General features: G+C 70.5%; 47 protein-coding genes and 2 tRNA genes (1 of these 49 running past the window's edge). 26 read left to right on the forward strand and 23 right to left on the reverse strand.

All coding sequences use genetic code 11. The annotated features are described in order from the left end of the window. Positions 1-319: 319 nt before the first annotated feature. The gene (locus tag ACFQQL_RS02105) at positions 320-3,880 is read right to left on the reverse strand and encodes a replicative DNA helicase (RefSeq protein WP_382390770.1); all 3,561 of its coding nucleotides are present in this window, start codon (positions 3,878-3,880) and stop codon (positions 320-322) included. 298 nt (positions 3,881-4,178) lie between these two features. On the opposite strand from ACFQQL_RS02105, the gene ACFQQL_RS02110 reads away from it, so the two are divergent. Then, on the forward strand, positions 4,179-5,552 hold the full coding sequence (locus tag ACFQQL_RS02110) for an MATE family efflux transporter (protein WP_382390772.1): 1,374 nt from the start codon (positions 4,179-4,181) through the stop codon (positions 5,550-5,552). 15 nt (positions 5,553-5,567) lie between these two features. Here the strand turns inward: ACFQQL_RS02110 and ACFQQL_RS02115 are convergent, their stop codons facing one another. The 9 genes from ACFQQL_RS02115 to ACFQQL_RS02155 all read right to left on the reverse strand — a co-directional run bounded on the left by ACFQQL_RS02115 (position 5,568) and on the right by ACFQQL_RS02155 (position 14,720). Further along, positions 5,568-6,662, reverse strand: coding sequence for an ABC transporter ATP-binding protein (locus ACFQQL_RS02115; RefSeq protein ID WP_382390774.1), 1,095 nt, complete (start codon positions 6,660-6,662; stop codon positions 5,568-5,570). Beyond that, positions 6,659-8,395 (reverse strand): ABC transporter permease, encoded by a 1,737-nt coding sequence (locus ACFQQL_RS02120; RefSeq protein WP_382390776.1) that lies wholly within the window; start codon positions 8,393-8,395, stop codon positions 6,659-6,661. The genes ACFQQL_RS02115 and ACFQQL_RS02120 overlap by 4 nt, the downstream gene beginning before the upstream one ends. Continuing rightward, positions 8,392-9,504, reverse strand: coding sequence for an ABC transporter substrate-binding protein (locus ACFQQL_RS02125; protein WP_465254011.1), 1,113 nt, complete (start codon positions 9,502-9,504; stop codon positions 8,392-8,394). Before ACFQQL_RS02125 ends, ACFQQL_RS02120 begins: the two co-directional genes overlap by 4 nt. A 328-nt stretch (positions 9,505-9,832) precedes the next feature. Continuing rightward, a complete protein-coding gene (gene rplI, locus ACFQQL_RS02130; protein ID WP_382390780.1) occupies positions 9,833-10,285 on the reverse strand; it encodes a 50S ribosomal protein L9 in 453 nt (150 codons plus the stop codon). Between the two features lie 16 nt (positions 10,286-10,301). Continuing rightward, positions 10,302-10,538 (reverse strand): 30S ribosomal protein S18, encoded by a 237-nt coding sequence (gene rpsR / locus ACFQQL_RS02135; RefSeq protein ID WP_382390782.1) that lies wholly within the window; start codon positions 10,536-10,538, stop codon positions 10,302-10,304. A 51-nt stretch (positions 10,539-10,589) separates the two neighbouring features. Continuing rightward, positions 10,590-11,123, reverse strand: a complete 534-nt coding sequence (locus ACFQQL_RS02140; protein WP_382390784.1) for a single-stranded DNA-binding protein — start codon at positions 11,121-11,123, stop codon at positions 10,590-10,592. Positions 11,124-11,168: 45 nt separating this feature from the next. Continuing rightward, complete coding sequence (rpsF, locus tag ACFQQL_RS02145) at positions 11,169-11,456, reverse strand: 30S ribosomal protein S6 (RefSeq protein WP_382390786.1); 288 nt, start codon at positions 11,454-11,456, stop codon at positions 11,169-11,171. 190 nt (positions 11,457-11,646) lie between these two features. After that, the gene (locus ACFQQL_RS02150) at positions 11,647-13,791 is read right to left on the reverse strand and encodes a transglycosylase domain-containing protein (protein ID WP_382390788.1); all 2,145 of its coding nucleotides are present in this window, start codon (positions 13,789-13,791) and stop codon (positions 11,647-11,649) included. A 356-nt stretch (positions 13,792-14,147) separates the two neighbouring features. Further along, a complete protein-coding gene (locus tag ACFQQL_RS02155; protein ID WP_382390790.1) occupies positions 14,148-14,720 on the reverse strand; it encodes a nucleotidyltransferase family protein in 573 nt (190 codons plus the stop codon). A gap of 43 nt (positions 14,721-14,763) precedes the next feature. On the opposite strand from ACFQQL_RS02155, the gene ACFQQL_RS02160 reads away from it, so the two are divergent. Together ACFQQL_RS02160 and ACFQQL_RS02165 are read left to right on the forward strand one after the other, a co-directional pair. Then, the gene (locus tag ACFQQL_RS02160; RefSeq protein WP_382390792.1) at positions 14,764-15,756 is read left to right on the forward strand and encodes a DUF2510 domain-containing protein; all 993 of its coding nucleotides are present in this window, start codon (positions 14,764-14,766) and stop codon (positions 15,754-15,756) included. A 107-nt stretch (positions 15,757-15,863) separates the two neighbouring features. Next, positions 15,864-17,168, forward strand: a complete 1,305-nt coding sequence (locus ACFQQL_RS02165; RefSeq protein ID WP_382390794.1) for an MFS transporter — start codon at positions 15,864-15,866, stop codon at positions 17,166-17,168. Between the two features lie 33 nt (positions 17,169-17,201). Here the strand turns inward: ACFQQL_RS02165 and ACFQQL_RS02170 are convergent, their stop codons facing one another. Further along, on the reverse strand, positions 17,202-18,725 hold the full coding sequence (locus tag ACFQQL_RS02170; protein WP_382390796.1) for a CCA tRNA nucleotidyltransferase: 1,524 nt from the start codon (positions 18,723-18,725) through the stop codon (positions 17,202-17,204). 29 nt (positions 18,726-18,754) lie between these two features. Here ACFQQL_RS02170 and ACFQQL_RS02175 point away from each other — a divergent pair, with 29 nt between their 5' ends. The 7 genes from ACFQQL_RS02175 (at position 18,755) to ACFQQL_RS02205 (ending at position 29,774) form a co-directional block, all read left to right on the forward strand. Beyond that, entirely contained in the window at positions 18,755-19,279 is a 525-nt protein-coding gene (locus ACFQQL_RS02175) for an NUDIX hydrolase (protein WP_382390798.1), read from the forward strand. After that, positions 19,276-21,492: a DUF6049 family protein gene (locus ACFQQL_RS02180; protein WP_382390800.1), complete on the forward strand. Its 2,217-nt coding sequence runs from the start codon at positions 19,276-19,278 to the stop codon at positions 21,490-21,492. The genes ACFQQL_RS02175 and ACFQQL_RS02180 overlap by 4 nt, the downstream gene beginning before the upstream one ends. Then, a complete protein-coding gene (locus ACFQQL_RS02185) occupies positions 21,489-25,787 on the forward strand; it encodes a lipid II flippase MurJ (protein WP_382390802.1) in 4,299 nt (1,432 codons plus the stop codon). The genes ACFQQL_RS02180 and ACFQQL_RS02185 overlap by 4 nt, the downstream gene beginning before the upstream one ends. 91 nt (positions 25,788-25,878) lie before the next feature. Beyond that, positions 25,879-26,895 (forward strand): thioredoxin-disulfide reductase, encoded by a 1,017-nt coding sequence (gene trxB, locus ACFQQL_RS02190; protein ID WP_382390804.1) that lies wholly within the window; start codon positions 25,879-25,881, stop codon positions 26,893-26,895. A 27-nt stretch (positions 26,896-26,922) separates the two neighbouring features. After that, the gene (trxA, locus tag ACFQQL_RS02195) at positions 26,923-27,249 is read left to right on the forward strand and encodes a thioredoxin (RefSeq protein ID WP_382390806.1); all 327 of its coding nucleotides are present in this window, start codon (positions 26,923-26,925) and stop codon (positions 27,247-27,249) included. Between the two features lie 174 nt (positions 27,250-27,423). Then, a complete protein-coding gene (locus ACFQQL_RS02200; RefSeq protein WP_382390808.1) occupies positions 27,424-28,782 on the forward strand; it encodes an aminotransferase-like domain-containing protein in 1,359 nt (452 codons plus the stop codon). 11 nt (positions 28,783-28,793) lie between these two features. Beyond that, complete coding sequence (locus ACFQQL_RS02205) at positions 28,794-29,774, forward strand: D-alanine--D-alanine ligase family protein (protein WP_382390810.1); 981 nt, start codon at positions 28,794-28,796, stop codon at positions 29,772-29,774. 13 nt (positions 29,775-29,787) lie between these two features. On the opposite strand, the gene ACFQQL_RS02210 is transcribed toward ACFQQL_RS02205, so the two are convergent. The 8 genes from ACFQQL_RS02210 to rpmH form a co-directional block, all read right to left on the reverse strand. Beyond that, positions 29,788-31,095: a ParB/RepB/Spo0J family partition protein gene (locus ACFQQL_RS02210; RefSeq protein WP_382390812.1), complete on the reverse strand. Its 1,308-nt coding sequence runs from the start codon at positions 31,093-31,095 to the stop codon at positions 29,788-29,790. Then, entirely contained in the window at positions 31,092-32,120 is a 1,029-nt protein-coding gene (locus ACFQQL_RS02215; RefSeq protein WP_382390814.1) for a ParA family protein, read from the reverse strand. The genes ACFQQL_RS02210 and ACFQQL_RS02215 overlap by 4 nt, the downstream gene beginning before the upstream one ends. 2,566 nt (positions 32,121-34,686) lie before the next feature. After that, complete coding sequence (gene rsmG, locus ACFQQL_RS02220) at positions 34,687-35,325, reverse strand: 16S rRNA (guanine(527)-N(7))-methyltransferase RsmG (protein WP_382390816.1); 639 nt, start codon at positions 35,323-35,325, stop codon at positions 34,687-34,689. Then, the gene (locus ACFQQL_RS02225) at positions 35,325-35,843 is read right to left on the reverse strand and encodes a Jag family protein (RefSeq protein ID WP_382390818.1); all 519 of its coding nucleotides are present in this window, start codon (positions 35,841-35,843) and stop codon (positions 35,325-35,327) included. Before ACFQQL_RS02225 ends, rsmG begins: the two co-directional genes overlap by 1 nt. Before the next feature lie 58 nt (positions 35,844-35,901). Then, positions 35,902-37,077, reverse strand: a complete 1,176-nt coding sequence (gene yidC / locus ACFQQL_RS02230) for a membrane protein insertase YidC (RefSeq protein ID WP_382390820.1) — start codon at positions 37,075-37,077, stop codon at positions 35,902-35,904. 13 nt (positions 37,078-37,090) lie between these two features. Next, positions 37,091-37,495: a membrane protein insertion efficiency factor YidD gene (yidD, locus tag ACFQQL_RS02235; protein ID WP_382390822.1), complete on the reverse strand. Its 405-nt coding sequence runs from the start codon at positions 37,493-37,495 to the stop codon at positions 37,091-37,093. Next, positions 37,492-37,890, reverse strand: coding sequence for a ribonuclease P protein component (gene rnpA, locus ACFQQL_RS02240; protein WP_465253986.1), 399 nt, complete (start codon positions 37,888-37,890; stop codon positions 37,492-37,494). The genes yidD and rnpA overlap by 4 nt, the downstream gene beginning before the upstream one ends. A gap of 7 nt (positions 37,891-37,897) precedes the next feature. Further along, positions 37,898-38,035: a 50S ribosomal protein L34 gene (rpmH, locus tag ACFQQL_RS02245; RefSeq protein ID WP_092565554.1), complete on the reverse strand. Its 138-nt coding sequence runs from the start codon at positions 38,033-38,035 to the stop codon at positions 37,898-37,900. A gap of 390 nt (positions 38,036-38,425) precedes the next feature. On the opposite strand from rpmH, the gene dnaA reads away from it, so the two are divergent. The 11 genes from dnaA (at position 38,426) to ACFQQL_RS02300 (ending at position 50,610) form a co-directional block, all read left to right on the forward strand. Next, on the forward strand, positions 38,426-39,886 hold the full coding sequence (gene dnaA / locus ACFQQL_RS02250; protein ID WP_382390826.1) for a chromosomal replication initiator protein DnaA: 1,461 nt from the start codon (positions 38,426-38,428) through the stop codon (positions 39,884-39,886). A gap of 566 nt (positions 39,887-40,452) precedes the next feature. After that, positions 40,453-41,592 (forward strand): DNA polymerase III subunit beta, encoded by a 1,140-nt coding sequence (dnaN, locus tag ACFQQL_RS02255; protein WP_382390828.1) that lies wholly within the window; start codon positions 40,453-40,455, stop codon positions 41,590-41,592. 50 nt (positions 41,593-41,642) lie between these two features. Beyond that, positions 41,643-42,587, forward strand: a complete 945-nt coding sequence (gnd, locus tag ACFQQL_RS02260; protein ID WP_382390830.1) for a phosphogluconate dehydrogenase (NAD(+)-dependent, decarboxylating) — start codon at positions 41,643-41,645, stop codon at positions 42,585-42,587. Positions 42,588-42,622: 35 nt separating this feature from the next. Further along, positions 42,623-43,852: a DNA replication/repair protein RecF gene (recF, locus tag ACFQQL_RS02265; protein WP_382390832.1), complete on the forward strand. Its 1,230-nt coding sequence runs from the start codon at positions 42,623-42,625 to the stop codon at positions 43,850-43,852. Beyond that, positions 43,845-44,462, forward strand: a complete 618-nt coding sequence (locus ACFQQL_RS02270) for a DciA family protein (RefSeq protein WP_382390834.1) — start codon at positions 43,845-43,847, stop codon at positions 44,460-44,462. Before recF ends, ACFQQL_RS02270 begins: the two co-directional genes overlap by 8 nt. Positions 44,463-44,715: 253 nt before the next feature. Further along, positions 44,716-46,764: a DNA topoisomerase (ATP-hydrolyzing) subunit B gene (gene gyrB / locus ACFQQL_RS02275; RefSeq protein WP_382393758.1), complete on the forward strand. Its 2,049-nt coding sequence runs from the start codon at positions 44,716-44,718 to the stop codon at positions 46,762-46,764. A gap of 184 nt (positions 46,765-46,948) precedes the next feature. Further along, complete coding sequence (gene gyrA / locus ACFQQL_RS02280) at positions 46,949-49,555, forward strand: DNA gyrase subunit A (RefSeq protein WP_465254012.1); 2,607 nt, start codon at positions 46,949-46,951, stop codon at positions 49,553-49,555. After that, positions 49,548-50,096 (forward strand): DUF3566 domain-containing protein, encoded by a 549-nt coding sequence (locus ACFQQL_RS02285; protein ID WP_382390838.1) that lies wholly within the window; start codon positions 49,548-49,550, stop codon positions 50,094-50,096. The genes gyrA and ACFQQL_RS02285 overlap by 8 nt, the downstream gene beginning before the upstream one ends. 147 nt (positions 50,097-50,243) lie before the next feature. Next, a tRNA-Ile gene (locus ACFQQL_RS02290) sits at positions 50,244-50,317 on the forward strand. 40 nt (positions 50,318-50,357) lie between these two features. Next, a complete protein-coding gene (locus tag ACFQQL_RS02295; protein WP_382390840.1) occupies positions 50,358-50,492 on the forward strand; it encodes a DLW-39 family protein in 135 nt (44 codons plus the stop codon). Positions 50,493-50,534: 42 nt separating this feature from the next. Next, a tRNA-Ala gene (locus ACFQQL_RS02300) sits at positions 50,535-50,610 on the forward strand. 16 nt (positions 50,611-50,626) lie between these two features. Here the strand turns inward: ACFQQL_RS02300 and ACFQQL_RS02305 are convergent. Next, positions 50,627-51,289: a pyridoxine/pyridoxamine 5'-phosphate oxidase gene (locus tag ACFQQL_RS02305; protein WP_382390842.1), complete on the reverse strand. Its 663-nt coding sequence runs from the start codon at positions 51,287-51,289 to the stop codon at positions 50,627-50,629. A 68-nt stretch (positions 51,290-51,357) separates the two neighbouring features. On the opposite strand from ACFQQL_RS02305, the gene ACFQQL_RS02310 reads away from it, so the two are divergent. Further along, positions 51,358-51,957: a class I SAM-dependent methyltransferase gene (locus tag ACFQQL_RS02310; RefSeq protein WP_465254013.1), complete on the forward strand. Its 600-nt coding sequence runs from the start codon at positions 51,358-51,360 to the stop codon at positions 51,955-51,957. A 64-nt stretch (positions 51,958-52,021) separates the two neighbouring features. On the opposite strand, the gene ACFQQL_RS02315 is transcribed toward ACFQQL_RS02310, so the two are convergent. Further along, the gene (locus tag ACFQQL_RS02315) at positions 52,022-52,903 is read right to left on the reverse strand and encodes a hypothetical protein (protein WP_382390845.1); all 882 of its coding nucleotides are present in this window, start codon (positions 52,901-52,903) and stop codon (positions 52,022-52,024) included. 209 nt (positions 52,904-53,112) lie between these two features. Between ACFQQL_RS02315 and ACFQQL_RS02320 the strand changes: the two genes are divergently transcribed. Together ACFQQL_RS02320 and ACFQQL_RS02325 are read left to right on the forward strand one after the other, a co-directional pair. Further along, entirely contained in the window at positions 53,113-53,634 is a 522-nt protein-coding gene (locus ACFQQL_RS02320) for a peptidylprolyl isomerase (RefSeq protein ID WP_382390847.1), read from the forward strand. Positions 53,635-53,881: 247 nt separating this feature from the next. Continuing rightward, positions 53,882-54,502 carry a rhomboid family intramembrane serine protease gene (locus tag ACFQQL_RS02325; RefSeq protein WP_382390849.1) on the forward strand — a complete coding sequence of 207 codons (621 nt, stop codon included), beginning with the start codon at positions 53,882-53,884 and terminating at the stop codon, positions 54,500-54,502. 308 nt (positions 54,503-54,810) lie between these two features. Here ACFQQL_RS02325 and ACFQQL_RS02330 read toward each other — a convergent pair whose 3' ends face one another. Continuing rightward, on the reverse strand, positions 54,811-55,125 hold the full coding sequence (locus ACFQQL_RS02330) for a cell division protein CrgA (protein ID WP_382390851.1): 315 nt from the start codon (positions 55,123-55,125) through the stop codon (positions 54,811-54,813). A gap of 126 nt (positions 55,126-55,251) precedes the next feature. Here ACFQQL_RS02330 and ACFQQL_RS02335 point away from each other — a divergent pair, with 126 nt between their 5' ends. Next, positions 55,252-56,001 (forward strand): DUF881 domain-containing protein, encoded by a 750-nt coding sequence (locus tag ACFQQL_RS02335; protein WP_382390853.1) that lies wholly within the window; start codon positions 55,252-55,254, stop codon positions 55,999-56,001. Positions 56,002-56,096: 95 nt separating this feature from the next. After that, positions 56,097-56,717 carry an anthranilate synthase component II gene (locus ACFQQL_RS02340; RefSeq protein WP_382390855.1) on the forward strand — a complete coding sequence of 207 codons (621 nt, stop codon included), beginning with the start codon at positions 56,097-56,099 and terminating at the stop codon, positions 56,715-56,717. A gap of 11 nt (positions 56,718-56,728) precedes the next feature. Here the strand turns inward: ACFQQL_RS02340 and pknB are convergent, their stop codons facing one another. Continuing rightward, positions 56,729-57,671 carry the 3' portion of a Stk1 family PASTA domain-containing Ser/Thr kinase gene (gene pknB / locus ACFQQL_RS02345; protein WP_382390857.1) on the reverse strand. Its footprint extends 929 nt past the window's final position, so 943 of the gene's 1,872 nt are visible here — the last part of the coding sequence; its start codon lies off the right edge, out of view; its stop codon occupies positions 56,729-56,731.

Here is a 57,671-nt window from a genome sequence, read left to right on the forward strand (position 1 = left end):
GACGCATAACAGCGCGTGGTCGCGGCAGCATCCCTGGACACGGTCGGTCAGCGCGCCCCTCCGCGAGCGGGACGGGGTGCCGGGACTGGTCGGCATCCAGCGTGTGCGCCACTGCCGAGACCCCGTCGAGCTCGGTCGGCAGCGCGGCGAGCAGGCTGGAAGGCGGTGAACTCCTGCCTGCCGCCGGCAGTGGCCGCTCACATCACCGAAGGCAACGCGCTGCTGTGGGCAACTGCCGCCATCGACCGGGCGAGGAGTAGGTCATGTCACATGCCGGGTTCGTCTGTGACATCTTCGCTGCAAATCAACAACCGGGCCGTCAGCGCGCCATATCGACGAACCGCGAGTAGTGACCCTGGAATGCCACGACGATCGTGTCGGTCGGGCCGTTGCGGTGCTTGGCGACGATGATGTCCGCCTCACCGGCGCGCGGGGACTCACGCTCGTAGGCATCCTCGCGGTGCAGCAGCATGACGACGTCAGCGTCCTGCTCCAAGCTGTTGTGGACCGCGACGCCGTTGGCGATGAAGTTGTGGCTGCCAGCGACCGTGGCGTCGAAGACCTTCTCTTCGCCGTCGGGCTCGATCGCAACGACGCGGTCCCAGAGGAGGTCGTTGACCGCCATCATCTCGAGATCGTCATCCTTCAGTGCAGTGGCTATCCGTGCCAGGCGTGCCCGTGAAGGCTCAGTCTTGAAGAGAGTGTTCCCGCAGTACCGGGTGCCGATCGATGCCTGGAACGCGCGGTGCGTGATCTTCTGCTCCTCGAGGATGCGCCGCACATCTGTCCAGACGGCCAGCGGCACCGTGTCGACGTTGGTGTTCGCCTTGATGTCCTTGATTCGCGCCAGGAGGAGGTCAGCCTTCTTTCCGCGGGCACCGTGCACGCCGATCCGCTCGAGGAAGATGCGCTGTTCCTCCAGGCCCGAGACGTCCACCGAGTATCCGGGTCGGTAGCCGGTCTTCGTCGAACTCCGGATACGGGCGTCGATCCCGAACCGGAGCAAGAGGTTCGCCACGCCGTCGGCGAAGCGTCGGGACGTCGTCGCGTAGTACACGCGGCCGGCACGACCATTCGGGTGAAGAACGATCGAACCGTCCGTCGACCAAAGGTGCCGCAAGAAGAGCGCGATCTGCCGCTTCGGGAGGGCGAAGACCTCGTCGGGTACGAACTTCTCGTGGCTGCGTGCACCGAAGAGTCCCATGCCGTCGAGCCACAGAGCGATCGGGTTTCGCTTGCCGTGAGTCAGCCGATAGGGAGCAGGCAGCCGGAGCGTCGTGCACCGTGCCGCGGCATACTCGTCCCTGACAGGCGTAATTCCGAAAGCCTCAGCCGCATCGGTCACGGCGGCGAGGTTGTCTTCGTCGATCGACGCGTATCGGATGGGCTGCCGCTTGACGAACGACCCATCTCCCAGCAGGTGCGCGAGCATGATGACCTTCCGGTCGTCCCACTGCGCCTCCTCGGATGGCGCCGGAACGTGCCGCGGGACTCCGATCCGAGAACCCGGCTCGAGCTCGTCCAGCGGCGTCCAGCCGTCATAGGTCAGGAACGGGTGGTTCCCGGTCGCGCGGATCTCCCGGCCCGAGGCGAGCCTCATCCGGAAGACCGGCTTCACTCCAGTGGAGAACACCGACGTGATGTGACGGCGCACGTACTTCAGGCGCTCGTCGAGTGCCCAGACCGGCACGTCGTTCTCGCCGGACAGGAAGAGCTCGCCCATCGTGACCTCGGCGCCGGTGTCGGCACGCATGACCCTGGTCTCCGCGGTCAGGCAGCCCGACTCGCGAAGGTCACTCATCATGGGCCGCTTGTCGGTGCGTGTCTCCGGACCGCGGTTGAGCTGAGCGACGGCGATGACCGGGACCTCGATCTCCTTCGCGAGGAGCTTCAGCGCACGAGAGAACTCCGAGACCTCCTGCTGCCGCGACTCGACCTTCTTGCCCGAGCTCATCAGCTGCAGGTAGTCGACCACCACGAGCTTCAGGTCGTGCCGCTGCTTGAGGCGCCGGCACTTCGCCCGGATCTCCATCAGCGACATGTTCGGGCTGTCATCGATGAACAGCGGGGCGTCTGAGACCTTGGACATGGCCGTGGCCATGCGGGTCCAGTCCTCCTCGCGCATGGTGCCCTTGCGCATGTTCTGCAGCGGCACCTGCGCCTCGGCGGACAGCAACCGCATGGTGATCTCGGTGCGGCCCATCTCCAGGGAGAAGATCACCGACGCGAGCCCGTGCTTGATCGACGCCGAGCGGCAGATGTCCAGGGCGATGGTCGAGTTATGGGTCGGCACCATCGACCGGGTCGCCAGATAGAGGTGGCTCGGGTGGTCGACCTGGACACAGCGAACCGGGACGCTCGCGACCTTTTTGACGCTGGTGATGGCGCGAGTTGCTCGCCACGCCGCAACGCTCGTCCGCAGCTTCTTGTGGAGAAGCTGCTTCCGCTGAAGCGTGAAGACGTCCTCGTCGGCATCGAAGGTGAGTCGGACCGGTACCGGTGACTCCCGTTCCGCCGGTACGTGCTGCGAGGACCAGACGGACGCGTAGCCCAGCCCGTGCACGAGCTCGGCCACATCGGTTCCGAGCCGCGCCGGCAGCGTGATCTCGACCTCGCCGTCCTCACGGACGTCTCCCTGGACGTCGAGGAATCCAGCAAGCAGCTCTCGCCGCTGAGACACACCCGCGCGCAGGTACTCGTTCGCAATGCCGTGCCGGTCGAGGCCGGCCTCGCGCACCCGAGTACCGAGCGTCGACAGCGGTCCGCTGGCGGCTTCCACGCGCATCTCGACCTCGGGCTCCACGGCGCTCGCCGGTCGGCCGTCGCGAGCGAGCCAGACTCCCAGCGCGTACGGTGCGACCGGGAGGTCGGCGTCGGGCAGGTCCAGCGGCATGGTGTTGCGGACGCGGTGCCGGCCGTCGGCGCCGCCGGTCGAGGACGTCGCGATTGTCTCGGTCGTCCGTACCCCAGGAGTCTCGCCGTCGCCGAGCTCCGTCAGCCACTGGTGCTCCGCGTCCGCCACGACGGTGGTGCCGTCGTCGAACGTCAGCTCGTAGCACGGCCGCTCGGTCATCACCTCGGTCGCCGCCACGACCTTCGTGGGCGTCCCGTCCGCGGAGATGAGCTCGTCGCCGACCTGGACCTCACCCATGGTGGTCCACCCGGAGGGGGTCGGCAGCGGGGTGTCGAGGGCGAGCGCCTTCCCCATGGCCGGCCTGGCCGCGACGATGATCATCTGCCCCGGGTGCAGGCCGTTGGTCAGCGAGTCGAGGTCCGCGAACCCGGTCGGCACGCCGACCATGGCCTCGCCCCGGTCGGCGGCGGCCTCGATCTCCTCCATCGTCGGGTTGATGGTCTCCCGCAGCGGGACGTAGTCCTCGCTGGTGCGCCGCTCGGTGACGGCATAGACCTCGGCCTGCGCGTTGTCCACGAGGTCGTCGACGTCGCCGCCCTCGGTGGAGTAGCCGAGCTGGACGATCCGCGTGCCCGCCTCGACCAGCCGGCGCAACACCGCCTGCTCGCGCACGATCCGGGCGTAGTAGCCGGCGTTGGCCGCCGTCGGCACCGACGAGATGAGCGTGTGCAGGTAGGGAGCGCCGCCGATCCGGCCGATCTCGCCGCGCTTGGACAGCTCTGCCGACACCGTCACGGCGTCGGCGGGCTCGCCGCGGCCGTACAGGTCGATGATCGCCTCGTAGATGATCTCGTGCGACGGCCGGTAGAAGTCGTTGCCCCGAAGCTCTTCGACGACGTCGGCGATGGCGTCCTTCGAGAGCAGCATGCCGCCGAGGACCGACTGCTCGGCGGCGACGTCCTGCGGAGGCGTCCGGTCGAACGCGTCCCGGCCGTCGACAGCCGTGCGCTCCTCGGCGATCGTCAAGCGATCCTCACCCCCCTCGGGTCGTGTTCACCCTGGTCTATCGGTCACCACCCACATCGCTGGTGGCCGGTGCTCATCGTGCGACCTCGCGAGACTAGGCCGCGCCGCGCTCAGGATCGAACTGGGGATGTGCATGCAACCTGCCTATCCTGTGGATGTCCTGTGGACCCTTCCCACGGGGATGTGCACAGTCCGGGGATAACTCTGTGGGTAACAGCCGTGCGATTCCTTGGTACGGCCAGCATCGGCGTCTCCACAGCTGTGCACACACTGTGGATCGAAGAAGGAACGCTGATCGGTGGACGACACGCCCGAACCTCGAGCGAACCCTGAACCAGAGGTCCACCGACTGCGGGGCCGTGCGCTGGATCGGCAGATCCTCTCCCTCGCCGTCCCGGCGCTCGGAGCGCTCGTCGCCGAGCCCGTCTTCGTCCTCGTCGACTCCGCCATGGTCGGCCACCTCGGGACCGCCCAGCTCGCCGGCCTCTCGCTGGCCTCGACGATCCTCACCACCGCCGTCGGGATCTTCATCTTCCTGGCGTACGCGACCACCGCGGCCACCGCACGCCGGGTCGGCGCCGGGGACCGCTCCGGAGCCATCACCGCCGGCGTCGACGGCATGTGGCTGGCGCTGCTCCTCGGCGTCGCCACCGCCGTGGCGCTCATGGTCACGGCACCGCTCCTGGTCTCCGGCGCGCCGCCCGACGTCGTCCCCCACGCCGTCGACTACCTCCGCTACTCCGCGCCCGGCCTGGTGGGCATGCTCCTCGTCCTCGCCGCCACCGGCACGCTTCGCGGGTTGCTCGACACCCGCACGCCGTTCGTCGTGGCGGTCAGCGGCGCGCTGGCCAACATCGGCTTCAACGCGCTGTTCATCTACGGCGTCGGGATGGGGGTCGCCGGATCAGGCCTGGGCACCGCGGTGACCCAGACCGGCATGGCACTGTGGCTCATCGCGGTCCTGCTCCGGCGGGCACGCGGGCTCGACATCGCCCTGCGTCCACGCCGCTCCGGCATCTGGGCCTCGGCCCGCGCCGGCGTGCCGCTGCTGATCCGCACCCTGACGCTGCGCGTGGCGATCCTGGTCACGATCGCGGTGGCCACTTCCCTCGGCGCCGTCACCCTGGCGGCCCACCAGGTGGTCACGGCGATGTTCGGCCTCGCCGCCTTCGCGCTCGACGCCCTCGCGATCGCTGCCCAGGCGCTGGTCGGCCAGTCACTCGGCGCCGGCGACCCGCACCACGTCCGCGCGCTGCTGCGGCGCTGCCTGCAGTGGGGCGTCATCGGTGGTGCGCTCCTCGGCGTGGTCATCGCTGCCGGTGGCTGGTGGCTGGCACCGCTGTTCACCGGCGACGACGACGTCCGGCTCGCCGCCGCCGTCGGCCTCGCCGTGCTCGGCGTGACCCTGCCCGTCGGCGGCTGGGTCTTCGTGCTCGACGGTGTCCTCATCGGCGCCGGCGACGGCCGCTTCCTCGCCTGGGCGGGCCTGATCAACCTCGTCGCCTACCTGCCGATGGCGGGCCTCGTCCTGGCGTTCGCTCCCGACGGCGCCGCGGGCCTGGCGTGGCTCTGGGTCGCCTTCGGTGGCGGGTTCATGCTCGCCCGGGCCGTCACCAACGGCGTCCGCGCCCGCGGCACCCGCTGGATGGTGCTGGGCGCCGAACGCACGTGAGACCGTGCGCGCTGCTCACGCCTCCAGGCTCACGCCCTCGCGCACCTCGACGCGGTTGCCGTCGGCGTCGAAGTAGGCCTCCGGGCGCGGCGGGAGCCGCAGGCGGGTGCTCGACCCGGGCTCGACGCGCGTGGTGCTGACGACCGTCAGCCGGTCGCGCCGAACGTCACCTGGCCCCGCGAACCCGGTGACCAGGTGGCGCCCCGCCGACGGCGTGCACTCGACGACGTCGAACTCGATGGTGCCGTCCGCGTCGATCGCGAGCTCCTCCGGCCGGTACATCGCCGACCGCACGTCCGCGCCTGCGGGCAGTGGTGCGATCGGGACGCCGCCGAACGTCAGCGACCCGCTCTCCGGACGACCGGGGAGGAGCACCGCCGGGGGCGACCCCAGGAACGCGGCGACGAACTCCGTCGCCGGACGCTCGAGGAGCTCCTGCGGTGTTCCGAACTGCTCCAGCCGGCCGTCCTTCATGACCGCGATGTGGGTGGCGAGCGCGAGCGCCTCGACCTGGTCGTGCGTCACGTACACGCTGGTCGCACCCGACTCCCGGTGCAGCCGGCCCAGCTCGGCGCGGGTCTCCACCCGCAGGCGCGCGTCGAGGTTCGACAGCGGCTCGTCGAAGAGCACCACGTCGGGCCCGGGCGCGATGGTCCGCGCGATGGCGACGCGCTGCTGCTGACCGCCGGACATCTCCGCGGGCGTCCGGTCCGCCAGCTCCTCGATCTCCAGCGAACGCAGGACCTCGGCCACCCGGTCCTCGCGCGCCGAGCGGCTCCAGCCGTTCACCTGGAGGGGCCACGCGACGTTCTGGCGCGCCGTCATGTGCGGCCACAGCGCGTAGCTCTGGAACACCATCCCCAGGCCTCGGCGCGCGGCAGGGACGGTGACGCCCCGGTCGCCGTCGACCACCACCCGCTCGTCGAAGCGGATCGTCCCGCTCGTGGCGTCCTCGAGCCCGGCGAGCATGCGCAGCGTGGTGGTCTTCCCGCATCCGCTCGGGCCCAGCAGCACGGTGAACGCGCCGCTCGGGATGTCGATCGTCACGTCGTCGACGGCGACCTGCGGGCCGAAACGCTTGGTGAGGCTGTCGAGGTGGATGCGGGTCATGCTTGCTTCTTTCGGTCGGCGCGGCTGCCCAGTCTCTGGGCGGCCAGCGTCGCGACCACGGAGATGGCCGCGATGACGAGGGTGATGGCGTTGGCCTGCTGCCGGAACCCTTCCGAGGCGTACTGGAAGGTCATCATCGACAGCAACGGATTGGCGGGAGTGACGAGCAGGACGACCACCGACAGGTCGCGCACCATGGTGACGAACACCAGCAGGCCACCGTTGAGCAGGCCTCGCGAGACCAGCGGCGCGGTGATCCGGCCGAAGCGGCGCGGGGCCGAGGCGCCGGTCATCAGCGCGGCGTCGTCGAGCTCACGGGACACCTGGCCCATGGCCGACGTCGCCGTCTGGAAGGCGAACGGCAGGCTGGCCGCGATCCCGGCGAGCACGAGGATCCAGAACGTGCCGTACAGCGACGGGAACGGGCCGACGGGGGTCCCGAACTGGGCGATGAAGGCCGCACCGAGCGCGACGCCGGGGATGAGGAAGGGGACGTAGCTCAGGTTGCCGATAACCCCGTTCGCCACCCGAGCGCGGGGCATGTGCCGGACCACGTACGCCGCGAGCACGGCGAGGACGACGGCGCCGAGCGCGACGGCCAGACCGAGCCTGATCGTTCCCCAGAAGGCACCCAGCACCTCGGGGTTCCGCAGCACTCCGCGCATCCCGTGCGAGACGGCTGGATCGGACCGGCCGATCCAGTAGTGCCAGGTCAGGCCACCGTCGAAGGTGTTCGTCCGGCGCTGGACCGTGCTGATCGCCAGGATCACCCCGGGCAGGATCGCTGTCGCACCGACCAGCACCCACGCCGCGGCGGTCAGCGGCACGCGCCAGGGGCCGGTGCGTGTGGTGCGCGCGCGGGTCGCCTTGCCGGTGATGGTCGAGAAGGACCGGCCCTTCGTGAGTCGGTTGCCGAAGTACAGCACGGCCCCCGCGACCACGACGAGGATGATGGAGAGCACGTAGCCCCGGGCGGTGTCTCCGGTGGAGATCGCGCCGTACAGCCGGGTGCTGAGGGTCTGGAACCGGACCGGCAGCCCGAGCAGCGCGGGCACGGCGAAGTTGCTCACCCCCTCGGCGAAGGCGAGGAGGAACCCGGACAGGACGGCCGGTGTCACGGCGGGGATGACGATCCGGCTCGCGATGCGCGAGCGAGACGCGCCCGTCAGCTCGGCCGCCGCCACCAGGTCGCCCCCGACGTTGTGGAGCGCCGCCGCCACGACGACGAAGCTGAGCGAGTAGTAGTGCGCGGTGAGCGTCAGCACGCTCGGCACCGCGCCCCACGCGAGCCAGTCAGGGACCGGCACCCCGAGGGAGAACAGCAGCCCGGTCTCGCCGCCGATGCGATCGTTGCGGAACACCGACTCCCACGCGAGCGCGATCGCGAAGCTCGGAAGGGCGAACGGGATGGCCGCGAGCGCGCCGATCGTGCGTCGACCGGGGATGTCGCTCATGACGACGACCCAGGCCAGGAACGCGCCGCACAGGGTCGACAGGAGACCGGTCCCCAGGCCGACCACGACAGACGCGGTCAGCGGTTCCCAGAGCAGCGCCCGGGCGACGGTCCCCGTCAGGACGTCCGACCAGGCGCCGTCCGCGTCGTCGCCGAGCGTGGCGACGAAGAGTCCCCACAGCGGCAAGGCGACCAGCGCGAGCAGGACGGCGATGACGACGGCGGACAGCCACGCGATCGGGCGGCGGGCCGTCGTCGCCGTCCGGGCCCGGACGGTCACTGAATCGTGAGCAGGAAGTCAGCCACGTCACCGCGGTGCTCGGCCGAGGCCTCCGGGTCGATCTGCCACGCGCCCAGCTCCTCGAGGCTGACGGCGTCCTCGAGGGCGGCCACGTCCGTGCGGGTGGGGTAGTCGCCCGCCACGTAGAACGGCTCGTACGCGACGCCGCCCGTCTCGCTGTCGTCGCCCATCATGTAGTCGATGAGCAGGCGCGCGGCCGCGGGGTTCTCGGCGTTCGCCGTCACGCCCAGCATCGCCGGGAACACGATGCCCGGCGACGGCGCGGCGCCCGCGGCGACCTGCAGCGCCCAGCCTTCCTCCTCGTTGTCCCGGCGGTCCGAGTACGAGGTGAAGCCCACGGGCGGGTCCTCCTGCCCGGTCGCCCCGACTGCCGCGTTCACCGTGTCCGTGTCGTCGACCAGGACGACGTCGTTCGCGTACAGGTCCGCCAGGAACTGCATGCCGGCGTCGGCCACGCCGTCGGCGAGCGTGATCTCCTCGCCGAAGTGCTCCTCGTACGCGGCCGCCATCTCCTCCGCCTGCAGAGACATCTCGGTCGCGAGGTCGAGATAGTCGCCGCGCACGTTCGGGTCGACCATGACGACCTTGCCCGCCCACTCCTCCTCGGTGAGCTCCCACAGGTTCTCCACCGGAGACCCGTCCGGATAGGCCTCCTCGTTGTACATGAGGACCTTGGTGGACAACCGGTTGGCGACCAGCGGCGCCTCGTACTCGTCGGGTAGCGCCTCGGCGACCCGTTCGGGCACGTACGGCGTGAGGACGCCATCCTCCATCAGCTCGGTCACGACCACGGGTGCGTCCGACACGTAGGCGACGTCCGCGGTCGCGGCACCGGCCTGGTGCTCGCTCGCCAGCCGCTGGATCAGCTCGCTGGAGGAGATGTCGCTCGGGACGACGTCGATCCCGGGGTACTCGGCCTCGAAGCTCTCCTCGATCTGAGCGATGCGACTCGTGAAGGAGTACACGACGACCTGGCCCTCCTCGCCGGCCATCTCGGCCAGCTCCTCACGGCTGAGGGTGTCCCAGTCGACGTCGTCGGCCGGCGCGGCCTCACTGGTGCATGAGGCGAGGGCCAGGGCGGCGGTCAGGGGCAGGACCGTGGCAGCGGCAAGTCGGCGAGACACAGGGGACTCCTTCGTCGGTTCGGTGGAGGGGTACCGGAGAGGTCGAGAACGAGCGGGCACAGGTTGACGTCGCGTCTCCGCGGAGACGCGACGAGACCCGTGGGAGCACCCGACGACGGTAGGCACAGTCCGTGCACGCACCGGCGCCAACCGGGAGAAGTTCACGTGTCGTTCGTCGAATGTTCCGCCCTCGGTACGGCCTGAGACCACGCCCTTGCGGGACGAGGAGCTTGGACAAGCGAAACGGCCCGGTCCCATGCGGGACCGGGCCGTTCGAGGGTGCGTCAGTGCGTCACTTGGACGGCACCACGTGCACGTCCACCGTGGCGCGGACGTCCTCGTGCAGCCGCACGTGGACCTTGTGGTCACCGAGCGACTTGATCGGGGCCGGGACCTCGACCTTGCGGCGGTCCAGCTCCGGGCCACCGGCGGCCTTGACCGCGGCAGCGATGTCGGACGACGTCACGGCACCGAACAGGCGGCCGGAGTCGCCGGCGCGGACGCTGACGGTCACCGGGGCGGCCTGCAGGCGGTCACGGACGTCCTGGGCCTCCTCGAGCGTCGCGATCTCGCGGCTGCGGCGTGCGGCGCGGATCGTGTCGACCTGCTTCTGGCCGCCCTTGGTCCAGCGCGTGGCCAGGCCGCGGGGGACGAGGTAGTTACGGGCGTACCCGTCCTTGACCTCGACCACGTCGCCGGCGCTGCCGAGGCCGGTGACCTCGTGCGTCAGGATCAGCTTTGCCATCGTGTGCCTCCCTGCCTCAGCGAGCCGAGCTCGAGTACGGCAGCAGAGCCATCTCGCGGGCGTTCTTGACGGCCTTCGCGATGAGGCGCTGCTCCTGGACGGAGACGCCGGTGACGCGGCGCGCACGGATCTTGCCGCGGTCGGAGATGAACTTCCGAAGCAGCGCGGTGTCCTTGTAGTCGACGTTGTCGATCTTCGCCGACTTCAGCGGGTTCGCCTTCTTCTTGGGCTTGCGAAGAACGGGCTTCGCCATGTTGTTGCTCCTTGAGGTGCGTGGCGGTCCTGCCGCCGTGAAACGTCTTGTCTAGAACGGGGGCTCGTCGTTGAACGCGCTCGAGCCACCCGTGGCCCAGGGGTCGTCGGCCTGACCGCCGCCGGGGGCGTTGTAGCCGCCGGACTGCTGGCCGCCTCCCTGGTTCCCGCCGCCGTAGCCACCACCCTGGTTGCCGCCGCCGAAACCGCCGCCACCGCCGCGCTGGGACTTGGTGACCTTGGCCGTGGCGTAGCGCATGGACGGACCGACCTCGTCGACCTGCATCTCGACGACCGTGCGGCGCTCACCCTCGCGGGTCTCGAAGGACCGCTGGACGAGCCGGCCCTGCACGATCACGCGGGTGCCCTTGGTCAGCGACTCGGCGACGTTCTCCGCGGCCTCGCGCCAGACCGAGCAGCGCAGGAACAGGGTCTCCCCGTCCTTCCACTCGTTGGCCTGACGGTCGAAGGTCCGCGGCGTCGACGCCACGGTGAAGCTGGCCACGGCAGCACCCGACGGGGTGAAACGCAGCTCCGGGTCCGCCGTCAGGTTCCCGACGACGGTGATGACGGTCTCGCCTGCCATGCGTGTGCTCCTTCGGTGGTTGCTCTGGCTAGCGGTGCGTTGTGCTCAGCGAGCGTCCGGGCGGATGAGCTTGGTGCGCAGGACGGCCTCGTTCAGGCCGAGCTGACGGTCGAGCTCCTGGGCGACCTCCGGCGTGGTGGTCATGTCGATCACCGCGTAGATGCCCTCGGACCGCTTGTTGATGTCGTAGGCAAGACGACGCTTGCCCCAGATGTCGACGTTCTCGACCGTGCCGTTGGTCTTCACCACGGACAGCAGCTTGTCGAGCGACGGGGCGACCGTACGCTCGTCGACCTCCGGGTCGAGGATGATCATCAGTTCGTACTGACGCATGCTTGTACCCCACCTCCTCTGGACTGAACGGTCACGGTCTCTCCGTGACAGGAGGGTTAGCGTGCTGACCCCTCGCGCTGGGCGAGGGACCAGCGAACAAGCCTACCGTAGGGGTGACCGCCCACAGCGAGCGAGCCTCGTCACACCCTGCTGTGGATTCGGCGGCATCGTGACGGCCGAGCTGCTCGCGCTACCCGTCGCCGTCGAGGATGCCGCCGAGCCCACCCCTGCGGTTTCCACGGTCGCCCTGGTTCTCTCCGGTGCCGTCGTCGGTCGGCGTCTCGGTGGGCTCCTCTTCCGTGGGCTCCTCTTCCGTGGGCTCCTCTTCCGTGGGCTCCTCCGTCGTCGGCTCCTCCGTGGGCTCCTCGGTCGTCGGCTCCTCCGTGGTGGGCTCCTCCGTCGTCGGCTCCTCCGACGTCAGCTCCTCCGTGGGCTCCTCGGTCGGCTCGATGGGCTCCTCGGGCACCGGCGGCGGGGTCCACAGCGGCTCGGTCGGCTCGGGCAGGTCCTGGATCTCCATGCCCTCGGTCGCCACGGCCATGTAGTCGCGCCACACCTGCGTGGGGAACGTCGAGCCCGCGACCGTGGAGACGCCACCGAACCCGGACAGCACCTCCTCGGAGCCGTCGTCTCCCACCTGGAACATCGACACCGTGGTCGACAGCTGCGGCACGAAGCCGGAGAACCACGCCGAGCGGTACGCATTCGACGAGCCCGTCTTGCCCGCGGCGGGGCGGCCGATCTCGCTGGCGGTGATGCCCGTGCCGCGCTCGACCACCTGGCTCATCGCATAGGTGGTGTCGGCCATGACGTCCTGGTCGAAGACCCGCTCACCCTCGGTGTTGGCGGTGTAGACGGTGTTCTCCTCCGCGTCCCGCGCCTCCGCGACGATGTGGGTGTCGTGACGGACACCCTGCGACGCGATGGTGGCGTACGCCGTCGCGAGGTCCACGGGCCGCGGCGAGGACGGGCCGAGCACGTTGGACGGCGAGGCGATCAGGCCGGCGGTGTCCTCCGGCAGGCCCGCACGTACCGCTGCGTCCATGGTGTTCTCCGGGCCCACGTCCACGTTCATCTGCGCGTAGACGGTGTTGACGGAGTTGACGGTCGCCTCGGTCAGGTCGATGTATCCGCGGTCGATCGGGCTGTCGAAGTTCTCGACCGCGAAGTCGTAGCCCTCGATCTCCATCGGGGAGTAGCTGGGGTAGACGTCGTCGAGCGTCATGCCGTTCTCGAGCGCCGCGATGAGCGCGAACGGCTTGAACGTCGAACCCGCCTGGGCCCGCGACTGGGTCGCGTCGTTCTGCGACTGCTCCACGAAGTCCGGTCCGCCGTACATCGCGACGACGCCGCCGTTGCGCGGGTCGATCGAGACGAGCGCGACGCGGTTGTTGTCCGGGCGGTCCTCCGGCAGGTTGTCCACGGCGTCAACGGCCGCCTGCTGGCTGCGCTGGTCGATCGTGGTCACGATGTCCAGGCCCCGGGTGTCGATCTCCTCCTCGGTCATGCCGGCGTCGTTCACCAGCTCGGAGCGGACCATCTGCAGCAGGTACCCGTTCGGCCCGCCGTAGATGTTCTCCCGGTTCGGCTCCACGGTCTCGGGGAACTCGGCCTCCTGCCGCTCCTGCTCCGTGATCCGGCCGTCCGCGAGCATGAGGTCCAGCACGCGGTTCCAGCGGTGCTCCGCCGCCTCACGGTCCACCGCGGGGTCCCAGTTCGACGGCGAGGGGATGATCCCGGCCAGCAGCGCCGACTCGGAGAGCGTGAGCTCCGAGGCGGGCTTGCCGAAGAACTCCTGCGCAGCCACCTCGATGCCGTAGGCACCCCGGCCGAAGTAGATCGTGTTGACGTAGTTGCCGAGGATCTCTTCCTTGGTCTGGGACTGGTCGATCTTCAGCGCGAGGATCGTCTCGCGGAACTTGCCGAGATAGCTCGTGGTCGTCTCGCCCACGTAGTACCGCTCCACGTACTGCTGGGTGAGGGTGGAGCCTCCCTGCGTCGGCAGCCCGCGGACGTTGTTCCACAAGGCCCGGACGATGCCCCTGATGTCGATGCCGTTGTTCTCGTAGAACGTCCGGTCCTCGGAGGAGACGATCGCCTCGGATACGTGCTCGGGCAGCGAGTCGTACTGGACGACCTGCCGGTCCACCTCGGAGAAGCTGCCCATCTCCGTCTCACCGTCGGCGTAGTACACGGTGGTGGACTCGGCGAGCGCGAAGTCGTCGGGCTCGGGGACGTCGATCGCCGCGTAGGCGACGGCGAAGACGGCCGCGCCCGCGGCGATGCAGGCGAGGAAGGCGCCCAGCACGAAGCGCCACGACGGCAGCCACCGCATGATCGGGCCCTTGCCGCGCCGCGGATAGTTGAACCGCCGGTTCCCGCCGCGCGAGGACGTCGCGCGGGACCGGCGTGTCGTCGTCGGGCGGGACGCAGACCTGCGGCGGGTCGACGACGCCGCCGCCCGGCGGGGGCGCGGGCGGCCCGAACGTGATGGGTTGCGTGCCACGTGTATCAGCCTTTCGGTGCCGGACACCCGTGCCTAACGAGCATGCGGCCTCCTCGGTGCCCGGCGGTGCACCACCGGATCGCCCGGCGCGGCATGTCGCCGCCCGCCAGGGCGCAGCGCCACCAGTATGCGTGAGCGAGTGGCCCCTCGTCGCGGCACGTGCCACACCTCACGCGTGCGTCAGGTCACCGGTCGACGTCGTTCCCGCCGCCCAGGTCGGTGCAGTCGAGGATCTCGGCACCGTTCTCGCGCAGATAGTGCTTGGCGCCGACGTCGCCACTCAGCCGGCTCCGCAGCGGCGCCCAGTGGCGCCGCCCGATCAGGACGGGATGGCCCGGCGTCCCGTCGTACGCGGCCTGGCGGAGGTCGTCCGGCTCACGGTGCTCGCCGAGGACCCGGCGGGCGGCCTCGACCCGCAGGTCCGGGAGATCGACGAGCGTGACGAGCGCGGCGACGGCGTGCGTCGCGGCCTCGGCGGCCTCCAGCGCGGCGCGGAGGGAGGCGGCCATCCCGGTGCTCCAGTCCGGCACCACGACCGTCGTGGCGCCCGGCGGCACCAGCTTGGCCGCCTCGTCCGCGGCGGCACCGAGGGCTACCAGCACGGGGTCGGCGCCGGCCGCCCGGACCAGGGCGACGGCGCGGTGCAGCCAGGGGACGCCGTCGCCGTCGCGGACGAGCACCTTGGGACGTCCCATGCGACGACCGGCGCCGGCCGCGAGCACGATGCCGACGACGTCGGACGGCGAGTCGGGAGCCACCTCACCCTTTATAGCGGCAGGCGGGGCCAGTACAGTCCCCGCCATGGCTAACCCGGCGCCGGGCTGGTACCCGGACAATGCCGACCCGCGATTCCTCCGGTGGTGGGACGGGAACGCCTGGACGCCACACACGCAGCCGCGGCCACAACCCCAGCCGCAGCCTCAGGCACAGCAACCGCAGGCGGTCCAGCACCAGCAGCCCGTGCAGCCTCAGCACGGGCACACCCCGCACGTGCACCCCACCCAGCAGCACGGCCAGCAGGCGCACGCCCAGCAGGCACAGCAGGCGCACGCCCAGCAGGCACAGCAGGCGCACCCCCAGCACGCGTACGCCCAGCAGCATGGGTACGGACCCCCGGAGCACGCCCATCCCCAGGGTGGAGGCCATCACGCGCAGCAGGCCGGTGGCGGGCAGGTCCGGCCGGGCCCGCTGTTCACCGCGCCGGAGATCCTCATCGCCCAGCAGACGTCGGTCTTCGGGATCTCCGCCAACGCGGGCGCCTACCGCATCTTCGACACCGCCGGCACCCAGATCGGCGTCTTCAAAGAGCCGGACAGCACCACCTCTCGTCTCTTCGACAAGGTGAACCCCTTGGCGGACTTCACGGCCAAGAGCTTCGAGCTGACCGACGCGCAGGGGCAGGTCCTGCTCAAGGTCGACAACCCGCAAGGGTTCAAGGACACGCTCAAGCCCAAGTTCCACGTGTCCGCGGCCACGGGACCCGTCGGGCTCATCGAGCAGCAGAAGGTCTTCGCCGGGCGAGGCTTCGTCTTCACGGTGAACGGTCAGCCCTACGGCCATTTCGAGGAGGCCGGCCGGGAGGGCTTCTCGCTGCGGTTCATCTGCCGGGACGTGCACGGCAACCAGATCGCCGAGTTCATCAAGCGCAGTGCGGGAAGGCAGTCGTTCAAGGAGATCGCCACGCAGGACGACAGCTACGTCCTGCTGCGCCCCCAGCCGATCCCGGAGCCGCTCGGCAGCCTGGTGCTGATCTCGGCGTGCGCGATGGACTCGGTGTTCTTCGAACGGCCGTAGTCGGCCGTCACGCCGTGCGCCGCGCTCATGGCCGTCGCCGGCGAGCCCGCCGGGACCGTCGGATAGCCTGCAGCGGTGCGTCGCACACCCCACCTTCCCGCTGACCGATGAGCGTCCTGTCCGACCTGCGCACGGTCGCCGTCAACGACGGTTTCAGGCGACTCTTCGCGGTCCGGCTGGTCTCCCAGTGCGGGGACGGCGCGTTCCAGATCGGGCTGGCGGCGCTGTTCTTCTTCAACCCGCAGAACATGGCGACCGCCGGGTCGGTGGCCGCCGCGTTCGCCGTCCTGCTGCTGCCCTTCACCGTGGTGGGACCGTTCGCCGGCCCGCTGCTCGACCGGTGGCGCCGCAGGCAGGTCCTCCTCATCGGCAACGCGGTGCGGGTGGTGCTTGCCGTCGTCCTCGCCGTCCTCATGATGACCGTGGGTGTGAGCGTGGCCGTGTACGCGCTCGCGCTCGTCACGCTCGGCATCAACCGGTTCCTGCTCGCCGCGCTCTCGGCCGCGCTCCCGCGCGTGGTGCCGCGGCAGCATCTCCTCGTCGCGAACTCGATCACGCCCACGCTCGGGGCGGTCAGTGCCGCCGTCGGCGCCGTCATCGGGTTCGTCGTCGGCCTGCTCACCACCGGCGCGCTGAAGAACGGCATCGTCCTGGTGCTCGCCGCGGCGCTGTTCGGCGCGGCCTCGGCCCTGGCGCTGCGCCTGGGCCGGGACCAGCTCGGCCCCCGCGAGCCGGACGCCGAGATCCGCCTCTGGGCGGAGGTCCGCGCCACGGCCGCGGACATGCTCGACGGCGCCCGGTACCTCCTCGACCGACGCACCCCGGGGATGGCGCTGGGCGTCATGGCGGCGCACAGGTTCCTGTACGGGATGAACTTCCTCGCCCTGCTGCTGATCTCCCGGAACCTGCTCGCCGACCCGGCCGACGCCCAGGCCGGGCTGGCGATGTTCGCCACCCTGACCGGGGTGTCCTTCGCGGGCAACGGGCTGGCGATCGTGCTGACCCCGATCGCGCACGAACGGATGCGCCCCTCGACGTGGGTGGTCGGGTGCCTCGGTCTCGCCGCCGTCAGCCAGGCACTCCTGGCGACGACGCCGGCCATGGGTGTCATCGTGGTCAGCGCGGTCCTCATGGGGCTCGGTGTCCAGGGCGCCAAGATCGCCGTCGACACCATCGTCCAGCGGGACACGGACGACACCTACCGGGGCCGCGCCTTCGCGCTGTACGACGTCCTGTACAACGCGGCGTTCGTGGGCGCTGCGGCGCTGGCCGCCGCTGCCCTGCCCGACACCGGCTGGTCGCGGGGGGTCTTCCTCGGGCTCACGGCCGTGTACGTGGTCGCGGCACTCGCCTACCGGGTGGGGACCGTCCGCGTGCACGACCGGCCCCACCCGGTCCTCACCCACGAGTGACCCCCGCAACCCCGCCGAGTCGGGCGGGTGGGGCTAGGAGTGGGGGCGGGCCTGCCACCAGGCCAGCAGCGCCTCCCGGGCAGCGTCCGCACCGAGGGGCCCGCGCTCCATGCGCAGGTCGAGCAGGAACCGGTAGGCCTCGCCCACCGTCGGGCCGGCCGGGACGTCGAGGATCTCCATGATCTGCCGGCCGTCGAGGTCCGGACGGATCTTCGCCAGCTCCTCCTCCTCGCGCAGCCGGGCGATCCGCTCCTCGAGGTCGTCGTAGGCGGCGGACAGCCGCGCGGCCTTCCGCCGGTTCCGCGTGGTGCAGTCGGCTCGGGTGAGCCGGTGCAGCCGCTCCAGCAGCGGCCCGGCGTCCGTCACGTAGCGGCGGACCGCGGAGTCCGTCCAGGCACCGTCGCCGTAGCCGTGGAACCGCAGGTGCAGCTCCACGAGGCGGCTGACGTCCTTGATCGTCTGCTTGTCGAACCGCAGCGCGCGCATCCGCTTGGTGGTGAGCTTGGCGCCGACGAGCTCGTGGTGGTGGAAGCTCACCCCGCCGCCGGGCTCGAACCGGCGGGTCGCCGGCTTGCCGACGTCGTGCATGACCGCCGCCAGCCGCAGCACCGGGTCCGGTCCGGGCACGGGCCCCTCAGGCCCGGTCTCGAGCGCGATCGCCTGGTCGAGCACGGTGAGAGTGTGCTCGTAGACGTCCTTGTGCCGCTTGTGCTCGTCCACCGTCTGCCGCAGGTGGGACAGCTCGGGCAGCACCACGTCGGCCACGCCGGTGTCGACCATGAGCTCCAGGCCGCGGCGCGGGTCTGCGGAGACCAGCAGCCGTTCCAGCTCGCTGCGGACGCGCTCGGCGGAGACGATGCCGAGCCGGGGCGCCAGCTCCGTCATCGCCGCGGTGACGTCCTCGGCGACGGCGAACCCGAGCTGGGCGGCGAACCGCGCGGCCCGCATGATGCGCAGCGGGTCGTCGTCGAAGGACCGCGTCGCGGTGACCGGCGTGCGCAGCACCCCGTCGGCGAGGGCCCCCAGGCCGTCGTGCGGGTCCACGAACGTCAGGTCGGGCAGCCGCACGGCCATCGCGTTGACGGTGAAGTCACGGCGCGAGAGGTCACCCTCGAGCGTGTCGCCGTACTCGACCGCCGGCTTGCGCGAGCCGACCTCGTACGCCTCGCTCCGGTACGTGGTGACCTCCACGACGAGATCGTCCCGGCGGGCGCCGATGGTGCCGAACTCCTTGCCGATGTCCCACCACGTGTCCGTCCAGGACCGCAGGAGCCGGACGGTCTCGTCCGGGTGGGCCGAGGTGGTGAAGTCCAGATCGTGCGACACCTCACCGAGGAACGCGTCCCGCACCGGCCCGCCGACGAGCGCGAGCTCGTGACCGGCGTCCGCGAAGACCTCCCCGAGCTCGCGGATCGGCGCCGGGAGCCCGGCGATCGAGGCGAGCGCTCGCCGCTGCAGCTCGGGACGGCGATCGGGAACGGTCGGGCTGTGCACCGACCTAGGTTGCCATGGCGGGCCCGCCCCCGACAGTCGCCGCACCCGCGGCCTCCGCCACATCCCGCAGGCGTGGCAATTACAGTGGCCACATGCCTGCCGCCTTCCCCGTGCCGCGCCCTCAGGTGCCGCGGCCGCCGCGGAGCCGGCCGACGAACGTGCGGACCTCCACGCTCCCCGTGGTCGACGAGACCTCTGCGGGCGGCCTGGTCGTCGACGTGATGGAGGGGCGCGCGTTCGCCGCCGTCATCGCCCGGCGCAACCGTGCCGGGCGACTCGAGTGGTGCCTGCCGAAGGGCCATCTCGAGGGCACGGAGACGCCCGAGGAGGCGGCCGTGCGCGAGATCGCCGAGGAGACGGGGATCACCGGCCAGATCCTGCGTCATCTCGCCACGATCGACTACTGGTTCGCTGGGACGGACCGGCGCGTGCACAAGGTGGTCCACCACTTCCTCCTCGAGGCCACCGGTGGGCTCCTCACCGTCGAGAACGACCCTGACCAGGAGGCGGAGGACGTCGCCTGGGTCGCCCTGTCGGAGGTGGCGAGTCGCCTCGCCTACCCCAACGAGCGCCGCGTGGTCGCCACGGCGCGGGACGTGCTGGCCGGTAAGGCATGACGTCGAGGCGGGCGGCACGGCGCCCGGTCGCCGCCCTCGCGGCTGCCCTGGCGACGGCCGCGGCGTGGGCCGCGGTGCCGCCGTCGGCCGGTGCGCCGGAGGACCCCGAGGGCAGGCTCGAGGTCGACATCGACGACCTCGCGCCCGCGGTCCTCACCCCGGGTGACGGCCTCACCGTCTCCGGGACGATCGTCAACGACTCCGAGCAGGACGTCACGGCGCCGGAGCTGGAGCTCCGCATGCAGCGGTACGCCCCGATCTCCCGCACGTCGCTGCGCCAGTGGATGGACCCGAGCACCAGCTCCGTCACCATGCAGCTCGCCGTCGAGAACCTCGGGCCGATCCAGGCCGGCTCGTCCGCGTCGTTCACCGTCGAGGTCGCGCCCGAGGAGCTCGGGCTGTCCTCCTCGTCCTCCTCCTGGGGGCCCCACGGCGTCGAGCTCTCCGTCTCCGACACCGGCGGGACGACGCTCTACGGCGTGGACCGCAGCATGGCGCTGTGGTACCCGGACGTCCCGGTCGAGCGCACCCCGGTCCACGTCCTCGTCCCCGTCACGGCGGGCGCACGAGAACGTGCGGAGGCCGAGGACGACGGTGGCGGCGTCGACGCGGTGGCGGAAGCGGCAGAACCGCGGATCGGTGGGCTGCTGGACGCCGTCGACCAGCCGGGCGTGACGCTGGCGGTCGATCCTGAGCTCCTGCCCGCCGAGATCGAGACGACGGACCCCGACGAGGCGACCGAGGAGCCCACCACCGACGAGGCGACCGAGGAGGAGAGCACGACGGCGGAGGAGACGACCGACGAGGAGACGTCGCCCGAGCCGACCGACGACGCCACCGAGACGCCGACGGACGAGGAGACCGGGGAGCCGGAGGAGCCGACCGCCGCCGAGACGATCCTGGATTCACTGCTGCAGCACGCCGACGGCACCGGCCGCAGCGTCGCCGTGCTGCCCCGGGCGGACGCCGACATCGCGGCCCTCGCGCACAGTCGTGCCGGGCCCCGCCTTGCCTCCACCACCACGGAGGCGCTCACGACGGCGCGTGCGGCCGGTTTCGACGAGAGCGTCCTTGCCTGGCCCGCCACACAGAACCCCGACCGGCAGACCTTCGACGCGGCGGCCGCGGCCGGCATGGGCACGGCCGTCCTGCCGGTCTCGGCGGTCTCGCCGCTCGACGAGCTGACCTACACACCCACCGGCCGGGCGGACCTGGCCGCCGGCGGCGGCAGGATCCCGGCGATCCTCGTCGACGACGACGCCAGCTCCGTCCTGTCCGGCACGATGCCCCCCGCCCCGGGCTCCACGCACGGCCCGGTCGAGCTCAACGGGGTCGACTCGCGGCAGCTGCTGCTCGCGGACACCGCGGTGATCTCGCGCGAACGTCCGAGCGACCCGCGCGCCGTGAACATCGCGGCCCCGCGCGCGTACGGGGGGGACGTGGACGAGCTCGCCGAGTCCCTCGAGGCCCTGCTGGCGGCGCCGTGGGTGGCACCGGCGACGCTCGAGCAGATCCGTTCCCTCGACGTGCCCGACCTCGACCGGAACGCGCTGCCCGAGCGGGCGGTCCGTGACCGGGAGCTGACCCGGCGTGGGCTGGACCGGATGAACGCCGCCCTGTCCCGGGCGGAGACGTTCGCCGGCGCCACCGAGGAGCCGGAGCTGATGCTCGACCCGCTCGACGTGCGCGCCTCCTCGCTGCTCTCCGCCGCCTGGCGACGCGACCCGCAGGGCCGGGAGGGCGTCCTGGACGGCCTCGAGGCGGACGTCGCCGCCCTGGACGAACGCCTCGGCGCGCTGGAGTCCTCGTCGGTACTGGTCATCAACTCCTCCGTGGTCCTGCCGGTGCACGTACGCAACGACCTGCCATCGGACGCGACCGTGCAGGTGTCCCTCGAGTCCTCGGACGACCTGCTGCAGGCCAACGGTCCGGTCACCGTGACCGTGCCGTCCGAGTCGCAGGCCGCCGCCGAGGTGCCGGTCACCGCCGTCGGCAGCGGTGACGTCACCGTGCGTGTCCAGCTCCTCACGCCCGACGGTCAGCCGATCGGCACGCCGAGCGAGCTCGAGATGCGGGTGCGTGCCGACTGGGAGTCCGTGGGAACGGCCGTCGTGGCCGGCGTGCTCGGCGTCGTCCTCGTCTTCGGCCTGGTCCGCACGGTGCGCGGCGGACGCCGGATGGAGCCGGCCGCGCCGGACGAGGTGGGAGCGTGAGCACCGAGCCCGAGCAGGGTCCGCGCGGCGGGGTCGCCGGCTCCTCGGCGCTGATGTTCGCCGGGACGCTGGTCTCGCGCATCCTCGGCATGGTCAAGGCGCCGCTGCTGCTCGGCGCCGCGATCGGCATCAACTTCGGCGCCGCCAACGCGTTCGCGGTGGCCAACAAGCTGCCGAACCTCATCTACATGCTGCTCGCGGGCGGCGTCCTCAACGCCATCCTCGTGCCGCAGATCGTCCGGGCGATCAAGGACCATCCCGACGGCGGACGCACGTACGTCAACCGGCTCCTGACGGTCGGCATGGCCGGGCTGGCACTGGTCACGGTGCTGCTCACGCTCGCGTCTCCGCTGCTGATCTCGCTGTACGCCGCCAGCCTCTCGCCGCAGTGGTACGACCTGGCCGTCACGTTCGGGTACTGGTGCATCCCGCAGCTCTTCTTCTACGGCACGTACACGCTCTTCGGGCAGGTTCTCAACGCCCGCAACGTCTTCGGCCCGTACATGTGGGCGCCCGCGCTGAACAACCTCGTGGCCATCGGCGGGCTGGTGGCCTACCTGCTGGTCTTCGGCGGGACGGCCGCCGTGGACGTGGACGACGCGGGAGTCTGGGGGATCAGCCGCACCGCGTTGCTGGCCGGGACGGCGACGCTCGGCATCGTCGCGCAGGCGGTGGTGCTGCTCGTCCCGCTGTACCGCAGCGGGTTCCGGTACCGCCCGCAGTGGGGGCTGCGCGGCTCGGGCCTGGGCAGCGCGAGCCGGATGGCGATGTGGGTCTTCGCGGCCCTGGCGGCGAACCAGGCGGCCTACGTCGTCGTCTCCAACGCCGCGGCCTACGCATTCCGCGCCGGCGACGGCGCCGCGGACGTGGCCGGCAACGCGGCGTACGACACCGCGTTCCTCGTCTACACCCTGCCCACGTCCCTGGTCACGGTCTCCCTCGTCACCGCGCTGTTCACCCGCATGTCGGCCAATGCCGCCGCGCAGAAGCTCGCCGCCGTCCGGTCCGACCTGTCGAAAGGCCTGCGGACCGTCTCGGCGTTCACGGTCCTGGCGGCTGTCCTGCTCATGGTGACCGCACTACCGGTGATCCGGGTGGTCGCGGCGACCGTCGGCTACGCCGAGGTGCAGTCGATCGCCCGGGTGACCGTCGCGATGGCGCCGGGCCTCGTCGCGGTCGGCATCTTCACGATGTGTCAGCGGGTCTTCTACGCGTTCGAGGACGCCCGCGGCCTGTTCCGGCTGCAGATCCCGATGGTGGTGCTGCTCGCCACGGGCGCCGCCGCCTCGATGCTGCTGCCGGCCCGGTGGACCGTGGTCGGCATCGGCGTGGCGATGACGCTCTCGAGCTGCGTCGGAGCCCTGGTGACGTACCTGGGCCTGCGCCTTCACCTGCGGACGATCGACGGCGGGCGCGTGCTCCGGACGCATCTGCGGCTCCTGCTCGCCGCGGTGCCGACCGGGCTGCTGGGATGGGGCCTGCTGCGCCTCGCCGGCACGGACCACGAGCTGACCGTGCTGGGCGCACTTTGGCGGATCCTCCTGGTCTCGGTCGTCTCGGGCGCGATCTACGTGCTGGTGCTGCGGGTGCTGCGCGTCGAGGAGCTGAACGTCCTGGGGGAGTCCGTCGGCCGGCTGCTGCTGCTCGCCGGCCGTCGCGTCCCCAGCCCTGTCGGCCCCTTCCTGGTCCGCCTCGGCACGGCCCTTGCGCCGGGGACGGCGGCCCGTCGCCCGGACGACCCCGGTCCGCCGCCGCCCCCGCCGGACGGGGGCGGACCCCCCGCCGGGGCAGGCCCAGGCCCGGACACCGCGGGCCCGGCGCCGGCTCCGCCCGCGCCGGACGGCTCGAGCGAACCGGCGACGCGCGAGACGCCGGCCAGGATGGACGCGGCATCGGGCGCTCCGCTGCGTACACTCGGCAGCGACGCTGCAGGTGAGACAGGGACGGGGGGCACAGGACTGAACCAGCGCACGGACGGCGCCGGAGAGCACGCTCTCCTCGGCGAGCGTTATGAGCTCGGCCCGGCGCTGGAGACCACCGTCGGTGGCGTCGAGCACCGCCGCGCCCGCGACCGCACCCTCGAGGCCGACGTCGAGGTCCTTGTCCTGCCCCCGACCGGGTCGAAGGTGGCCGAGGTCCTCGACGCGGCTCGCCGCGCGGCGCTCGTGGACGACCACAGGCTGCTGCGCGTCCTCGACGTCGGCAGCGACGAGAGGGCGGCGTACGTCGTCACCGGGCGTGTGACCGGGCCGGACCTCGCCGCGCTCAGCGCACCGGCAGGACTGCCGCCCGAGCAGGCCCGCGCCGTGATCGGCGAGGCCGCCGCCGCGCTCGAGGCCGCCCGCCGGCACGGCGTACGCCATCTCGCGCTCCGGCCGGAGAGCGTCCACGTCACCCCCGACGGCGAGGTCCTCGTCACGGGCCTGGGCACCGATGCGGTGCTGCTCGGCACGGCCGAGCAGCCGGACGACTCACCCCTCACGACGGCCCGGCGGGACGCGACCGACCTCGTCCACCTGCTCTACCTGGCCCTCACCGGGACGTCACCCGAGGAGGGGTCGCCGTCTCCCCGTGAGGTCCGGTCCGAGGTCCCAGGAGACCTCGACGACGTGTGCGCCCGGACGCTGCGGGAGGACGGTCCTCGGAGCACCGGGGAGCTCCTGCGGCTCCTCGCACCGTGGCCCACGGTCGACTCCGCCCTGGCCAGGGCTGGCGCCGCCCCACCCCCACCCGCCGCACCGCCGGTGTCCGCGCAGCCGGACGACGGTGACGCGGCGGCTCCCACCGCCGAGACCGCCGCGGCCGGGACGGCGACCGCCGGTGTCGTCGCTGCAGGCGCCGCAGGCGCTGCGGCCGCTGCGGGGTCGGGCGCCGTGGAGGCGGCCACGAGCCGGCTGACCCGCCCGGGCAAGCGTCCGGCATGGGCGCCGCTGCGGCCCGCCGGACCGTCCACGGCCGAGCCTGCCGTCCAGGAGGAGGCGCCCCCGCCACCACCGGGCTCGGACGCACCACCCCCGCCCGAGGAACCGGACGAACGGGACACCGACGAGGCCGCTGCGGACAGCGCTCCGGCGGCGGACGACGTGCCCGCGGCGCCCGCACCCGACGAGCCGATCGCCACCCTCGACGTACCGGCCGTGACGGCCCCCGCCGCATCCGAGTCCGCCGACGAGCCACCCGCGCCGGAGCCACCCGCGCCGGAGCCACCCGCGCCCGAGCCACCCGCGCCCGAGCCACCCGCGCCCGAGCCGCCTCGGTCGATGTCGTGGAAGCCCCATCCGCCGGCACAAGCGGCACCGGCTCCCCAGTTCGGTGACATCCTCTCCGCCTCATCCGCACCCACGCCGGGCACGGAGCCTGAGCACGGGCCCAGCCATACCCGTGGCGCCGGCGTCGCGGCCGCCGCGGGCGCCTTCGGAAGCCTGGCTCGGTCGGCGGCCTCCGCCATCGGTTCCGGTGCCCGGCGCGCGGCCGAGGGCACCCGCGAGTCGGTGGGCTCCGCCGTCGCGAGCGGACGCCAGCGGGCCGCCACCACCGCCGAGTCGCTGCGTGCCCGGAAGGGCACGACCACCACCGTCACCGAGGAGATCGCTCGCCAGCGGGCCGAGGACGGGATCTCCGAGATCGACGGGCCCGAGGTGCCCTTCGCAGACCGGCGGATGGACCCGACACCTGTGGTCCTGGTCGGCCTGATCGCGCTCGTCCTCATCCTCGTGCTGCTGTCCGTCCGGACGCTCTTCGCGCCACCGGACCCGGTGTCCCTCCCCACGTACCACCCCGCCGCGACCGCCACGGAGGAGCCGACGACCCCGCCGGAGGAAGAGCAGACCACCGAGGAGCCCGCCGAGGAGGAGACCACCGCGCAGGTCACACCCGTCATCGCCGAGCTGGCACCCCTCGACCCCGAGGGCGACGGACTCGAGAACCCCGAGCTCACTCCGCGTGCGATGGACGACGACCCCGAGTCGTTCTGGCGGTCCCGCTCCTACGTCGATCCGTCATACGGCATGAAGTCCGGCATCGGGCTGCTGGTCACGCTCGAGGAGACCGCGACGGTGAGCCGCGTCGAGATGGACCTCATGGGCGAGGGCGGGATGGTCGAGATCCGCGCCACATCCGGTGAGGAACCGACCGACGGCGAACCGCTCGTCGCCGGCGAGATGGGCCCGGACACCGTCTTCGAGTTCGACGACCCCGTGGAGACCGACTCGCTGGTGCTCTGGTTCCCTCAGCTGCCGGTCGCCGAGTCGGACGGACTCAACCGCATCGAGCTCGCCGAGCTGCGGGTCGGCTGACTTTCCGCGTCGCGGAGGCCACACGGCACGAAGGAACAACGCCCACATACCATCGGTTGCACCGACGGACCACCGAGAACGTGAGGACATGATGGCTGAAGAGCAGACCGCGCCCGAGGTCAGGGACGTCGTGATCATCGGATCGGGCCCCGCCGGTTACACCGCCGGGGTCTACGCCGCCCGTGCCAACCTGCGCCCGGTGATCTTCGCCGGGTCGATCACCGCCGGCGGTGCCCTGATGAACACCACGGACGTGGAGAACTTCCCCGGCTTCCCGGACGGGATCATGGGTCCGGAGCTGATGGAGAAGATGCAGGCCCAGGCCGAGCGCTTCGGCGCCGAGGTTCGCTACGAGGACGTCGTCTCCGTCGAGCTGTCCGGCGAGATCAAGACCGTCACCACCGACGACGACGAGACCGTCGCCGCCCGCGCCGTCATCCTCGCCAACGGCTCCGCCTACCGGGAGCTCGGCCTGCCCGAGGAGAAGACGCTGAACGGCAAGGGCATCTCCTGGTGCGCCACCTGTGACGGCTTCTTCTTCCGCGAGCAGCACGTCCTCGTCGTCGGCGGCGGCGACAGTGCCATGGAGGAGGCGCTGTTCCTGACCCGCTTCGCCGAGAAGGTCACCGTGGTGCACCGGCGGGACGAGCTGCGCGCCTCCAAGATCATGGCCGAGCGCGCGCTGGCCCACGAGAAGATCTCCTTCGAGTGGAACAGCGAGGTCGTCGCCATCCATGGCGAGGAGCGGGTCTCCGGCGCCACCCTCCGCGACACCGTCACGGGCGAGGAGCGCCCGATCGAGGCCACCGGCGTGTTCGTCGCCATCGGGCACGACCCGCGCACCGAGATCCTGGCGGGGCAGGTGGACCTGGACCCCGAGGGCTACATCGTCGTGAAGCACCCGACCACCGAGACCAACCTGCCCGGCGTCTTCGCCTGCGGCGACGCGGTCGACCACATCTACCGCCAGGCGATCACCGCCGCGGGCACCGGCTGCTCGGCCGCCCTGGACGCGGAGCGTTACCTCGCCGACCTGGACGAGGCCGGCACCCCGGCGCCGGACGCCGCGCAGACCACCCCCGAGCAGGAGGCCAAGGCGCTCGTCTGAGCGCCGGCCGCGACAGGAGGACATCCCGTGAGCTCCGTCAACGACGTCACCGACGCCACCTTCGAGGACGAGGTCCTGAAGTCCGACAAGCCCGTCGTGGTCGACTTCTGGGCCGACTGGTGCGGACCGTGCAAGCAGATGGCGCCGATCATCGACGAGATCGCCGCCGAGCACGGCGAGCAGATCACCTTCGTCAAGATGGACACCGACGCCAACCACGCCACCCCGGCGAAGTACGGGATCATCTCCATCCCGACGTTCAACGTCTACGTCGGCGGCGAGCTGGCGAAGACCATCGTCGGTGCCAAGCCGAAGAAGGCGTTCACCGACGAGCTCTCCGAGTACCTCACCTGATCGATCCTCCGCGCTGAGGCGTCACACCCCTCGGTGCGGGCGTCACTGCTCGGCGGGACCTCGAGAGCTCGGTTCCTCACGCGCCGGGACGGTACGACGAGCGGCGTTCCTCCGGTGGCAGACTGCACGGGACGCCGGGCACGCCGGCGTCTGGCGACCGAGAGGCGAAGGATCATGGACGCACCGGGTGTGCAGGCAGGGCACGGCGAGCACGGCGGACGGAACGCCGCTGCTGCCGCCGCCGCCGGCACCCGGCTCGACCCCTGGTTCGCGGCCTACGCGGAGCGGGCGCACGGGATGCGCGCCTCCGAGGTGCGATCGTTGTTCGCCGTCGCGAACCGGCCCGAGGTGGTCTCGCTCGCGGGCGGGATGCCCAACATCGAAGGCCTGCCGTTGGACTTCCTGGCCGAGATGACCGCCAAGCTGCTGAGGGAGCGGGGTACCCGCGCGCTGCAGTACGGCGGCGGCCAGGGCGAGGAGGAGCTCCGGGAGCAGATCGTCGAGGTCATGCGCTACGACCACGTCCACGCGCACCCGGACGACGTCGTCGTCACCACCGGTTCGCAGCAGGCGCTGGACCTCGTCACCGAGATCTTCGTGGACCCCGGTGACGTCGTCGTCGCGGAGGCGCCGAGCTACGTCGGTGCGCTGGGCGTCTTCCGGGCCTACCAGGCCGACGTCGTCCACGTCGCGATGGACGAGGCCGGGCTGGTTCCCGAGGAGCTCGACCGTTGTCTTGCTGAGCTGAAGCGGCAGGGGCGGCGGGTGAAGCTTCTCTACACCGTGCCGAACTTCCACAACCCTGCCGGCGTGACGCTGACGATGGAACGACGCCCGCAGATCGTGGAGATCTGCCGGCGCCACCATGTCCTCGTCCTCGAGGACAACCCGTACGGCCTGCTCGGCTTCGACGCCGACCCCATGCCCTCGCTGAAGAGCATCGACGACGACGGCGTCGTGTACCTCGGCTCGTTCTCGAAGACCTTCGCGCCCGGATACCGCGTCGGCTGGGCCCTCGCGCCGCACGCGGTCCGCGAGAAGCTCGTCCTGGCGAGCGAGTCGGCGATCCTGTCCCCGACCATGATGGGCCAGCTGTCGATCGCGGCGTACCTGTCCGGCTACGACTGGTACGGACAGGTGAAGAGCTACCGAGAGATGTACCGCGAACGCCGCGACGCCATGCTCTCCGCCCTCGCCGAGTTCCTTCCGGAGGCCTCCTGGACGGTGCCCGACGGCGGCTTCTACACCTGGGTCAAGCTGCCGGACGGGCTGGACGCGCAGGCGATGCTCCCGCGCGCCGTCACCAACCTCGTCGCCTACGTCTCCGGGACGGCGTTCTACGCGGACGGCCAGGGCCACGACCACGTCCGGCTGTCGTTCTGCTACCCGACGCCGGAACGCATCCGCGAGGGCGTCCGCCGCCTCGCGGACGTGGTCCGGGCCGAGGCCGAGCTCGTCCGGATGTTCGGCACCGCGCCGCAACCATCACGGCCCGGCGAGACCGTGGAGTTCCCGTCACCCGACCAGGTCTGAGAAGAGGTCCCATGAGCGCGCAGCCACCAGCCGAGCCGCTGGCAGCCGAGTCCGGCGAGCCGCGGGTCGCCATCCTCGCGGGCGGCCTGTCCCACGAGCGCGAGGTTTCCGTGCGCTCGGGGCGTCGGGTGGCCGGCGTCCTGCGCGACGAAGGGCTCGAGGTCGAGGTGCTCGACGTCGATGCCGCCCTGCTCCCGCGTCTCGCCGAGATGCGGCCCGACGTCGTGTGGCCGCTCGTCCACGGGTCCACCGGGGAGGACGGGTCCCTGCAGAACCTGCTCGAGCTCGTCGGAGTGCCGTTCGTCGGCAGCCGGGCGACAGCGTGCCGGCTCGCGTCCAACAAGCCGGTCGCGAAGGCGTTGCTGCACCAGGCGGGCCTCCCGACGCCTGCCCACGCGGCGCTTCCCCAGTCGATGTTCCGGGAGGTGGGCGCCCGGACGGTCCTCGACGTCGTCGCCCGCGACCTCGGCCTGCCCCTCGCGGTCAAGCCGGCGGCGGGAGGCTCGGCACTCGGGGTGACGGTGGTCGAGGAGGTCGATCGGCTACCCGACGCCATGGTCGGCTGTTTCGCCTACGGGGACGTCGCCCTCCTCGAGCGCGCGGTCTCCGGCGTCGAGGTCGCCGTCTCGGTGATCGACGTCGAGGGCGAGCCACGCGCCCTACCGGCCGTCGAGATCGTGACCGACGGACCGTACGACTACGACGCGCGCTACAACCCGGGACGGAGCGAGTACTTCGTCCCGGCACGCCTCGACGCGGCCCAGACGGCGACCGTCCACGAGCTCGCCGTAGCCGTGCACCGCACGCTCGGGCTGCGACACCTCTCCCGGACCGACATCATCCTCGACGCCGACGGCGTCGCCTGGTTCCTCGACGTCAACGTCGCCCCGGGGATGACCGAGACGTCGCTGTTCCCGCAGGCGGCGCACGCCGACGAGCGCACGCTGGCGGACATCTACCTCGCCATCGTGCGCGCAGCGTCCCGGGGGTGACGTTCCGCGATCGTCAGCTCGAGGCGGGCACGTGATCCTCGCCCGGCGCGAGGACGTCGAGGATCCGGTTGAGGTCGTCGACTGAAGCGAACTCGATCGCGATCTTGCCTTTACGCTGACCGAGGTTGACCTTGACCCGGGTGTCCAGCCGGTCCGAGAGCCGCGTCGCCAGCCTGTTCAGGTCCTCGGTGTGCGCGTTCGTTCGAGGCCGGCGCCGCATCTCCGGATTCACGGGCTCGTCCCCGAGCGCCACGATCTCCTCGGTGGCGCGCACGCTGAGGCCCTCGGCGACGATCTTCTGCGCCAGGCGCTCCATGGCGCCGCCGTCGGACAGCCCCAGCAAAGCCCGGGCATGACCGGCCGAGAGGACCCCAGCGGCGACCCGACGCTGAACCAAGGGGGGCAGCTTCATCAGGCGAAGGGTGTTCGAGATCTGCGGGCGGGACCGCGCGATCCTCGTGGCGAGCTCGTCGTGCGTGCAGCCGAAGTCCTCCAGCAGCTGGTTGTACGCGGCGGCCTCCTCCAGCGGGTTCAGGTCCGACCTGTGGAGGTTCTCGAGCAGGGCGTCACGCAGCAGGTCCCCGTCGCTCGTGTCGCGAACGATCGCGGGGACCGTGTCGTTGCCGGCCATCCTGGATGCGCGCCAGCGGCGCTCGCCCATGATCAGCTCGTACTCCGCACCGTCCTCGGTGGCGTCGGGTAGACGGCGCACCACCACGGGCTGCAGCACACCGACCTCGCGGATCGAGGCGGCAAGCTCGTCGAGCTCTTCCTCGTCGAACACCTCACGGGGCTGCCGCGTGTTCGGCGTGATCTGGTCGACCGGAAGCTCGGCGAAGGTTGCGCCGGGCACTGGCACGAGTTCCTCGTCCGTCCCGGACGCGTCCTGGTCGCGGGACGAGTCCCGCCTCGTCGGCGCACCCGCCTCCCGCTCCGCGCGCGCAGCCTTCTTGGATGCCGCCGACCGACCGGACGTGCTCTCCTCGGCATCCCCCGGCGTGTCGTCGGTGGTCTGGCTCGACATCACCTCGACCTTGGGCATCTCTGCACGCTTCCTGGAGGTGCCCTTGCCGTTGGCGGACCGGTTCTTGGTCCGCCGCTTGCCAGGCTCCATGAGCGACCGGGTAGAGGACTTCTTTCCGTCGTCGCCGTCGGGCGCAGACTCCTCGCCCGACGGCGCCGATCCCGGGAAGAAGATGTCCGTCGGCCGGCTGAGCGTCGCCACCGTTGCCCCCGATTCGGCCGGCTCTGCCGTCTCGGCTGGAGCGGACGGGATCAGGGCTCCGATCCCACGGCCGAGGCCTCGACGCTTCTCACTCATGAGTTCTCCTTCTCGGCGGTTGCCGACTCAACGGGCGTGGCGGCTCGAGCCGCGATCTCCTTGGCTGCCTCCAGGTAGGCCAGCGCGCCGGTCGAGCCGGCGTCGTACGTGAGCACGGTCTGGCCGTAGCTCGGCGCCTCTGAGATCCGCACGGAGCGCGGAATCGTGGCGTCGAGCGTCTGCGCGGGGAAGTGCTGGCGCACCTCCGCGGCAACCTCGCGAGCGAGGTTCGTGCGCTTGTCGAACATTGTCAACAATATTGTTGACACGTGGAGCTCTGGATTCAGGTGTCCCCGAATGAGCTCGATGTTCTTCAGCAGCTGACTCAGCCCTTCTAGGGCGTAGTACTCGCACTGGATCGGAATGATGACTTCACGTGCCGCCACGAACGCGTTGATGGTCAGCAGGCCAAGACTTGGTGGGCAGTCGACGATGATGTAGTCGAAGCGCGGCTCATCGTTCTCGTCCCGCCAGTCCATGTGATCACGCAGCGCGTTACGTAGCCGGTTCTCGCGCGCCACCATCGAGACCAGCTCGATCTCGGCACCTGACAGATCGATGGTCGCCGGGGCTCCGTACAGTCCAGGGATCTCCTCGCACGGCTGGATCACATCCGACAGGGGCACGTCGTCGATCACCACGTCGTAGATCGATGGCGTGCCTGCGTGGTGCTCGAGTCCGAGTGCCGTCGACGCATTGCCCTGCGGGTCGTTGTCGATCACGAGGACGTTCAGGCCACCCGTTGCCAACGCGGCAGCGATGTTCACCGCGGTGGTCGTCTTGCCCACGCCGCCCTTCTGGTTCGCGATCGTGAAGATCCGGGTCTCCGATGGCTTCTCGAATGTCGCCCCGTGTAGCTGGATCCGCTTACGCGCATCCTCCGCCAGCTGCGCCGCGAGAGGAGTGGTGTCATCCGCCTCGGGGACGGACCGCAGCAGTGCCGCTCGCCGCCGGTCGTCGGGGCCGACAGCGCTCTGACCTGCGCCGATGCTCCCGCCCGTGACGGAATTCTCGTGGGAAGACACGTGGTCCCCTTCATTCGATGACCTGGTCTCGGGCAATCGTAAGCGAGGAGACCCACCTCGCCGCGGAGGTGTCCAGCGAGTCGTCTGCACCCTGTGCGCGTGACGCCGGCGCCGTGTTTCACGTGGAACTAGGGGACGGTCATCACAACGGTATCCGCGGTGCATACCCGCCGGTTTCACGTGAGCCTTGGGCAGGTCCTCGGCAGTGTTCGCGGCCAGACATGTGCCCGTTTCACGTGGAACGCCCAGTTTCACGTGGAACGCTCAGTGCCGCGACCGCGACCGAGTTGCGCCACCGCAGCCGACACACCATTCGTCGGCGCCCCGAAGAGGGCCGATCGCGCGGTGTAGCTGTGCAGCAGTCACGCCGGGCCACGACCAGGCGGACCCACCACCGCGCCGTCCCGGTCCGACCGCATCTGCCCCCGTTCCGATGGTGCCAGCGACCGCCCGTGCCCCGGCTTTGGGATCGTCACCACTCGTCCTGCTCGCGCCGGGCCGCGTTCCACGTGGAACCAGGCGCCGCAGAGGCGGCCTTGGCGCGTTCGGTAGCGGACGGCCCAGAGTTGCCCGTCGGTCAGGCACGGAAAGGCCTGCACCACGCAGTCACCGACGAGAACTCTTTGCCGTGTCCACATCCAACGCCTGTCGCCCCACGAGGAGCGCGTCGGCCCCTTGTCGAGGGGAGGTGGGAGCGCTCACGTCGATCGCTGCTCCGACCACACGAATGCACATACCCGACCCAGTGCCCGCACCGATGGTGGTCTCTACTCCGGATACATGTTTCACGTGGAACCGCGCACTAGCCCTGTCCCAATCATCCGCGCGGCACACACCAGTGTCTGGCGCACGCCGTTCTTGTCGTACGGCAAGCGGCGCAACACTGGCGTCCGGGCCCACCGGGTGCTTCCGCCGCGACGCGCACGGGCTGAACGGCGGCACCGCGGCATAGCTGTGGCCACCAGGCGCCGCATCGTGGCCCTTCTCCCAGTCGCAATACCTCTGGCCTTAACGTCACGAACACCCACGACCACCGGGGTGCTCTGTGCACAGCCGAGGCCCCCCATCCATCGCCGCCATCGCGCTTAGCCGGCCGCTTGGTGCGCAGTCGCGGCATCGTCGCGCCACGCCAGTCGCGTTGCGCAAGGAATGGACTTCTCCTAGGACCGGCCGCCCCAGGGAACGGATGTCTCGAGGGCTATCGCCGTCGACAACAGATCACGTTCGTATCGCGATCACTGTCCCCAGCGGCTCTCACAGGGCGGCTCCCGCTGGGCTCGCAGGCGTTCCTGAATCACCTTCGTGACGCAACAGCGTGCCCTCAGCCGCTGCACGTGGTTCCACGTGAAACCGGACCGATTGCGCTCAGCTGGACGACGCCACCGGACCAGAACTCCACGGGGGACCGCTTCCGTCACGCCGACCAGTGAGTTCCTGACCCCGTCTCACCCGGCTTCATATGGGCCCGCGATCCTTGCTCGCTGGTCCGTTGGGCGCCACCTTTGTGACTTGGCCCGCCGCTACGGCTCAGGGCATCGCCACTGCCTCTTCTTCGGTCGCCAGTCCGCACGGACGCAGTCGATCAGCCGCCTGCGCCGGTACTCGCAGGTTCCACGTGGAACGGCCCTCTCGCCGCAACGAGCGTGTGCCTTCCGCGAGCACCGCCCCGACGGGTCCACTGCGGCACGGTCCTCCGGGTCCTCTGCGCCTGCCTACGTCGCCGACCATGGCCAGTCCATCCGTGGCGTCGGCATGAACCAGGAGAGCGGGCGATACGGGCCGTGCTTCGACGCACTAGACAGGAACAGGTCCGCTAAACGGAACTCGCTGCCGACGATTCACGTGATACACCCTCCCAGACGGTCGGAACGAAAGGGTGCGGATCATTCGAGTTGCGAAGCCGCATCCAGCGGGCATCGAGACTTCGTCGCAGTCGCGCGCGGCGCCGGTGTCATGTTCCGGCGGTTCAGGATCTGGCCTCGCGACGTTGTTGCGACGCTACGTACGTCACCGACGGTCACGTCGCACGTCGACTCCTCACCGCTGCCCTCCAAGCACATCGCCAGCCGGCCCACGTCATGGCCGCTGAGCTCATTCCGATCCGTATAGCTCCGTCTCTCTCGAGCGTGAGACTGTCCCGGTCACTGCCGCGGGATCAGGCGTACACACCCGTGGCGGTACGACGATCCTGTTCCGTAGGTCGTCGGAACCCTCTGGCCGAGCTGTGTCGGGCATCGAGCTTCCGTGCCGGAGTTGTGAGCTTGCACTGTCCTCGCATCCCCGCATAGGGCGCCCGTGTTTCACGTGGAACGGAGACGCTCCGATTCGCACGCCGAGGTGGGAAACGGTGCACCAACGTGGTGCACCCCCGTAACGGGTCGACGCGCGCGACGTGGAACGTGTGACAACCGAGGAGACGAGAAGGCCCTCGTCCCCAAAATATCCCTGAAACGGGCGTCCGGGCCGATACCGGCTCATGAGGCGCCGCTGAGCGGTGGCGACGCCACAGCCTCGCACACCCGATGCAATTAGGACGAGTACCGTCTGGAATACGCTTTCCCGTGCGTCAGCCGCGCTTCTCGACCACGACAACCGTGGTCGGCTCGCCGCCGGCCAAGGGCGCGACACTCTCCACGCGAACGTCAACGCCCCCGAGCTTTCGGAGCACGTACTTGGCCGCGTCGACCTCCGCGGCCGCGCGCTGGCCCTTGAGCGCGACAAGGCGCCCACCGCCACGGACGAGCGGCAGCGTCCACCTGGCGAGCTTGTCCATCGCAGCGACTGCACGTGCCGTCACCGCGTCGAAGGCGATCTTCTTGTGGAGCTCCTCCGCCCTCGCCTGGTGGATCGTGACGTTGTCCAGGCCGAGCTCGTCCACCACGTCGGTCAGCCACGCCACTCGACGCTCCATGGGCTCGACCAGATGCATCTCGACGTCCGGCCGCATGGCCGCCAGCACCACACCCGGGAAGCCGGCCCCAGATCCGACGTCGGCGACCTCGCTGTCCGGATGGATGAACGGCGCAACCGCCGCAGAGTTGACGAGGTGACGGGTCCACAGCCGCGGGAGCTCACGCGGACCGATCAGTCCCCGAAGCTCACCCTCTTCGACCAGCAGCCGCGCGAAGTGCTCCACCGGCGCCCAGCCGAGACCGAAGAGGGCCCGGACCTCCTCGGTCGGGACCTCGACGGGGTCCGACGTCATCAGGCCGGGTAGATGACGACGTGCCGCTCGGGCTCCGCGCCCTCGGAGTCGCTCACGAGTCCTGCTGCGGCGACGACGTCGTGAACCACCTTGCGCTCGAAGGGGTTCATCGCAAGCAGGTCGCGCCGCTCACCGGAGGACCGCACCTCGGCGATGGCCTCCTCGGCGATTCGCGTCAGCTCGGCCTTGCGGCCGCGACGGAACCCCGCGATGTCCAGCATCAGGCGGCTCCGCACCCCGGTCTTCGCCTGCACGGCCAGGCGCGTCAGCTCCTGGACCGCGTCGAGGACCTCGCCGTCGTCCCCGACGAGGCGCTTCAGCCAACGGGAGCCGTCCTCCTCGGAGACGATCTCCACCGCAGCCCGGCCGTGGTCGACGTCGATGTCGATGTCGCCGTCGAGGTCGGCGATGTCCAACAGCTCCTCGAGGTAGTCGGCGGCGATCTCGCCTTCCTCCTCGAGCCGCTTGATGTCCGCCGGCTCCGTGCTGTCGGCGACGGCCTGGGTCTCCTCGCTCACGTCAGTCGTTCCTCTTCTCTCGATGCCGTCGTGCGGCTGGGTCGGTGCCGAGCCGGTGTCAGCCACGGCCGCGGTTCTTCGCCTGTGCCTTGCGCCTCGCCGCGGCCGCGCGCCGCTGGGCCGCCCGCTCGTCGTACCGCTTCTGCGCGCGCTCCGCGGGCGTGAGGCCGTCCTTGCCGATAGGCCCCTCGTCGGGCGACGAACCGGCGTTCTGGCCGTCCTCCGCCTGCCCGTTGGTCGCCGGGCCGGCCGGCTTCGGTTCTCCCGCCTTCTTCGCCCGGTCCTTGCGCTTGGGCTGGACCCGCTGCCCCGCGGGCTTGGCCGGCGTGGTCTCCTCGGGCTTGACCTCTTCCTCCTCGGGAGGCAGCCCCTTCTTCGCCCGCTTCTTCGCGATGCGCTCCTGTCGGGCCTTGTAGGCCTCCGAGCCCGGGGCGGGCTGCTTACGAATGGTGTAGAACTGCTGACCCATCGACCACAGGTTCGAGACGCACCAGTAGATCAGCACACCGATCGGGAAGTAGACGCCCGAGAAGGCGAAGATCAACGGGAACAGGTACATCAGCATCCGCTGCTGACGTGCCATCGGGTTGTCCAGCGCCGACGCCGGCATGTTCTTCATCGTCAGCTGGCGCTGGGTGAGGAACGACGTCGCCGACATGACGACGATGAGGACCGCGGTGACGATCTTGACGCTCATCAGGTCGGAGCCGAGGAACGTCTCGGAGATCGGAGCACCGAACAGGGTCGAGCTCTCCGCCTGCTGGGCGATCTCCTGCGTGATGGGGCCGATCGAATCCCGTTCACCGTTCCCGTACTCACCGCGCGAGAGCGGGACCAACGAGCTCAGGACGCGGAACAGAGCGAAGAAGATCGGCATCTGCAGCAGGATCGGCAGGCACGACGCGAACGGGTTGGTCCCGTGCTCGCGGTAGAGCGCCATCATCTCCTGCTGCATCTTCTGACGAGACGCCGGGTCCGTCTTGCCCTTGTACTTCTTCTGCAGCTTCTGCAGGTCGGGCTGGATCAGCTGCATGCCGCGAGCAGCCTTGATCTGCTTGAAAAACAGCGGGATGAGGAGGATCCGGATGACCACGGTCAGGCCGACGATGGACAGCACCCACGCAAGGCCCGACCCCTCAGAGAAGCCGAGGAACACCAGACCGTCGTGGACTCCCACCATGATCCACGCCACGACCCACTTCAGCGGGTAGAGGATTGTGTCGAACCAGTCCATGCGGTGTGTGCTCCTAGCTGTCCTGCGGCGCGCGTCCGCGCGCCCCACGCGTATCTACCTCGAGCGTACGTGCTCGCTCCGTGTGGCCCGAACCGGCCTGAACAGTCAGGCCGTCGTCACCGTCCCCGTCTTCCTGCCATCCGGTGGACCACCGGCCCCGCGGCGGGACGTGGTCGACGCCGCCTCGGCTCCAGGGATTGCATCGCAGCAGCCGCCACGCCGCGAGTGCGGTGCCCTTGATGAACCCGTGCCGGCGCAACGATCTCACGGCGTACGTCGAGCACGAGGGGTAGTACCGGCAGGTTGGCGGCAACCACGGCGAGACGATCGTCTGGTACGCCCGGACCACGAGGACCAAGAGCCAGGCGAGCGGGTTGCGGGTCGGCCTGCCCTCCGCGGCGCCGTGCCCGGCACTCATCGTCGGGCTCCGCTCGCGGGCCGGTTCCGTCGTCGTGCCGTTGCGAGCGCTGCGTCCAGGTCCTTGGCGAGCTCCGCGCTCGTGGCTCCGGCCGCAGGGGGCAGGGCGCGCACCACGGCACGTTGGCCGGGGTCGAGCTCGCCGACACGGTCTGCCATCAGAGCTCGCAGGCGCCGCTTCACCGTGTTGCGGGTCACCGCGCCACCGACCGCCCTGGGCACGACAAAACCGACGAGGACCGGATCCTGATCTGGATCGCGGTCGCCCGTCGGCGTGGCTGTCGAGGTTCTCCGCGTCAGATGCACGACGAGTCGCCGTGCCCCTCCCCGTGCCCCCCGGCGGACGGCGTCGGTGAAGTCCACCGAGCGGCGCATCCGGTTCCGGGCCGGCAGCACCGGGACGTCAGGCGGAGAGCTTCGCGCGTCCCTTGCGACGGCGCGCGGACAGGATCGCGCGGCCGGCGCGGGTGCGCATGCGGAGGCGGAACCCGTGCACCTTGGCCCGGCGCCGGTTGTTCGGCTGGAAAGTGCGCTTGCTCACGGCAGTACTCCAAAACGCTAGGTCTTCGTCAGGCCCCGCGCGTCTCGGGGCACGATGCACAAGGTCCTGCTCTGGTCCACGGGACGGCTCGCGACCACCCGGTCGCGGACACCAGTCCGTCGAGACGGCCTCATCACGATACGTGAGGCCCGGTACCCGGTCAATCGTCCCCACCTGTGCACACCTGTGGACCCAGCCACATTCAGAGGGCCCCACACGCGCGGTGCAACCACCCGGCAGGATCCGCACGATGACGCCACGATGAACGCTCGACAACGTACCCACACTTGTGGACAACGATGTGGACGAGGCACTGTCGTGGGAGACTTCGATCTTCAGCCGCTCGTCGGTCACGCCGCACGACACTCAGCCGCCCGGGGGGAAACGCCGTTGCCGGAGAACCAACCGATCACTGAAAGCTGGTCCCGGGCCGTCGATCTCCTCACGTCCCGCGGCGAGATCGGCCGTGCGCAGCTGGCCTTCGTCGGCCTCACACGACCCCTCGGTGTCATCGACGGCACCATCCTGCTCGCCGTACCGAGCGATTTCGCCAAGGACTTCCTCGAGACCCGTGCCCGGGTACCCATCACCGAGGCGCTTGCAGAGGTGGTCGGCGAGCCGGTCCGGTTCGCGGTGACCGTGGACCCCACGCTCGAGGACACGGCACCGGCACCGAGCACCGCCAGCCCCGCCGAGTCCGACCACCCCAGCGCCCCCACGGCCCGTACCCCTGCCCCACCGCACGAGGACCGGCCCTTCCCCCAGCGCACCTCCGCCGACCGCGGCAGCTCGGTCGAGGATCCCGGGCCCGACTCTGCCCGGCTGAACCCGAAGTACACGTTCGAGACCTTCGTCACCGGCTCGTCCAACCGGTTCGCCCACGCCGCCGCGACCGCCGTCGCCGAGGCACCCGCCAAGGCGTACAACCCGCTGTTCATCTACGGCGGGTCCGGGCTGGGCAAGACCCACCTGCTGCACGCGATCGGGCACTATGCCCGGAACCTGTACCCGGGCATCCGCGTGCGGTACGTGAACTCCGAGGAGTTCACCAACGACTTCATCAACTCCATCCGGGACGACAAGGCCGAGGTCTTCCAGCGCCGCTACCGCAACGTCGACGTCCTGCTCGTCGACGACATCCAGTTCCTGGGCGGCAAGGAGCAGACCGTCGAGGAGTTCTTCCACACGTTCAACTCCCTGCACAACGACAACAAGCAGGTAGTCATCACCTCCGACCTGCCGCCCAAGCAGCTCGAGGGCTTCGAGGACCGGCTGCGCTCCCGGTTCGAGTGGGGGCTGCTCACCGACGTCCAGCCGCCCGACCTCGAGACCCGCATCGCGATCCTCCGCAAGAAGGCGGTCAACGAGAACCTCCAGGCCTCACCCGAGGTGCTCGAGTACATCGCGTCCCGGATCTCCACCAACATCCGCGAGCTCGAGGGCGCCCTGATCCGCGTCACCGCATTCGCGAACCTCAACCGTCAGCCGGTCGAGCTGTCCCTCGCCGAGATGGTCCTCAAGGACCTCATCACGGACCCCGAGGGCGAGGACATCACCCCGTCGCTGATCATGAGCCAGACGGCGAACTACTTCTCGATCACCATCGAGGCGCTCTGCTCCGCGGACCGCTCCCGGGTTCTGGTCAACGCCCGTCAGATCGCCATGTACCTCTGCCGAGAGCTCACCGACCTGTCGCTGCCCAAGATCGGTCAGCTCTTCGGCGGCCGCGACCACACCACCGTCATGCACGCGAACCGCAAGATCCGCGAGCAGATGGCCGAGAAGCGCTCGACCTTCAACCAGGTCACCGAGCTGACGAACCGGATCAAGCAGAAGGCTCGCAGCGCCTAGCACGGCTCTGCCCAGCGCCGCGCCGGAGGTCGTCTGCTCCCCGGTCCGCCGGATGCCCGATCCCCGAGACGGGGCTTGCCAGGTCCGCGCCCCGCGAGGTACGCGATACACAGTTGTGCACAAGACTGTGGATAGCGGTGGACAACCTGCCCGCCGGCAGTGGACGAATGACATTCCCGTCGTGGACGCGACCCGGGGACAGCGGCTCGATCCACTGCCACACACGGGAGCACACAGCCGTGACCACGACGGCGCCCACATCCCCGGTGTCCCCTTGACCTGCGGCGACGCCGCTTCTCCACACTCTCCACAAGTGCGATGACGCTGACGACCTTTGTCATTCGAGAGGGGTGTGGAGAACCACCAGTGCTGACCCGACCCTGGTTCCCGATGCCGAATGACGCGATCCGAGGAGACACCGAGCGGACGCTGAGGAGACACTGACACCTCTGTCATTCGAGTCCGCCACGGATCTACCGACACGTCGGTTCCCTCACATAGGGTTGGCCTGCCATGCACCCTGCGTGCCGGCGTCGAACCAGGTCATCGAGAGAAGGTCATCCATCGTGAAGTTTCGGGTCGAACGTGACGTCCTGGCCGAGGCTGTCACCTGGACGGCACGCTCCCTCCCGACGCGGCCGCCGGTGCCCGTGCTCGCCGGCGTCCGTCTCGAGGCGGGCTCCGAGGGAACGTTGACGCTCTCGAGCTTCGACTACGAGATCTCGGCACGCTCGGAGACCGCGGCCGAGGTCGAGGACGCGGGCGAGGTGCTCGTGTCGGGACGCCTGCTCGCCGACATCTGCAAGGCGCTCCCGGCCAAGCCGGTCGACGTCCAGCTCGACGGGTCCAAGGTGGTCCTCACCTGCGGCGCGTCCAGGTTCACCCTGCTGACGATGCCCGTCGACGACTACCCCGCGCTGCCCGGTATGCCCGACGTCACCGGCACGGTGGACGCCGATGTGCTCGCCGAGGCCGTCGGTCAGGTGACGATCGCCGCCAGCAGGGACGAGACGCTGCCGCTGCTGACCGGTGTGCGGGTGGAGATCGAGGGCGAGAAGATCACGCTCCTGGCGACCGACCGGTACCGCCTGGCCATGCGCGAGCTGACCTGGAGCCCGTCCTCGCCGTCGGTCTCGACGGCGGCGCTCGTGCGTGCCCGCACGCTCTCCGACGTCGCGAAGTCGATGACGAGCGCCGGCTCGGTCGACGTCGCCCTGGCGGGTGACGGCGCCACGGGACCCTCCGCGCTCGTGGGATTCAAGGCCGGCGGCCGGAGGACGACGTCGCTGCTGGTCGAGGGGGACTACCCGCCCGTGCGCCGTCTCTTCCCGGACTCGACGACGTCGTACGCCGTCGTGAGCACCCAGCAGCTCATCGAGGCGGCGCGACGCGTCAGCCTGGTGGCGGAGCGCAACACCCCCGTGCGGTTGTCCTTCAGCGAGGGCCAGGTGGTCCTCGAGGCCGGTCAGGGCGACGACGCCCAGGCGTCCGAGGCGCTGGAGGCCTCGTTCACCGGCGAAGCGATCACCACCGCGTTCAACCCGTTCTACCTGCTCGACGGCCTCGCCGCGCTGACCACGCCCTTCGTGCGGATGTCGTTCACCCACCCGTCCAAGCCCGCCGTGATGACCGGTCAGGACGAGCTCGACGGCGAGGACTCGACGGCGTTCCGGTACCTGCTCATGCCGATCCGGTTCGCCGCCTGATCGGCGTCGGCCCGCACGTCCATCAGCAGCCGAAGCGAGGAGGGATCACAATGCACATCGGCATGGTCGGACTCGGCCGAATGGGCGGCAACATGGTCGAACGGCTGCGTGCCGCGGGCATCGAGGTCACCGGCTTCGACATGAACCCCGAGACCAGCGAGGTGGCGAGCCTCGCCGACCTGGTGGCGGCGCTGCCGCAACCGCGTCGGGTGGTGTGGGTGATGGTGCCGGCCGGTGAGCCCACCGCCGCGGTGCTGCGCGATCTCGCCGACCTGCTCGACGAGGACGACGTCGTGGTCGAGGGTGGCAACTCCCACTTCCAGGAGGACAAGGCCAACGCCGCGACATTGTCCGCGCAGGGGGTGCGGTACGTCGACGTGGGCGTCTCCGGGGGCGTCTGGGGCCGGGACAACGGCTACGGGCTGATGGCCGGAGGCGAGAAGGACGACATCGACCTGCTGATGCCGGTCTTCGACGCGCTGCGTCCCGAGGGACCGCGCGAGGAGGGGTTCGTGCACGCGGGTCCGGTGGGTGCCGGGCACTACGCCAAGATGGTGCACAACGGGATCGAGTACGGCCTCATGCAGGCGTACGCCGAGGGCTACCAGCTGCTGGAGTCCCGCGAGGATCTGATCCCCGACGTCGGCGCGGTGTTCACCGCCTGGCGGCGCGGCACCGTGGTGCGGTCCTGGCTCCTGGATCTCATGGTGCGAGCCGTGCAGGAAGACCCCGGGCTGGACGACATCACCGGCTGGGTCGAGGACTCCGGCGAAGGGCGCTGGACCATCATGGAGGCGATCGACGAGGCCGTGCCGGTCCCGGTCATCTCGGCGGCGCTGTTCGCGCGGTTCTCCTCACGCCTGCCGAACTCCTCCGCGATGCGAGCCGTCGCCGCGCTGCGGAAGCAGTTCGGCGGACACTCGGTCAAGGCGGCTGACCCGGGCGCGGCACCGACGGCCACCGGCACACCCGATCCAGCAGTCGACCCGGAGTAGCAAGGACCGTCGCAGAAGGGCAGGTGGAGACGCCGATGTACGTCTCCGACCTCGCCCTTGACGACTTCCGGTCCTACCACGAGCTCGTCCTCGGACTGGACCGTGGCGTCACCGCGTTCGTCGGACCGAACGGCCAGGGCAAGACCAACATCGTCGAGGCGATCGCCTACCTGTCGACCTTCTCCAGCCACCGGGTGGCCGCCGACGCCGCCCTCGTGCGTCAGGGCACGCCCGGTGCCGTGGTCCGGGCGAAGGTGGTCCACGGTGATCGGCCCACCGTGGTCGAGCTGGAGATCGTGGCCGGCAAGGCGAACCGTGCCCGCCTCAACCGGGCGCCGGTGAAGACGCGCGACGTCCTCGGCGTGATCCGCACGGTCGTGTTCGCGCCGGAGGATCTGGAACTCGTCAAGGGTGACCCGGCACAGCGGCGACGGTTCCTCGACGATCTCGTGGTGCTTCTCACCCCCCGCCTGGCGGCACTGCGCAGCGAGTACGACAAGGTGCTGCGGCAGCGCGTCGCGCTGCTGAAGTCGGCGGCCGCGGCACGACGGCGTGGTGCCGACCTGGACCTGTCGACCCTCGACGTGTGGGACGCCTCCCTGGCACAGGCGGGAGCACAGCTGGTGTCCGCACGCACGCGCGTGATCCAGCAGCTGCGTCCCTACGTCGCCGATGCCTACGAGCAGGTCAGCGCGGGGCAAGGTGGTGCGCGGATCGACTACCGGGCCAGCATCGACGCGGTCGACGAGGCTCCCGATCCCGGGCCCGAGCTCCTCGGGGGTACCGGCGAGGCGGCCGACGCGGCGCGCACGGCGGTCGCCGACCGGGAGACCGCGCTGCTGGACACGCCGGCTGTCCGGGACCGGCTGCTGGCGGCCATGGGACGGCTGCGGGACCGTGAGATCGACCGGGGCGTCGCGCTCGTCGGTCCGCACCGGGACGACGTGGCCCTGACGCTCGGGACGCTGCCGGCGCGCGGGTACGCGAGTCATGGCGAGTCCTGGTCCTACGCGCTCGCGCTGCGGCTGGGCTCGTACGAGCTGTTGCGCGACGACGAGGCGTCGCCGTGGGGCACGGACGGCGAGCCGGTGCTCATCCTCGACGACGTGTTCGCCGAGCTCGACAGCCGCCGCCGGGATCGGCTGGCGGAGATGGTGGCGGACGCGCAGCAGGTGCTGATCACCGCGGCCGTGGCGGAGGATGTCCCCAGCAGGCTCGCCGGAACACGGTTCGAGGTGCGTGAGGGGCAGGTGACCCGTGCCTGAGGACGACGCGCGTGAGCGCCCGGAGCGACCGGAGCGCGACGAGCGCGACGCCGTCGCGCGGCTCGCACTGGAGCGGGCACGCGAGGCGGCCCGTGACAAGGGGTTCCGGCGCAGCGCACCCCGCCGGCGGCGCAGGGCCGACGGCGCGGCCGTCGAACGCGGGGAGACGGCCGACCAGGCAGCTCCCGACGGCGTCCGGACCTGGCGCCCCGGCCCCGGCATCGGCTACGGCATCAGTGGCCCCGGGCCTTCGCGCAGGGACCCGCAACCGTTGAGCGGCCTGGCGGAGCGGCTGCTCGCCGAGCGCGGCTGGAGCGTGCCGCTGAGCGTGGGTGGGGTGGTAGGACGTTGGCGCGAGATCGTCGGCGACCAGGTCGCCGACCATTGCGAGGTCGAGGCCTTCGACGAGGGCGCGCTGGTCCTGCGCACCTCGTCGACCGCCTGGGCCACGCAGGTTCGTCTCCTGCTGCCCCAGCTCGAGAAGCGCCTGGCCGAAGAGGTCGGCGAGGGCGTCGTCACCGGGATCACGGTGCTCGGTCCGGGCGGTCCGAGCTGGAAGCACGGCCGCCGATCCGTGCGCGGCCGAGGTCCGCGCGACACCTACGGCTGAGGCGTCCTCCGCAGGGTTCGTGAAGCGCGACACGGCCCTGTGGAAATTCCTGTGGATATTCGTGGTTCGTGGCTCTATCGCTGTAGAATGGACCGACACGCCCACAGGACGCCGACGCGCGTCCGAAGGGTTCATGCGGTGGCCCCCACCCCCGTCCCGTGCGCGGGTGGTGGTGTGGCGCGCTGCCCGCGAGACGAGGAGAGCCTACGACGTGGCTGACCACCGTGCCGACGCTGCCGAGACCGACGAGACCATGGCCGAGACCGCGGCAGAGGCGGCACCCTCGGTAGCCAGCCCGGGGACGGTGCCCTCGAGCTACGGCGCCGAGAACATTACCGTTCTCGAGGGCCTCGAGGCGGTTCGCAAGCGTCCCGGCATGTACATCGGCTCCACCGGTGAGCGCGGTCTTCACCACCTCGTCTACGAGGTCGTGGACAACGCCGTGGACGAGGCGCTCGCCGGGTACTGCGACACCATCGCGGTCACGATCCTGCCCGACGGTGGCCTGCGGGTCGTGGACAACGGCCGCGGCATTCCGGTCGGCGTGGTCGAGAGCGAGGGCAAGCCGGCGGTCGAGGTCGTCCTCACCGTCCTCCACGCCGGCGGGAAGTTCGGCGGCGGGGGCTACGCGGTGTCCGGCGGCCTGCACGGCGTCGGAGTGTCTGTCGTCAACGCGCTGTCCCACCGCCTCGAGGTCGAGGTCAAGACCGACGGCTTCACCTGGCGGATGGATTTCGTCGACGGTATCCCGACCGGTCCCCTCGTCAAGGGGGAGCCGACCGACGAGACCGGGACCACGGTCACCTTCTGGGCCAACGGCGACATCTTCGAGACGACCGAGTACAACTTCGAGACTCTGCGCGGCCGGTTCCAGCAGTACGCCTTCCTCAACAAGGGCCTGCAGATCGCGCTCGTGGACGAGCGGGCCGGCGTGACCGACGTCGGCGACGAGATCACCGGGGACGAGAGCGGCACGGCCGACGACCCTCGTGCCGACCACCGCGAGGTCTCCTACCGGTACGACCGGGGCCTGCAGGACTACGTCGAGCACCTCAACTCGACCAAGAAGGTCGACGTCATCCACCCCGAGATCATCAGCCTCGAGGCCGAGGACCAGGACAGGCAGATCTCGGTCGAGATCGCGATGCAGTGGACCTCCGGATTCTCCGAGTCGGTCCACACCTACGCGAACACCATCAACACCACCGAGGGCGGTACGCACGAGGAGGGCTTCCGGGCGGCGCTGACCTCGCTGATGAACAAGTACGCCCGTGACAAGGGTCTGCTGAAGGAGAAGGACGACAACCTCGTCGGCGAGGACATCCGCGAGGGACTGACCGCCGTCATCTCCGTCAAGCTGGGCGAGCCGCAGTTCGAGGGCCAGACGAAGACCAAGCTCGGCAACACCGAGGCACGCACCTTCGTGCAGAGCCAGCTCTACACCCACCTCGGCGACTGGCTGGATGCGCACCCGAACGAGGCGCGAGACGTCTTCCGGAAGTCCCAGCAGGCGGCCGCGGCCCGGCTCGCCGCCCGGAAGGCGCGCGAGGCCACCCGCCGCAAGGGCCTGCTCGAGTCGGCGTCGATGCCGGGGAAGCTCAAGGACTGCTCCAGCCGCGACGCGACGATCTCGGAGATCTTCCTCGTCGAGGGTGACTCGGCCGGCGGCTCCGCCGTCCAGGGCCGGGACCCCGAGCGCCAGGCGATCCTGCCGCTGCGCGGCAAGATCCTCAACGTCGAGAAGGCGCGGCTGGACAAGGCGCTCGGCAACCAGGAGATCCAGGCGCTGATCACCGCGTTCGGGACCGGCATCGCCGAGGACTTCGACATCGCCAAGCTGCGGTACTACAAGATCGTGCTCATGGCCGACGCCGACGTCGACGGCCAGCACATCTCCACGCTGCTGCTCACCCTGCTCTTCCGCTACATGCGACCGCTGGTCGAGGGTGGCCACGTCTACCTCGCGCAGCCGCCGCTGTACCGGCTGAAGTGGACCAACGCCGAGCACCAGTACGTGTACTCCGACCGCGAGCGGGACGCCTTCCTCGCCGAGGGCGCCAAGGCCGGCAGGAAGCTGCCGAAGGAGGGCGGCGTGCAGCGGTACAAGGGCCTGGGCGAGATGAACGACCAGGAGCTGTGGGAGACCACCATGAACCCGGAGACCCGCACGCTCCGCCAGGTGACCATCGAGGACGCCGCGGCCGCCGACGAGATGTTCTCCATCCTCATGGGCGAGGACGTGGAGTCCCGCCGCACGTTCATCCAGCGCAACGCCCACGACGTGAGGTTCCTCGACATATGAGGAGCGAGCGCCAGCGAGCACCGCAGGTATGTCGACGTCAGGCACGACATATGAGGAGCGAGCGCCAGCGAGCACCGCAGGTATGTCGACACGCCGTACGTCGTCCGCGACAGACATCGAGAGCTGAGAGAAACCAGTGACGCAGCCACCCGAGGACACCACTCCGGAGAACCCGAGCGAGCCGATCGCTGTGCGGGACCGGGTCGAGCAGGTCGACCTCCAGGTCGAGATGCAACGGTCCTACCTGGACTACGCGATGTCCGTCATCGTCGCGCGCGCCCTTCCCGACGTGCGGGACGGCCTCAAGCCGGTCCATCGCCGCGTCCTGTACGCGATGTACGACGGCGGCTACCGGCCCGAGGCGAGCTTCTCCAAGTGCTCCCGTGTCGTCGGCGATGTCATGGGGCACTACCACCCGCACGGCGACGGGGCGATCTACGACGCCCTCGCCCGCCTGGTCCAGCCGTGGAGCATGCGGCACCCGCTGGTGTCCGGCCAGGGGAACTTCGGTTCGCCGGGCAACCTCGGTCCCGCCGCCCCGCGGTACACCGAGTGCAAGATGGCGCCGCTGGCCATGGAGATGGTCCGGGACATCGACAAGGAGACCGTCGACTTCCAGGACAACTACGACGGCCACACCCAGGAGCCGGCGGTCCTGCCGGCCCGTTTCCCGAACCTCCTGGTCAACGGGTCGGAAGGCATCGCCGTCGGCATGGCGACCCGAATCCCGCCGCACAACCTCCGCGAGGTCGCCGAGGGAGTGAAGTGGTTCCTCGAGCACCCCGAGGCCTCCAAGGAGGAGCTGCTCGGCGAGCTCATGCTGCGGATCAAGGGGCCGGACTTCCCGACGGGCGCCACGGTGCTCGGCACGCGGGGCATCGAGGAGATGTACCGCACGGGCCGGGGGTCGATCACCCAGCGTGCGGTGGTCGAGGTCGAGGAGATCGAGGGCCGGCAGTGCCTGGTCGTCTCCGAGCTCCCGTACCAGGTGAATCCGGACCGCCTGGCCGAGAAGATCGTCGACGGCGTCCGCGACGGCCGGCTGGCCGGGGTCGCCGACATCCGGGACGAGTCCTCCGGCCGCAACGGCCAGCGTCTGGTCATCGTGCTCAAGCGGGACGCGGTCGCCAAGGTCGTGCTGAACAACCTGTACAAGCACACCCAGCTCCAGGACAACTTCCCGGCCAACATGCTCGCGCTGGTTGACGGCGTGCCGCGCACCCTCAGCCTCGACGGGTTCGTCCGGCACTGGGTCCACCACCAGCTGGAGGTCATCGCTCGCCGCACCGAGTACCTGCTCCGCAAGGCCGAGGAGCGGATGCACATCCTGCGCGGCTACCTCAAGGCGCTCGACGCCCTCGACGAGGTCATCGCGCTCATCCGCCGGTCACCCACCGTCGACGAGGCGCGCACCGGGCTCATCGAGCTGCTCGACATCGACGAGATCCAGGCCGACGCGATCCTTGCCATGCAGCTTCGCCGCCTGGCGGCCCTGGAGCGGCAGAAGATCGTCGACGAGCACGAGGCCCTGGCCGCCGAGATCGAGGACTACAAGGACATCATCGCCACCCCGGCGCGCCAGCGCGCCATCGTGGGCGAGGAGCTCGCCGCCATCGTGGAGAAGTACGGCGACGAGCGGCGCACCCACATCCTGCCGTTCGACGGTGAGATGAGCATCGAGGACCTCATCCCCGAGGAGGACGTGGTCGTCACGATCACCCGAGGTGGCTACGCCAAGCGGACCCGCGTGGACAACTACCGGTCCCAGCGGCGCGGTGGCAAGGGGGTGCGCGGTGCGCAGCTGCGTGAGGACGACGTCGTGGACCACTTCGGCGTCACGACCACGCACCACTGGCTGCTGTTCTTCACCAACCTCGGCCGCGTCTACCGGGCCAAGGCGTACGAGCTGCCCGAGGGCGGGCGCGACGCCAAGGGGCAGCACGTCGCGAACCTGCTCGCCTTCCAGCCAGGGGAGACCATCGCCGAGGTCGTCCCGCTGCGCGACTACGACCAGGCCGAGTACCTCGTCCTGGCCACTCAGCGCGGTCTGGTGAAGAAGACCCGGCTACGGGAGTACGACTCCAACCGCACCGGAGGGGTCATCGGCATCAACCTGCGCGAGGACGCCGAGGGCAACCCCGACCGGGTGATCGCCGCGCGCCTGATCAACTCCGACGACGACCTGCTGCTCGTTTCCCGCAAGGGCCAGTCGTTGCGGTTCACCGCCACGGACGAGGCGCTGCGGCCGATGGGTCGCGCAACCTCCGGCGTCACCGGCATGAAGTTCCGCGACGGTGACGAGCTCCTGGGCATGGACGTGGTCCGGGACGACTCGCAGGTGTTCGTGGTCACCGAGGGCGGGTTCGCCAAGCGCACCACGGTCTCCGAGTACCGCGTCCAGGGCCGCGGTGGCCTGGGCATCAAGGTTGCGAACCTCGTCCAGGAACGCGGCGACCTCGTCGGCACCCTCATCGTGGGCGACGACGACGAGGTCCTCGTCATCATGGGCAGCGGCAAGGTGGTGCGATCCTCGGTCAGCGAGGTGAACCTCACCGGCCGGAACACCCAGGGCGTCACCTTCGCCCGACCCGACAAGGGTGACCGCATCATCGCCGTGGCCCGGAACGTCGAACGGCAGGTCGACGCCGAGGTCGGCGTCCCCGCCTCGCCCGACGACCCGACGGCGAACACCGCCGCGTCAGGAACCTCGCCGGACGCGGCCGACGGGGTAGCGTCGGTGACCGACACCGGCAGCGCAGACGCCGAGGAGACGGAGAACATCGATGAGTAGCACGACTCCTGACGGCGCGAGCGCGCCGCCGCCCCCTCCCGGCGACGACTCGCGCACGCAGACCCTCCGCCAGGGGCTGGAGGACCGGATCGGCGGCCCGGCACAGCCCCCGCGGGACACCGCCGTGCACGAGGCCGCCCCGGCAGGACCCGGCGAGGCCGCCGGACCCACGCCGGTCGTGGGCCCACGACGCGTCCGACTGTCGGTCTCCCGCATCGACCCCTGGTCCGTCATGAAGCTGTCGTTCCTGCTCTCGGTGGCGATCGGCATCATGATCGTCGTCGCGGCCGCGCTGGCGTGGTTCGTCCTGGACAGGATGCACGTCTTCGCCTCCGTCGAGGAGCTATTGATCTCCATCGGCTCCCCGGAGTTCCTCGAGCTGCTGGACTACGTGGCCTTCGACCGGGTGATGTCCTTCGCCACGATCGTGGCGGTGTTCGACGTGCTGCTGCTGACCGCGATGGGCACCATCATGGCGTTCCTGTACAACATCACGGCCGCGCTCGTCGGTGGACTGCACCTCACCCTGACCGACGACTGAGGGGCGCAGCACGCCGCAGATGCCGGCGGCTCGTGAGACTCGTCACCCGCGGGCCATTCACGTTTGGGACGCCGTCTCCGGGTGGGATAGTCTTGCTCGGCGCCCAGCGCACACACCCGGAGGAACCCGCAGTTCCACCGGCTGTCCGGGCCTATAGCTCAGTCGGTTAGAGCGCTTCCCTGATAAGGAAGAGGTCGCTGGTTCGAGTCCAGCTAGGCCCACCCCGTCACGCTCCTTCGGACCGGGAGACGAGGAGACGCTGTGAAGAAGGCACTGCTGCTGGCAACCGCCGCCGTCGCCGGCTACCTCGCGTGGCTCAAGGTCCGCCAGGACCGCGAGGAGCGCGATCTGTGGGCGGAGGTCACCGACAGCTTCGGCGAGGAGCCGCGGCGCTGATCGCGTAACATCCGTTCCGCCGTGCCGAGTCGCGGCGCATCGGGGGCCATGGCGCAATTGGTAGCGCACCTGCTTTGCAAGCAGGGGGTTACGGGTTCGAGTCCCGTTGGCTCCACCAGCTCAGGGCCCATCACTCAGGGCCAGCGCAGGAACCTGCGCCATCGCACGCGCGCGGCGTCCTCACCGGCCCGCTCGTAGACCACGCGCACCTGACCCGCGCGCGAGGTGTGCCACCACTCGACGGCGTCGGGGACGAGGGCCATCGCCCGCCAGTCTGGGTCCACGTAGTCCGGATCCGCGGTCACCTTCTCCAGTGCCGCGGTGAAGGCCGCCGCGTGGACGTCCCGGTCCGGAAGCTCCTCGCCCTGGTGGCCGGTGACGCAGCTGGCCCGCGAGTACGGGTTTCGCGCCAGGAAGTCCGCTGCCGACGCCTCGTCGCCGAGGTCGATCACCGGGCCGTACGCGCGGAGCTGGTCCCCGACGGCCGGCCACAGGAACACGACCGCCGCTCGTGGGTTGGCGGCCAGCTGGGCGGCCTTGAAGGAGTCACGGCGGGTGGCGAAGGCGAGCCGGTCGCCCGTGGCGTCCTTGAGGATCAGCGCACGTGCGCTGACCAACCCGGCGGGGTCGGCGGTGGCGAGCGTCATCGCGTGCGGTGCCGGGACACCGGCGTCGACGGCGTGCCGGATACTGTCCACGACCAGGGTGATCGGATCCTCGGGCAGCCGGTCCAGGTCGACGTCGGGAAGGTCCTCGCCGGCCACGGGCAGGGCGCGCAACCACTGGGCGATCGTCACGCGCTAACCGTAGCGAGGACACTGGAGCGGTGAACGATCCCACGGTCCACCGACCCGTCTTCGCACGCATGTATCCGCGGCTGAGCCGTGCCCTGGACCGGGCGGGCGGTCACGAGCTGCGGCACCGGCTGCTGGAGGGACTGTCCGGGACGGTCCTCGAGGTGGGCGCCGGCGACGGCGGAAACCTCCCCCACTACCCGCCGGCCGTCACTGCCGTCGTGCGCGCGCTCGAGCCCGAACCGCGGCTGCGCCGCAGCCTGCGCGAGGCGGGCGCCCGAGCCGCGGTGGCGGTCGACGTCGTGGACGGTGTCGCCGAACGCCTGCCCATCGACGACGGGGCGGTGGACGCCGTCGTCTGCTCGCTCGTCCTGTGCTCGGTACGGGACCAGGTCGCGGCGCTGACCGAGGCCCGCCGGGTGGTACGGGCCGGCGGCCAGCTACGCTTCTTCGAGCACGTCCGGGGCACCGACCCGCGGACCGTCCGGTGGCAGGACCTCGCCGACCGCACAGTCTGGCCGCACATCGCCGGCGGTTGCCATACGGGCCGGGACACCGTCGGCGCCATCGAGGCTGCGGGCTTCACGGTGACCCGGATGGAGCGATTCCGGTTCCCGGACCCTGGATTCCCGCGCCTCCCGCACGTGCTCGGCACCGCCGTGCCCAGCTAGTGCCGCACGACAGACCGGCACGACGAAGGGCCCGGCAGGTGCCGGGCCCTTCGTGGTGACGTGGTCAGCTGGAGGTCGTGCTCCCGCCGGTCTCCGGCGTGGCGCCCGGAGCACGCTTGTTGGCCTCGTCCTTGGCCTCGTCGGCCTTCTCGGAGACGGTGGAGGCAGCACTGCTCGTGGCGTCGGCCGCCTTCGCCGTCGCGTCCGCGGCGCCCTCGGCGACCTTCTCCTTGACCTCGCCGGCCTTCGCCTTCGCGGTCTCGGTGACCTTGCCGGCCACCTCGGTGGTCTTCTCCTTCGCCGCGGTGGCGGCGGCGGTGAGCTTCTCCGTGGCGGAGGGCTTCGCGGCGGGAGCGGGCGCCGTCGAGTCGTTCCAGTACTCCTCGGCCCACGGGTCGTCCACCGGCTGGCTGCGGCGCCACAGCAGGTACCCGGCGCCGGCCGCGACCGTGCCGACCACGACCCACCCGAACGCCTTCGCGACGCCGTGCCCCTTCTTGGGCGGCTTGCTCAGCGCGCTCTTGGCAGCGGCACCGGCCTTCTCGGCCTTGGCGCTCAGACCGTCGGTGCCAGCGGCTGCCTTGGCGGCGTCCTGCATCGCCTTCTGGACACGGGGCAGGTAGTCGTCGACGATCCGCTCATACGCGTCGTCGACCGCCGGGCGGACCCGCTCGGTGGCCTCCTCGATCCGCGGCGCGGTGACGGAGACCGTCTTCTTCCATGCCTTGTCGACCCGGGGAGCGGCCCAGTCGTACGCGGCCTCGACGCGTGGAGCGGCCCAGTCGTAGGCCGCCTCGACGCGGGGACCCGCCCATTCCTTGCCCTGCTCGGCGAGCCCGGCCGCCTGCTTCGCGGCGACAGCTGCCTGTTCCTGCGCGATCGCCCCGAGCTCGGCCGCCTGCTTGCGCACCTTCTCCGACTCGATGATCTTGCGCTTGCGCGACATCTGCTCTCCCTGGTCGTCTCGAAGACATTCCGGCAGCCACTGGTGGTGGTGCCGCCAGACGCTACACGCACCCATCTTGCACGGTTTGGCGCCCAGATACATGTGCGACGGCCAACTCGGTGCGTCGACGGACCCTCCCGAGGGCGGGCCCGGAGCAGCACCCGGCACGGGTGACGCACCGTCCCGCGCCTCGTGCGAGGATCGTGGACATGGAAGCCACGCTGCACACGACCGCCGGCGACATCACCGTCGAGCTGTACCCGAACCACGCACCGAAGACGGTGGCGAACTTCACCGAGCTCGCCACCGGGAGCCGGACCTGGACCGACCCGGAGACGGGTGAGCAGACCGACCGTCCGCTCTATGACGGGGTCATCTTCCACCGGGTCATCCCGAACTTCATGATCCAGGGTGGCGACCCGCTCGGGAACGGCACCGGCGGCCCCGGCTACGAGTTCGACGACGAGATCCACCCCGAGCTGAACTTCACCGAGCCGTACGTGCTGGCCATGGCGAACGCCGGCAAGCGCGGTGGTCACGGCACCAACGGCTCGCAGTTCTTCATCACGACCGGCCCGACCACCTGGCTGCAGGGCAAGCACACGATCTTCGGCAAGGTGACGGACGCTGCGTCGCGGGCCGTCGTCGACACGATCGGTACGACGCCGACCGACCGCAACGACCGGCCGCTCGACGAGGTGTCGATCACCTCGGTCACGGTCACCCCGTGACGCAACCGTCCGCTCGACCATGACCTACCAATACGGGCAGGGGCCCGTCCCTCAGGCCCCGACCTGTCCCCGTCATCCCGACCGCATCTCCTACGTGCGGTGCCAGCGGTGCCAACGCCCGGTGTGCCCGGAGTGCCAGCGGCCGGCCGCGGTGGGGGTGCAGTGCGTCGACTGCGTCCAGCAGGCCCAGGCGTGGACCCGACCCACCCGGACGATGCTCGGGGGCCGGCACCGGCCTGGCCGGCCGGTGATCACGATCTCCATCATCGCCGTGTGCGTGCTGGTGTACCTCGCCCAGCGGGTGCCCGGCCTGGCGATCACGCAGAGCTTCGCGTTCATGCCCGCGCTCGGCGAGGTGGAACCGTGGCGGTTCCTCACGGCGGCCTTCCTGCACGGCGGGACGCTGCACCTCGCGCTCAACATGTACGCGCTGTGGATCGTCGGCAGCACGCTCGAGCCGGCTCTCGGCAGGTGGCGCTTCGTGGCCCTCTACGTGCTGTCCGCTCTCGGTGGCTCCACGGCGGTGCTGCTGCTCGCCAGCCCCGACGGGCTGGGATGGGGTCAGCATGTGGTCGGTGCGTCCGGTGCCGTGTTCGGCCTGTTCGCCGCCGTCTTCATCGTGCTGCGCCGGTTCGGTCGGGACGCGACCCAGATCCTCGTGCTGCTCGGGCTGAACTTCGCGATCGGGTTCCTCGTGTCGGGGATCTCCTGGCAGTCGCACCTCGGCGGCGTCGTCGTGGGCGGACTCCTCGCGCTCACGTACGCCTACGCACCCCGCGAGCGGCGCACCGCCCTCGCCGTCGCGGCGACAGTCGTCATGGCCACCTTGCTCGTCGTGCTCGTGGTCACCCGCTACATGGCGGTGTGAGCACAGGCTCGCTGGTCACAGCCATGTAACTTTCCACGGGTGTGTACACACCTGTGGAAAGGACGCGGTGACGTTCCTCCACAGCTGTGGAGAACGATGTGGAGAACTACAGCGTTGTGATTCGGTCCGGTGATCGCTGCCCACACAGCGTTGCCGCAGGTCAGCGCCTCACGCTAGGCAAGCTCGGGCCGCGTGGCGACGTCACCGCCACCCTGGTGAGAGCGCCTGCCCGGCGCTGTGCACGGTGTGGAGAGCGCACGGGAGGGTGAGCGGGTCTCGAGCGAGCGACGGGAGCGGCCTGCGTGGGCTCAGCGCCACCGCAACGTCATGAAGAACCCGCACAGCATGACCCCGAAGCCGATCGCGAGGTTCCAGTTGCCGAGGCCGGGGACAGGCAGCTCGCCCTTCATCAGGTAGGTCATCACCACGCAGACGAGGCCGATGATCATGAGGGTGACCATGGTCGGTGCCCACCAGCGGGGACTCGTGCCGGGTGCGGACGTCGCGGTGCGGTTGCGCCGGGAGGACTTCTTGGACGTCCTCTCCCGCGCTGCCTTCGTCGCCGACGGGCGCGCCTTCGGAGCGTCGTCCGGGTCCTTCTTGCGCTTCTTGGACTCGGGCATCCAGCCTCTCCTCGTAGGTGTCGTCTGCCGGCGCGCACGTTGACCTGGTCGGCGGCGGGCAGGTGACCTAGCGTAGTCTCGCACGCCCGGTGCCCAGGCCGCGGGCACGAGTACCGGAGGAGACACGTGAGCCCGACGACGTCCCGATCGGCGGGGACACGCACCGGCCGACGACGTGTCTCGCTCGGGACCGGGGTGGTCGGCCTGCTCGCCGGGCTGCTGTTCGCGACGAACGCATCGCTGTTCGCCGGTGAGGGGGCGCGCCAGCCGCAGGACCTCGAGGACCTTGCTCGCGCCGAGACGGAACGACTCGTCGAGCTGGAGGCGGAGAACGCAGCACTACGGGAGCAGGTCTCCGACTACGCGGACGCGGGCGGCGGCACCGTCCACGGCCCCACGGGCGACGTCTCCGCGGCGGCTGTCGGCCTGGAGGCGGTGCGTGGTCCCGGTCTCGAGGTACAGCTGTGGGACGCGCCCCCGCTGCCCGAGGACGCTCCCGAGCAGTTCGCGGCCGACGCCCTCGTGGTCCACCAGCAGGACCTCGAGGCGGTGATGAACGCGCTGTGGGCCGGCGGGGCCGAGGCGATGACGGTCCAGGGCCACCGGGTGGTCTCCACCACCGGGGTGCGGTGCGTCGGCAACGTGCTTCACATCGCCGGGCGGACCTACTCACCGCCGTACGAGATCCGCGCCGTCGGTGCCGTGGACCCCCTGTTGAGGAGCCTCGACGCGGCACCAGGAGTCCAGGTCTATCTCCAGTACGTCGAGGCCGCCGGCCTGGGATGGTCGGTGACCGAGCACTCGGACCTGCAGCTGCCGGCCTACTCCGGCCCGCTGGCGCTGCAGCACGCGAAGGTGCTGCGGACCACCGGCTGAGGCACACCCGCCCGCCGCGAGGATGGGAGAATGGCCGGACCGTCCGCCCCCGGAGGGGCCAGGGGACGGAGGACTCAGCTAAACGGGAGCACCTGATGACCCGGATCCTCGTGGTCGACAACTACGACAGCTTCGTCTACACGATCGTCGGATACCTCGAGCAGCTCGGCGCGACGACCACGGTCGTGCGCAACGACGCGATCCCGACGGGGCTCGACGACGTGGAGGGAGTACTGATCTCGCCCGGTCCGGGCACCCCGGCAGGCGCTGGCGGCTCGATGACGCTGATCGAGGCGTGCGCCGAGCACGGGGTCCCGATGCTCGGCGTCTGCCTCGGTCACCAAGCGCTCGGCGAGGTGTTCGGCGGCGTCGTTACCCACGCCCCGGAGCTCATGCACGGCAAGACCTCCGAGGTGGTCCACCACGGCGACGGGGTCTTCGCCGGGCTGGCGTCCCCGTTCACCGCGACGCGGTACCACTCGCTCGCCGTCGTACGGGACACCGTTCCCGACGAGCTCGAGATCACGGCCGAGACGGCTGCCGGCACCGTGATGGGCCTGCAGCACCGGACGCTGCCGCTGCACGGCGTGCAGTTCCACCCGGAGGCCGTGCTCACCCAGGGCGGTCATCGCTTGCTGGCCAACTGGCTAGCGGTGACCGGTGACGAGGCCGCCGTCGAGCGGGCCGAAGGCCTCGCGCCGCTCGTGCGCCGCTGACCGACCGCCGGTCAACCCTGGCCGTTCCCGTTCCCGTTGCCGTTCTCGTTCCCGGTCCCGTTACCGCCGTTGCCGCCGCCGTTCCCCGTGCCCGGCTCGTCGGTCGGGGTCTCGGTGTCGTCGGTGGGGGTCTCGGTCTCGGTCGGGGTCTCGGTGGGCTCCTCGGTCTCCGGCGGCGCCACGGCGATCGTCAGCGTGACCGTCTCGCCGCGCGTCACGATGCCGGCGGGGTGCGACTGGTCGACGACGGTGCCCGGTTCGGCGTCCGTCGTCTCGAGCTCCTCGGTCCCGTAGTTCAGGTCCAGGCTCTCCAGCTCGGCGATCGCGTCCTCCTCGGTGTACCCGGTGAGGTCAGGCAGCTGCACGTAGGCGCCGACGATGACGAGGTCGATCTCGCTCTCCGGCGCGACCGAGGCGCCGGCCTCCGGCGAGGACTCCATGACGGTGCCCGGCTCGAGGTCGGGTGCCTCCCCGAGCTCGACGTTGCCGACGCTCAGGCCGGCACTCTCGATCTCGGTGCGCGCATCCTCCTGGCTCAGCCCGACGACGTCCGGGACTGCGACGTCCTCCGGGCCCGAGGAGAAGACGAGCTGGACGGTGCTGCCCTCGCGTGCCGACTCACCGACCGCCGGGTTGGAGGACAGGAAGAGCCCCTCCTCGACCTCGTCGGACGGCTGCGGATCCTGGATCGCGGCCTGCAGACCGACAGCCTCCAGCTCCTGGCGCGCGTCGACCTGGTCCATCCCCTCCATGTTCGGGACCTGGACCGTCGCCGGCGGCGGAGGCTCCTCCTCCTGGTTCAGCAGGAACCAGGCCAGACCGGCTGCGGCAGCGACACCGAGCAGGGCGAGCAGCCAGATCCACCAGCGGGACTTCTTCTCCTCCTCCGACTGCTTCTCCGACTCCGTCGGGACGCCCGAGGGCGGTGTCGCCGTCATGGTCCGGGTGGCCGGC

Source organism: Georgenia alba (assembly GCF_042665525.1).
In the GTDB taxonomy this organism is placed as follows: Bacteria; Actinomycetota; Actinomycetes; order Actinomycetales; family Actinomycetaceae; genus Allobogoriella; species Allobogoriella alba.

What these genes read in the sequence shown, in the direction of transcription:
- ACFQQL_RS02115 (WP_382390774.1), bottom strand. Translation starts at nt 6,662, where the DNA reads ATGACCCGCATCCACCTCGACAGCCTCACCAAGCGTTTCGGCCCGCAG.
- rplI (WP_382390780.1), bottom strand. Translation starts at nt 10,285, where the DNA reads ATGGCAAAGCTGATCCTGACGCACGAGGTCACCGGCCTCGGCAGCGCC.
- rpsR (WP_382390782.1), bottom strand. Translation starts at nt 10,538, where the DNA reads ATGGCGAAGCCCGTTCTTCGCAAGCCCAAGAAGAAGGCGAACCCGCTG.
- ACFQQL_RS02140 (WP_382390784.1), bottom strand. Translation starts at nt 11,123, where the DNA reads ATGGCAGGCGAGACCGTCATCACCGTCGTCGGGAACCTGACGGCGGAC.
- rpsF (WP_382390786.1), bottom strand. Translation starts at nt 11,456, where the DNA reads ATGCGTCAGTACGAACTGATGATCATCCTCGACCCGGAGGTCGACGAG.
- ACFQQL_RS02150 (WP_382390788.1), bottom strand. Translation starts at nt 13,791, where the DNA reads ATGCGGTGGCTGCCGTCGTGGCGCTTCGTGCTGGGCGCCTTCCTCGCC.
- ACFQQL_RS02160 (WP_382390792.1), top strand. Translation starts at nt 14,764, where the DNA reads ATGGCTAACCCGGCGCCGGGCTGGTACCCGGACAATGCCGACCCGCGA.
- ACFQQL_RS02165 (WP_382390794.1), top strand. Translation starts at nt 15,864, where the DNA reads ATGAGCGTCCTGTCCGACCTGCGCACGGTCGCCGTCAACGACGGTTTC.
- ACFQQL_RS02170 (WP_382390796.1), bottom strand. Translation starts at nt 18,725, where the DNA reads ATGTGGCGGAGGCCGCGGGTGCGGCGACTGTCGGGGGCGGGCCCGCCA.
- ACFQQL_RS02175 (WP_382390798.1), top strand. Translation starts at nt 18,755, where the DNA reads ATGCCTGCCGCCTTCCCCGTGCCGCGCCCTCAGGTGCCGCGGCCGCCG.
- ACFQQL_RS02180 (WP_382390800.1), top strand. Translation starts at nt 19,276, where the DNA reads ATGACGTCGAGGCGGGCGGCACGGCGCCCGGTCGCCGCCCTCGCGGCT.
- trxB (WP_382390804.1), top strand. Translation starts at nt 25,879, where the DNA reads ATGGCTGAAGAGCAGACCGCGCCCGAGGTCAGGGACGTCGTGATCATC.
- ACFQQL_RS02200 (WP_382390808.1), top strand. Translation starts at nt 27,424, where the DNA reads ATGGACGCACCGGGTGTGCAGGCAGGGCACGGCGAGCACGGCGGACGG.
- ACFQQL_RS02205 (WP_382390810.1), top strand. Translation starts at nt 28,794, where the DNA reads ATGAGCGCGCAGCCACCAGCCGAGCCGCTGGCAGCCGAGTCCGGCGAG.
- ACFQQL_RS02210 (WP_382390812.1), bottom strand. Translation starts at nt 31,095, where the DNA reads ATGAGTGAGAAGCGTCGAGGCCTCGGCCGTGGGATCGGAGCCCTGATC.
- rsmG (WP_382390816.1), bottom strand. Translation starts at nt 35,325, where the DNA reads ATGACGTCGGACCCCGTCGAGGTCCCGACCGAGGAGGTCCGGGCCCTC.
- yidC (WP_382390820.1), bottom strand. Translation starts at nt 37,077, where the DNA reads ATGGACTGGTTCGACACAATCCTCTACCCGCTGAAGTGGGTCGTGGCG.
- yidD (WP_382390822.1), bottom strand. Translation starts at nt 37,495, where the DNA reads ATGAGTGCCGGGCACGGCGCCGCGGAGGGCAGGCCGACCCGCAACCCG.
- gnd (WP_382390830.1), top strand. Translation starts at nt 41,643, where the DNA reads ATGCACATCGGCATGGTCGGACTCGGCCGAATGGGCGGCAACATGGTC.
- recF (WP_382390832.1), top strand. Translation starts at nt 42,623, where the DNA reads ATGTACGTCTCCGACCTCGCCCTTGACGACTTCCGGTCCTACCACGAG.
- gyrB (WP_382393758.1), top strand. Translation starts at nt 44,716, where the DNA reads ATGGCCGAGACCGCGGCAGAGGCGGCACCCTCGGTAGCCAGCCCGGGG.
- ACFQQL_RS02285 (WP_382390838.1), top strand. Translation starts at nt 49,548, where the DNA reads ATGAGTAGCACGACTCCTGACGGCGCGAGCGCGCCGCCGCCCCCTCCC.
- ACFQQL_RS02310 (WP_465254013.1), top strand. Translation starts at nt 51,358, where the DNA reads ATGTATCCGCGGCTGAGCCGTGCCCTGGACCGGGCGGGCGGTCACGAG.
- ACFQQL_RS02315 (WP_382390845.1), bottom strand. Translation starts at nt 52,903, where the DNA reads ATGTCGCGCAAGCGCAAGATCATCGAGTCGGAGAAGGTGCGCAAGCAG.
- ACFQQL_RS02320 (WP_382390847.1), top strand. Translation starts at nt 53,113, where the DNA reads ATGGAAGCCACGCTGCACACGACCGCCGGCGACATCACCGTCGAGCTG.
- ACFQQL_RS02330 (WP_382390851.1), bottom strand. Translation starts at nt 55,125, where the DNA reads ATGCCCGAGTCCAAGAAGCGCAAGAAGGACCCGGACGACGCTCCGAAG.
- ACFQQL_RS02340 (WP_382390855.1), top strand. Translation starts at nt 56,097, where the DNA reads ATGACCCGGATCCTCGTGGTCGACAACTACGACAGCTTCGTCTACACG.